At 67.5% G+C, this 52,826-nt stretch carries 45 protein-coding genes and 1 pseudogene (1 of these 46 cut by a window edge); 16 read left to right on the top strand and 30 right to left on the bottom strand.

Annotated elements, in window-relative coordinates:
• Window positions 1-194 precede the first annotated feature (194 nt).
• Window positions 195-782: a TetR/AcrR family transcriptional regulator gene (locus ACIA5H_RS16615; protein WP_397076690.1), complete on the top strand. Its 588-nt coding sequence runs from the start codon at window positions 195-197 to the stop codon at window positions 780-782.
• A 12-nt stretch (window positions 783-794) separates the two neighbouring features.
• On the opposite strand, the gene ACIA5H_RS16610 is transcribed toward ACIA5H_RS16615, so the two are convergent.
• Genes ACIA5H_RS16610 through ACIA5H_RS16595 form a run of 4 tightly spaced genes read right to left on the bottom strand, consistent with a single transcriptional unit; the run spans window position 795 to window position 3,747 of the window.
• Complete coding sequence (locus ACIA5H_RS16610) at window positions 795-1,049, bottom strand: hypothetical protein (protein WP_379253354.1); 255 nt, start codon at window positions 1,047-1,049, stop codon at window positions 795-797.
• 40 nt (window positions 1,050-1,089) lie between these two features.
• Entirely contained in the window at window positions 1,090-1,536 is a 447-nt protein-coding gene (locus ACIA5H_RS16605; protein WP_397076689.1) for an SRPBCC family protein, read from the bottom strand.
• Window positions 1,537-1,591: 55 nt separating this feature from the next.
• Window positions 1,592-2,956 (bottom strand): alpha/beta-hydrolase family protein, encoded by a 1,365-nt coding sequence (locus ACIA5H_RS16600; protein WP_397076688.1) that lies wholly within the window; start codon window positions 2,954-2,956, stop codon window positions 1,592-1,594.
• Window positions 2,953-3,747, bottom strand: a complete 795-nt coding sequence (locus tag ACIA5H_RS16595; RefSeq protein ID WP_397076687.1) for a hypothetical protein — start codon at window positions 3,745-3,747, stop codon at window positions 2,953-2,955. The genes ACIA5H_RS16600 and ACIA5H_RS16595 overlap by 4 nt, the downstream gene beginning before the upstream one ends.
• A gap of 167 nt (window positions 3,748-3,914) precedes the next feature.
• Here ACIA5H_RS16595 and ACIA5H_RS16590 point away from each other — a divergent pair, with 167 nt between their 5' ends.
• Window positions 3,915-5,144 (top strand): sensor histidine kinase, encoded by a 1,230-nt coding sequence (locus ACIA5H_RS16590; protein ID WP_397076686.1) that lies wholly within the window; start codon window positions 3,915-3,917, stop codon window positions 5,142-5,144.
• Between the two features lie 315 nt (window positions 5,145-5,459).
• Window positions 5,460-6,125 (top strand): response regulator transcription factor, encoded by a 666-nt coding sequence (locus ACIA5H_RS16585; RefSeq protein WP_039799687.1) that lies wholly within the window; start codon window positions 5,460-5,462, stop codon window positions 6,123-6,125.
• Window positions 6,126-6,131: 6 nt separating this feature from the next.
• Here ACIA5H_RS16585 and ACIA5H_RS16580 read toward each other — a convergent pair whose 3' ends face one another.
• Window positions 6,132-7,034, bottom strand: a complete 903-nt coding sequence (locus ACIA5H_RS16580; protein WP_397076685.1) for a hypothetical protein — start codon at window positions 7,032-7,034, stop codon at window positions 6,132-6,134.
• Window positions 7,035-7,274: 240 nt separating this feature from the next.
• On the opposite strand from ACIA5H_RS16580, the gene ACIA5H_RS16575 reads away from it, so the two are divergent.
• Complete coding sequence (locus ACIA5H_RS16575; RefSeq protein ID WP_397076684.1) at window positions 7,275-9,059, top strand: protein kinase; 1,785 nt, start codon at window positions 7,275-7,277, stop codon at window positions 9,057-9,059.
• A 10-nt stretch (window positions 9,060-9,069) separates the two neighbouring features.
• On the opposite strand, the gene ACIA5H_RS16570 is transcribed toward ACIA5H_RS16575, so the two are convergent.
• From ACIA5H_RS16570 to ACIA5H_RS16560, 3 genes are read right to left on the bottom strand one after another with little or no spacing between them, the layout of a single operon-like run.
• Window positions 9,070-11,562, bottom strand: a complete 2,493-nt coding sequence (locus ACIA5H_RS16570) for an FtsX-like permease family protein (protein ID WP_379253361.1) — start codon at window positions 11,560-11,562, stop codon at window positions 9,070-9,072.
• Window positions 11,563-11,608: 46 nt separating this feature from the next.
• Complete coding sequence (locus ACIA5H_RS16565; protein ID WP_355078810.1) at window positions 11,609-12,316, bottom strand: ABC transporter ATP-binding protein; 708 nt, start codon at window positions 12,314-12,316, stop codon at window positions 11,609-11,611.
• Between the two features lie 53 nt (window positions 12,317-12,369).
• On the bottom strand, window positions 12,370-12,678 hold the full coding sequence (locus ACIA5H_RS16560; protein ID WP_397076683.1) for a hypothetical protein: 309 nt from the start codon (window positions 12,676-12,678) through the stop codon (window positions 12,370-12,372).
• 157 nt (window positions 12,679-12,835) lie between these two features.
• On the opposite strand from ACIA5H_RS16560, the gene ACIA5H_RS16555 reads away from it, so the two are divergent.
• The 3 genes from ACIA5H_RS16555 to ACIA5H_RS16545 all read left to right on the top strand — a co-directional run bounded on the left by ACIA5H_RS16555 (window position 12,836) and on the right by ACIA5H_RS16545 (window position 17,340).
• Window positions 12,836-14,149 carry a sensor histidine kinase gene (locus ACIA5H_RS16555; RefSeq protein WP_397076682.1) on the top strand — a complete coding sequence of 438 codons (1,314 nt, stop codon included), beginning with the start codon at window positions 12,836-12,838 and terminating at the stop codon, window positions 14,147-14,149.
• 181 nt (window positions 14,150-14,330) lie between these two features.
• A complete protein-coding gene (locus ACIA5H_RS16550; RefSeq protein WP_355078833.1) occupies window positions 14,331-14,984 on the top strand; it encodes a response regulator transcription factor in 654 nt (217 codons plus the stop codon).
• 70 nt (window positions 14,985-15,054) lie between these two features.
• A complete protein-coding gene (locus ACIA5H_RS16545; RefSeq protein WP_397076681.1) occupies window positions 15,055-17,340 on the top strand; it encodes a protein kinase in 2,286 nt (761 codons plus the stop codon).
• A gap of 18 nt (window positions 17,341-17,358) precedes the next feature.
• Here the strand turns inward: ACIA5H_RS16545 and ACIA5H_RS16540 are convergent, their stop codons facing one another.
• From ACIA5H_RS16540 to ACIA5H_RS16465, 16 genes and pseudogenes are all read right to left on the bottom strand, one after another.
• The gene (locus ACIA5H_RS16540) at window positions 17,359-17,757 is read right to left on the bottom strand and encodes a rhodanese-like domain-containing protein (protein WP_355078813.1); all 399 of its coding nucleotides are present in this window, start codon (window positions 17,755-17,757) and stop codon (window positions 17,359-17,361) included.
• Window positions 17,754-18,302: a cysteine dioxygenase gene (locus tag ACIA5H_RS16535; RefSeq protein WP_379253365.1), complete on the bottom strand. Its 549-nt coding sequence runs from the start codon at window positions 18,300-18,302 to the stop codon at window positions 17,754-17,756. Before ACIA5H_RS16535 ends, ACIA5H_RS16540 begins: the two co-directional genes overlap by 4 nt.
• Before the next feature lie 164 nt (window positions 18,303-18,466).
• The gene (locus tag ACIA5H_RS16530; RefSeq protein WP_379253366.1) at window positions 18,467-19,738 is read right to left on the bottom strand and encodes a cytochrome P450; all 1,272 of its coding nucleotides are present in this window, start codon (window positions 19,736-19,738) and stop codon (window positions 18,467-18,469) included.
• 489 nt (window positions 19,739-20,227) lie between these two features.
• Window positions 20,228-21,187, bottom strand: coding sequence for an SRPBCC family protein (locus tag ACIA5H_RS16525; protein WP_397076680.1), 960 nt, complete (start codon window positions 21,185-21,187; stop codon window positions 20,228-20,230).
• Window positions 21,184-21,507 (bottom strand): ArsR/SmtB family transcription factor, encoded by a 324-nt coding sequence (locus tag ACIA5H_RS16520; protein WP_397076679.1) that lies wholly within the window; start codon window positions 21,505-21,507, stop codon window positions 21,184-21,186. Before ACIA5H_RS16520 ends, ACIA5H_RS16525 begins: the two co-directional genes overlap by 4 nt.
• Window positions 21,508-21,666: 159 nt before the next feature.
• Entirely contained in the window at window positions 21,667-22,188 is a 522-nt protein-coding gene (locus ACIA5H_RS16515; RefSeq protein WP_397076678.1) for a methyltransferase family protein, read from the bottom strand.
• A gap of 317 nt (window positions 22,189-22,505) precedes the next feature.
• Window positions 22,506-22,892: a MarR family winged helix-turn-helix transcriptional regulator gene (locus tag ACIA5H_RS16510; protein ID WP_397076704.1), complete on the bottom strand. Its 387-nt coding sequence runs from the start codon at window positions 22,890-22,892 to the stop codon at window positions 22,506-22,508.
• Window positions 22,893-23,174: 282 nt separating this feature from the next.
• Window positions 23,175-25,490 (bottom strand): LuxR C-terminal-related transcriptional regulator, encoded by a 2,316-nt coding sequence (locus ACIA5H_RS16505; protein WP_397076703.1) that lies wholly within the window; start codon window positions 25,488-25,490, stop codon window positions 23,175-23,177.
• A gap of 78 nt (window positions 25,491-25,568) precedes the next feature.
• Window positions 25,569-26,087 (bottom strand): annotated as a pseudogene (locus ACIA5H_RS16500) (BREX system ATP-binding domain-containing protein); the annotation flags it as partial.
• Between the two features lie 1,008 nt (window positions 26,088-27,095).
• Window positions 27,096-27,719: a peroxiredoxin-like family protein gene (locus ACIA5H_RS16495; protein ID WP_397076677.1), complete on the bottom strand. Its 624-nt coding sequence runs from the start codon at window positions 27,717-27,719 to the stop codon at window positions 27,096-27,098.
• A 122-nt stretch (window positions 27,720-27,841) separates the two neighbouring features.
• Window positions 27,842-29,668 (bottom strand): acyl-CoA dehydrogenase, encoded by a 1,827-nt coding sequence (locus ACIA5H_RS16490; protein WP_397076702.1) that lies wholly within the window; start codon window positions 29,666-29,668, stop codon window positions 27,842-27,844.
• Between the two features lie 604 nt (window positions 29,669-30,272).
• Entirely contained in the window at window positions 30,273-33,734 is a 3,462-nt protein-coding gene (locus ACIA5H_RS16485) for a protein kinase (protein ID WP_397076676.1), read from the bottom strand.
• 107 nt (window positions 33,735-33,841) lie between these two features.
• Window positions 33,842-34,309: a hypothetical protein gene (locus ACIA5H_RS16480; protein ID WP_397076675.1), complete on the bottom strand. Its 468-nt coding sequence runs from the start codon at window positions 34,307-34,309 to the stop codon at window positions 33,842-33,844.
• A gap of 339 nt (window positions 34,310-34,648) precedes the next feature.
• Window positions 34,649-35,962 (bottom strand): tryptophan 2,3-dioxygenase, encoded by a 1,314-nt coding sequence (locus ACIA5H_RS16475; protein WP_397076674.1) that lies wholly within the window; start codon window positions 35,960-35,962, stop codon window positions 34,649-34,651.
• Entirely contained in the window at window positions 35,919-36,965 is a 1,047-nt protein-coding gene (locus tag ACIA5H_RS16470; RefSeq protein ID WP_397076673.1) for an aminotransferase class V-fold PLP-dependent enzyme, read from the bottom strand. The genes ACIA5H_RS16475 and ACIA5H_RS16470 overlap by 44 nt, the downstream gene beginning before the upstream one ends.
• Before the next feature lie 86 nt (window positions 36,966-37,051).
• A complete protein-coding gene (locus ACIA5H_RS16465; protein ID WP_397076672.1) occupies window positions 37,052-37,798 on the bottom strand; it encodes a tryptophan 2,3-dioxygenase family protein in 747 nt (248 codons plus the stop codon).
• 529 nt (window positions 37,799-38,327) lie between these two features.
• On the opposite strand from ACIA5H_RS16465, the gene ACIA5H_RS16460 reads away from it, so the two are divergent.
• Together ACIA5H_RS16460 and ACIA5H_RS16455 are read left to right on the top strand one after the other, a co-directional pair.
• On the top strand, window positions 38,328-39,119 hold the full coding sequence (locus ACIA5H_RS16460) for a type II CAAX prenyl endopeptidase Rce1 family protein (RefSeq protein ID WP_397076671.1): 792 nt from the start codon (window positions 38,328-38,330) through the stop codon (window positions 39,117-39,119).
• Between the two features lie 83 nt (window positions 39,120-39,202).
• Window positions 39,203-40,369 (top strand): NAD(P)-dependent oxidoreductase, encoded by a 1,167-nt coding sequence (locus ACIA5H_RS16455; RefSeq protein ID WP_397076670.1) that lies wholly within the window; start codon window positions 39,203-39,205, stop codon window positions 40,367-40,369.
• 144 nt (window positions 40,370-40,513) lie between these two features.
• Here the strand turns inward: ACIA5H_RS16455 and ACIA5H_RS16450 are convergent, their stop codons facing one another.
• The 3 genes from ACIA5H_RS16450 to ACIA5H_RS16440 form a co-directional block, all read right to left on the bottom strand.
• A complete protein-coding gene (locus tag ACIA5H_RS16450) occupies window positions 40,514-41,101 on the bottom strand; it encodes a TetR/AcrR family transcriptional regulator (RefSeq protein ID WP_356961161.1) in 588 nt (195 codons plus the stop codon).
• A gap of 55 nt (window positions 41,102-41,156) precedes the next feature.
• A complete protein-coding gene (locus ACIA5H_RS16445) occupies window positions 41,157-42,284 on the bottom strand; it encodes a Gfo/Idh/MocA family protein (RefSeq protein WP_397076669.1) in 1,128 nt (375 codons plus the stop codon).
• 554 nt (window positions 42,285-42,838) lie between these two features.
• On the bottom strand, window positions 42,839-42,988 hold the full coding sequence (locus ACIA5H_RS16440) for a hypothetical protein (RefSeq protein ID WP_397076668.1): 150 nt from the start codon (window positions 42,986-42,988) through the stop codon (window positions 42,839-42,841).
• Between the two features lie 124 nt (window positions 42,989-43,112).
• Here ACIA5H_RS16440 and ACIA5H_RS16435 point away from each other — a divergent pair, with 124 nt between their 5' ends.
• The 6 genes from ACIA5H_RS16435 to gatB all read left to right on the top strand — a co-directional run bounded on the left by ACIA5H_RS16435 (window position 43,113) and on the right by gatB (window position 48,800).
• Window positions 43,113-44,000: a hypothetical protein gene (locus ACIA5H_RS16435; RefSeq protein ID WP_397076667.1), complete on the top strand. Its 888-nt coding sequence runs from the start codon at window positions 43,113-43,115 to the stop codon at window positions 43,998-44,000.
• A gap of 82 nt (window positions 44,001-44,082) precedes the next feature.
• Window positions 44,083-45,117, top strand: a complete 1,035-nt coding sequence (locus ACIA5H_RS16430; protein WP_355078821.1) for an ATP-dependent 6-phosphofructokinase — start codon at window positions 44,083-44,085, stop codon at window positions 45,115-45,117.
• 11 nt (window positions 45,118-45,128) lie between these two features.
• Window positions 45,129-45,305: a hypothetical protein gene (locus ACIA5H_RS16425; RefSeq protein WP_355078822.1), complete on the top strand. Its 177-nt coding sequence runs from the start codon at window positions 45,129-45,131 to the stop codon at window positions 45,303-45,305.
• 68 nt (window positions 45,306-45,373) lie between these two features.
• The gene (locus ACIA5H_RS16420; RefSeq protein ID WP_355078823.1) at window positions 45,374-45,817 is read left to right on the top strand and encodes a hypothetical protein; all 444 of its coding nucleotides are present in this window, start codon (window positions 45,374-45,376) and stop codon (window positions 45,815-45,817) included.
• A gap of 37 nt (window positions 45,818-45,854) precedes the next feature.
• Window positions 45,855-47,231 carry an alpha/beta hydrolase family protein gene (locus ACIA5H_RS16415; protein WP_397076666.1) on the top strand — a complete coding sequence of 459 codons (1,377 nt, stop codon included), beginning with the start codon at window positions 45,855-45,857 and terminating at the stop codon, window positions 47,229-47,231.
• Window positions 47,232-47,294: 63 nt separating this feature from the next.
• A complete protein-coding gene (gatB, locus tag ACIA5H_RS16410; RefSeq protein WP_397076665.1) occupies window positions 47,295-48,800 on the top strand; it encodes an Asp-tRNA(Asn)/Glu-tRNA(Gln) amidotransferase subunit GatB in 1,506 nt (501 codons plus the stop codon).
• Between the two features lie 283 nt (window positions 48,801-49,083).
• Here gatB and ACIA5H_RS16405 read toward each other — a convergent pair whose 3' ends face one another.
• Both ACIA5H_RS16405 and ACIA5H_RS16400 read right to left on the bottom strand, forming a co-directional pair.
• Window positions 49,084-49,743, bottom strand: coding sequence for an NAD(P)-dependent oxidoreductase (locus ACIA5H_RS16405; protein ID WP_397076664.1), 660 nt, complete (start codon window positions 49,741-49,743; stop codon window positions 49,084-49,086).
• Window positions 49,740-50,681, bottom strand: coding sequence for an EamA family transporter (locus ACIA5H_RS16400; RefSeq protein WP_397076663.1), 942 nt, complete (start codon window positions 50,679-50,681; stop codon window positions 49,740-49,742). Before ACIA5H_RS16400 ends, ACIA5H_RS16405 begins: the two co-directional genes overlap by 4 nt.
• Window positions 50,682-50,760: 79 nt before the next feature.
• Between ACIA5H_RS16400 and ACIA5H_RS16395 the strand changes: the two genes are divergently transcribed.
• Window positions 50,761-51,648: a LysR substrate-binding domain-containing protein gene (locus tag ACIA5H_RS16395; RefSeq protein ID WP_397076662.1), complete on the top strand. Its 888-nt coding sequence runs from the start codon at window positions 50,761-50,763 to the stop codon at window positions 51,646-51,648.
• A 573-nt stretch (window positions 51,649-52,221) separates the two neighbouring features.
• Here ACIA5H_RS16395 and ACIA5H_RS16390 read toward each other — a convergent pair.
• Window positions 52,222-52,826, bottom strand: the 3' portion of a protein-coding gene (locus tag ACIA5H_RS16390; protein WP_356961177.1) for a PQQ-dependent sugar dehydrogenase. It continues 502 nt past the right edge of the window; only the last 605 of its 1,107 coding nucleotides appear in the window; the start codon falls outside the window, past its right edge; its stop codon occupies window positions 52,222-52,224.

Below are 52,826 nucleotides of genomic sequence, written 5' to 3'. Positions count from 1 at the left end.
ACGTGTTGTGGGCATTGCTGCGAGACAGCCGCGAATTCAGCATGGAAAACCCGATCCCGGTGGCCACGGCGGCTTGACACGGTCATTGAGAGTCCCTTCGTCGCGAGACGCTCCGTCTCGTCGAATACCGTGCCAATTCGCTCGCGCCTTGTCAAGACGAGACGTTTCGTCTCGTCACCTGCTACCGTGACGGCATGCCCGAGACTCCCACCGCCGCGCGCCGCAGCGAGCGCTCCCGTGCGGCGATACTCGCCGCGACCGCCGAGCTGATCCGCGAGGTGTCCTACGCGAAGCTGGGCATCGAGGCCATCGCGGCCCGCGCGGGCGTCGGCAAACAGACGATCTACCGCTGGTGGCCGTCGAAGGGGGCGGTGGTGTTCGACGCCATGCTCGAATCCGATTCGGGGCCGGAAGGTCCCGCGCTACCCGACACCGGCGACATCGCCGCCGATCTGCGCCAGTTGCTGCGCGGTTCGGTCGTCGCGCTGACCGATCCGGGGTTCGAATCCTTCCTCCGCGCGATGTACATCGAAACCCAGCAGGACGCCGAGTTGGGCGCCGCCTACCGTGAGCGTTTGCTGCTGCCCCAGCGCGCCGCTGTCGCCGACCGCTTGGCCGCCGCCGTCGCCGCAGGCGAAGTGCGCGCGGATCTGGATCTCGAGCTCGCCATCGATCTGCTGCTCGGTCCGGTGCAGATGCGGTGGTCCCTCGGCCTCGGTGGTCTCACCGAGGACTATGCCGACGCCGCCCTCGACGCCGCGCTGGCCTATCTGCGTGCCTGAGTCCGCGGGTGTCTACTCGATCAGACGGGCGTTGGACGGGAGGGTGGCGTCCCCGGCTTCCAGGCTCTGCACGATCGGCGCGAGATCGCTGGACCCACTCGTGCGGGCGTCCGCGGCGAATTCCTGCCACGTCGTCGGCGCGTCGCCCTCGATGACCGGATCTTCCAGGCCGACGTCGTAGTCATCGTCGTCGAAAGACTGCTCGGGTGGGGTTGATCGATCGTCCGTCAACTGGGCGGTCTCCTTGGCGTTCGCAACAGCTTTCATCAAGTTTCCCCGGTCCGGTCGGACGGCTGGGCGGCGGCCCTCAGGAAGCGCGCAGCGATTCGGCCCGCTTCTTGATGCCGTCGGTCATGCCCTCGAAACCCCGGCGCAGATTCTTGCCGAGCGAGGCGACGACCACGGGGTGCAGCCATCCGCCGAGTTCGAAGTGCGATTCGTAGCGCGTGCGGTTGTCCGGCAGCGGCGTCACAGTGTGCGAGCGCAGGCTGTGCAGCGCGCCGAGGGGCACGGGTTTCATCGAGTAGCTCAGCTCGCTGCCGGGGGTGTGCGAGCGGATCCATTCCCGCTGCTTGCGCGGCTTCGAGCCGGAGACCTGGACGAGCATGTCGATCGGCTCGCCGGGCACCAGCGAACTGCGGCACTCCGTGACGAAGGGATTCCATTCGCCGTAGCGCGGGAAGTCGGTGATCACCTGCCACACCAGGTCGGCTGGGGCGTCGATGTCGGCGGCGAGGTCGATGACGAAGGCCATGAAGAAATTAGAACATGTTCTATGGCGGTCGCTGGCGAGTGGCGTGCCGAACAGCTCAGCACGAGCCCATCGCCGTCCCTTGATCCTGGCCGTACCGGTGGCCGTGGCCCGGCGGAGCGTGCAGCGCGGCGAGCAGATCGGCGGTGGTCTGCGCGAAGCTGAGCACCGGAAGCCATCGCGGAACCGGAGCGTCGACGCGGGCGCCGGTCAGGTCGGGCGCGCGCCACAGCTGGGAAAGCGACCAGTGGACCACCGGATCCGAGCTATTGGCCAGCACGGTCGCGCCGGCGCGGTGGACATTGTCGGCCGGTGGACCCGCCCAAAGAACCGCGCAGGTTCGGTCGTCCTGCTCGGCGTCGTCGGCGAAGACGGCGTTGCCGCCCAGAGCGCCCAGGCTCTGCCCGTACAGGTACAGCTTCGGCTTGTGCGCGAGGCTTTGGATGTGGCGCTCGACGGCGGTGAACAAGGCGCGAGCGGCCGTCACCGCCGATTCCCGGCCGAACACGAACGTCGCCCAGCTCGGGAGATAGGAGTATTGCAGCCCGACCAGCGCCACGTCACCGCCGAAGCGCCGATCGAACCCCGCCACGGCGTTCGCGTCGATCCAGCCCGATCCGGTGGGCACCGTGACGACCAGGTGCGAGCGCGCGAAGCCGCCCGACCGTTCCAGTTCCCGGATCGCCAGCGCGACGCGGCTGTCCAGGTCGGGTGCGGAGGCCACCCCGACGTAGACCCGCACGGCGCGCACCGACGCGTCGCTCACGAATTTGCGCCCCTCGGCGCCCAGCGACGTCCAGCTCACCGCCGACTCCGCGCTACCCGACCCGGCGTGCGAAACCGGTCGCACCAGAGTGGGATCCAGCTCGGCGTTGGCCCGCGCGTACGCCGCCTCCCGCCATCCGACCACCGCGGGCACACCGACCAGGTACAGCAGCACCGCCGCGACGGCGGCCAGCGAGACGCCCCGCGACCAGCCCAGTTTCCGCCAAGACCAGGCGATCGAGCGGGTGGCGGCGGCGAACAGCCCGACGATCAGCGCCGCGCCGAGCGCGCAGCGCACCCAGTAGTCGGCGCCGATCGGCGGCGTGCCCATCGCGGCGCGCAGCCGGTTCTGCCAGTGTCCCGCGTTCGCCGCTGCTCCCACCACCAGCACCGATATCGCGATCAGCAGGGGCAGCCGCAGCCACGCATGGTGCCGATCGAAGTCGAAACCCCGTCGCCGCACGATGATTCGCAGCGTTCCGGCCACGCCGAGCGTCAGCGCCGCGAGGAGCCCGGTCAGCACGGCTTGCGCGCCCGGCGTGCGAGGGAGCAGACCCGGGGCCAACGACGCCAGTGTGCCGAGCCCGATGCCGAGTGTCGTGCCGATCCGCGGTGGTCGTGCCTGGAGTCGGAGACGGCGGTTCGGGAACGCCGTCATCGCCGCACCGTTGCCGCGACGGACGCAGGTGGCGGGCAATCCGCGAGTCCGGGGCCACGCCGCCGGTTGTGGACGACGAGAGCCGCGCCCAGACCGGCGATTCCGGCGACGAGCACGCCGAGCAGCTTCCAGCTCGACGCGGAGTCGGACTCGGCGGCGTCGAACAGGGGCTCGACCACCGGTACGCCGTAATCCTGCCGCCGCGAGTTCAGATCGACCGCGGTGTTCGCGATCGATGCCATCGCATCGCAGCGGGCGCGGGAGAACGGGTCCACGCGGGTGGCGCAGGCCTGGTGCATCTGCCGGTCCAGCGACGCGTCGAGGGCCTGCCGCGCCCACGGGCCCAGCGGTTCGCCGCGCTGGTCGGCGTAGCGCAACAGGTCGTAGCCGAGGTCATGGGCCTTGCACGCGGCGTCGAACTCGGCGGGCAGCGTCACCGGGGACGAGCAGTCGCCATCCGGATCGACCAGCAAACCGTCCACCGTGCTGGGCCGGTAACCGAACGACGCTACGAAGTCCGCCGGGATCGCGGTGAGCGCGTCGGGGCCACCGGCGGCCAGCTCGGCGACGGCGGCGCTCGCCTGCGGGCTCTCGATCGGCGCGGTCGCCGCGGCGGCCTGCGGGGCGGGGGAGAGGAAGACCGTCGCCGCCACGGTGGTCAGCGCGGTCGCGGTGAGCGCGGCGTAGCGTCGCGTGTACGCGGTGACGGAAGAGGCTGCGGCGGAATGATTTCGGGCTCCTATGGCCGAAGCGAACCGGGTCTCGCGCCCGGCGCTGGTCGGTGTGCTCATGGCGACGACGTTAGGGGCCGGCTTTCCGGTCCCGCCTCACGCCCGGGGAGGTTTCGCGCGCCGTGCCGCCGGGGGAGCCGCCGCGCCGCCTCACACCGGGGTATCGGGGCGGAAATCACCCGTGGGTATGAGGCCGCGGTGAACTGGGAGTTCCTAGTGTCGTAGGCATGAACCGAGAAAGTCGCGGCTGGACGCGACGGCTGGACGCGCGGACCTGGTTCGACCTGGGCACGGTGCTGGTCGCGCTGATCTGGTACGCGGTGGCCTGGCCGACCCTGCACCTGACCCACGCGGTGCCCGCCGCGGCGCAGCCGTTCATCGCGGCGCTCGCCGCGTTCCCGGTGCTGCTCGTCCGGGTCAACCCGGCGCTGGGCTGGGCCATCTCGGCGGGCTCCGCGCTGGTGATCGCGCTGGCGATCCCGCATCAGCAGAACAACGACCTGCCGTTCCAGGTCGTGCACGTGCTCTGTGTGCTGGTGCTGCTGTTCGCGGTGGCGTTGTGCGCCCCGGGACAGATCGTGGCGGTGTCCTGGGCGGCGACCGCGCTGCTGTTCGCGACCACCATGCCCGGCGAGGGCGAAGCGTTCGCGAACGCCGCGTGGGGCTGGCCGATCGCGCTGGCCGCGCTGGTGCTGTTCGGACTGCTCGTCCGCTGGCTGGCACTGTCGCGGCGACAGCTGGTGCGCCAGGAGGAGGAGAACGAACTCGAGCGGGCACGCAGGGCCATCTTGGAGGAGAAGGCGCGCATCGCCCGCGATCTGCACGACGTCGTGGCCCACCACATGTCCTTGGTGGTAGTGCAGGCGCAGACCGCGCCGTACCGGGTCGAGGGCGTCACCCCGGCCGCGCGCGCCGAGTTCGAGTCGATCGGCGCCACGGCGCGCGAAGCGCTCAACGAGATCCGCGGCATGCTGGGTGTGCTGCGCAGCGACGGCCAGTTGCCCGAGCACGCGCCCCAGCCGAAGGCGGCCGACGTGATCGGCCTGTTCGAAGGCGCGCGCCGCGCTGGTGTCCGCATCGAGTGGACCGTCGAGGGTGCGCTGGACACGATCCCGGAGACCACCGGCCTCGCCTTGTTCCGCGTCGTGCAGGAATCACTGTCCAACGCCTCCCGGCACGCCCCGGGCGCGCCGGTCCAGGTGCGTATCGCCCGCGACGCGGAGCTGCGGCTCGACGTCGACAACGAGCCGGGGGCCACGCCCGCCCGGACGGTCGGCAACGGCGGCCACGGCATCGCGGGTATGCAGGCGCGAGCGCTGGCCGTGGGCGGCGAGGTGACGGCGGGGCCGCGCGCGGACGGCGGATTCCGGGTCCACGCGCGCTTCCCGCTCACCGTGCCGGAAGCGGCTGCCGCAGTTGTCGGTGCCGGCGCGGTGCACGGCGAACCAGGACGCTGAGCACCGCCGGGAGGATGCGCAGTGTGCTGCGGGTTCCTGCGGATGCCGATCGGAGTCAGCGACGGAAGGCATGTGCCGCCGTTGCACAAAGCGCCCGAGGCTGCCGGGCACGACCCCGAATCGGGAGTTGAGCGGTGTCGAGACATCGCATCAGAGCAGACCGTGGCCGCAGCGCCCGAGCGGCGATCAGATGTGCCGGCCTCGGACACGGGCCGAGCGTGCCCGTCGATGCACAGTCGGGACAGTGGGCCCCTGGCATGCTCGTGCGTCCGGTCGGCGCGACGCGCAGTCGTACGGGGCAATTAGGGTGAGCTGGTGGCAATTACGGTGTTGATCGCCGACGACCAGGCGATGGTCCGTCAGGGGTTCGGGGCGCTGCTGGCCGCGCAGCCGGATATCAGCGTGGTGGGCGACGCGGCGGACGGCAAGGTCGCGGTGGCCGAGGCGAAGCGGCTGCGCCCGGACGTCGTGCTGATGGATGTGCGCATGCCGGAGATGAACGGGCTCGACGCGGCCCGCGCCATCCTGGCGGCCGGGTTCGACCCGCCGGTGCGCGTGCTGATGCTCACCACCTTCGACATCGACGACTACGTCTACGAGGCGCTGAGCCTCGGCGCCAGCGGGTTCCTGCTCAAGGACGCGCCCGCCGAGGAACTGGTCCGCGCGGTGCGGGTGGTCGCCGACGGTCAGGCGCTGCTCGCGCCCACGGTCACCCGCAGACTCATCGCCGACGTCACCCGCCGCCGCAGCGCCGCCCGCGCCAAGCCGTCGCCGCAGCTGTCCGCGCTGACTCCCCGGGAGCGGGAAGTGCTGGAACTGATCGCGAAAGGCATGTCGAACTCCGAGATCGCCGAAACCCTGTTCGTGGCCGAGCAAACCGTGAAAACCCATGTCTCCAAGGTGTTCTCGAAGCTGAATCTGCGCGACCGGGCGCAAGCCGTGGTGCTGGCCTACGAAACCGGCCTGGTCACCCCGGGCTGAGCCGGGTCACATCGGCGGGCAGGACCCGCCGCGCAGTTCGTCGAGATGACTGCCGAGCATCCGCGCCATCCGGCTCAGGATGGTGGTGGAGTCGTCGAAGCTGCCGGAATCGGCCGTCGCCGCCAGCGCGACGGCGACCATGCCGGACCGCACCGGCACCAGGCCGAACTGGCGGACGGTGTAGACGCCGGTGTCGTCGTCGGGACCCCAGCCGCCTTTGAAGGCCGTGCCCTCCAGGACGCCAAGACCCCATGCCTGCTCGGGCGTTATCTTCGTCATCAGCTCGGTGACCTGGAACGACTCGGGCAGGCACGGCAGCCGGGAGGCGAAGCGGGCTTGATTGGCCAGCGTCCATTCGGTGCCGCCGAAGGAGGTGTAGTCCAAGGTGGTGCGCGGGCCCGCCACCCCGGTCGTGGCGTCGCCCGCCTCGTCGATCACGTCCTGCACCGCCTTGGCCGCTTCCAGCCCATCGCCGAGCGATTGCCACAGCGCCTCTGCGGCGTCGTTGTCCGACCACGTGATGGCCGCCTCCACGTCGTGGATGATGCCCTCGTGCGGGTCGTGCCGCAGCGCCGCGATCGCGAGCGGCACCTTGATCGTCGACCACGCGATGCCGCTGACCCAGTCGCCGAAGACGGTCATCCGGCCCCCGCCGACGGGGATGATCGCCATGCCGACCTGTCCGCCGAGCTGGGGCTGTAACTGGGTGAAATCGGCGGCCAGCGAGTCGGGCATGGATATGGCGAGCCGCGGCCGCCACGCCCCCGCGGTGTCGACGACGACCGCAGGGGGATCGGTGTCGGCCCGATTGCCGGGAAGCAGCGTGCACGAAGTCAGCGTGAGCAGCACCACCATCGCTGCGGCGCGCAGCACCGAACGACACGACGAAGCGGATCCCGTCGACCTCACCACCGAGTCCTCCCCACCACCGGTGACGCGTCGCGCTGTAGAACGGCGGTGCAAAATATCTCATCGGGCCCGTCCGGTCGGTGACCGGACGAGAGACATCACCGCGGCGCGCGGCGGCGTCGACGGCACGATGTCTCGAACATAGTTTTGCCGATCTTCCCGGAGAATTCGAAACCCCGTGGCCACGGCGTCACCCGGTAGGCTCCAGGATCGGTAGGAAAGCGGTCACCTGAAGGGGGCGTGTTGCTCGACAGCGGTGCGGTGTTCGCCGGGTTCACCATAGAGAAGCTCCTCGGTCAGGGCGGCATGGGATCGGTGTATCTCGCCCGTCATCCCAGACTTCCTCGGCAGACCGCGCTCAAACTGCTCAACCGGGAGCTGTTCACCGACGTGGAGGTCCGGGCCCGCTTCGAGCGGGAGGCGGACCTGGCGGCGCAGTTGGACCATCCGAACATCGTCGCGGTGTACGACCGCGGCACCGAGGACGAGCAGCTGTGGATCTCCATGCAGTACGTCGACGGCGTCGACGCGGCCACGGTGAACCCGCAGAACCTGCCGCCGGAGCGCGCCGTGCAGATCGTCGAAGGCGTCGCGTCCGCCCTGGACTACGCGCACGGGATGGGGGTGCTGCACCGCGACGTCAAGCCGGCGAACATCATGCTGGCCCGCGCGGTGGGCGGCCACGGTGAGCGGGTCTTCCTCACCGATTTCGGCATCGCCCGGCTGCGTGAGGATTCCACCCACCTGACCCAGACCGGCATGTTCACCGCGACGCTGGCCTACGCCTCGCCCGAGCAGATGACCGGGGCCCACCTGGACCACCGCTCCGATCAGTACTCGCTGGCGTGCGCGCTGTATTGGTTGCTGACCGGCGTCGCCCCGTTCGACGCGCCCGCCCCCGCCGACATCATCCGCGGCCACCTCCAGTTGCCGCCGCCCTCCGTCGCGGCCCGGCGCGCCGGTCTGTCGCCCGCGCTGGACGCGGTGATCGCCAAGGCCATGGCGAAGCGACCCGACGACCGATACGTCTCCTGCGTCGAATTCGCCTCGGCCGCGCGGCGAGCGCTCACCGAGCCCGCTCCGACGGTGGTGGCCGCGCAGTACCAACCGCAGCCCGCGCCCACCGTCCTCGCGCAACCGGCCTATCCCGGGCCGGAGGCGAGTCCGCCGACCTACGTCCCCACCGCGTCCGCCCCTGGCTATACCGCTCCACCGCAGTACAACCCGAACCCCATGAGCGGCCAGCAGTTCTCGGCGTCCAATGGCTACGCCGCGGCGGCTCCGCAGCCGAGTTACCCTGCGGCGCCGCCGCCTTCGGCTCCGGCGCCGATCGCCTATCCGCCCCACCAGCCGAGTTATCCGTCGCAGGGCCGCTCCAATACCGGCCTGATCGTGACCATCGTCCTGGTGATCGTGGCGCTGCTGGTCGGCGTCGGCATCGTCGTCGCGAAGGTCGGATTCTCGAATTCCGCCTCGCCGCTCGACCTCCCCACCAAGACGCCGTCGGGCCCGTCCGCCGCGGACAAACTCGCCGAAGCGTTCCCGAAGCTGCTGCCGCAAGGCGTCGATACGAAATACGACATCGGCTCCGGACCGGGCTATCGCGGCAAGACCTGCTTCCTCGGCACCGCCAAGCCGGGCGGCAAGGTGTCCAGCGCCAACGGCGTACCCGACTTCCCGAACTGGGCGACGGCCTGGAACTGCTGGGGCACACCGATCGACGAGCCCGACTACGTCCTCATCGGCTTCAAGTCGTCCGCCGACGCCCAGGCCGCGGTGCGGGACCTGCCGTCGAATACCGCGACGACCGAACGCAACAACGGCGAGTCGTATTCGACCTACCGGTGGCAGGAGAAAGCGAGCGGACTGCCGGACGGCTATCTCGTCGTCGACTTCGCCGACGACCCGGCCCGGTCGAACTACCTGCTGTTCGCCACGGTGACCCTCACCGACAGCATGCCGAACTCCGGGTTCGGCATCACCTCGGCGAAATTCAAGGCCTGGTTCGCCGACCTGCCGCTGTGAACCCGGAGTCTCAGTCGACGGCCAGCGCCTCCACGATGGGCAGCCGGGCCGCGCGCAACGCGGGTGGAATCGACCCGAGCAGCGCCAGCGCCAGCGCGATCACGGCGTAGACCAGCAGCATCGGGCTCGGCCGGTAGGCCACGTCGATGGTCAGGGCGTGTCCGATGGCGACCGTGCCCAGGAACTGCACCGACGCGCCGAGCGCCAGACCCAGCACCGCGCCGACGATCCCGATACCGGCGGCCTCGGCCAGCACCGAGCGCATCAGGAACTTGCGCCCGGTGCCCATGGCACGCAGTACGCCGAGTTCCCTGCGGCGCTCCAGCACCGAGAGCATCAACGTGTTGAGCAACGCGACCGTGGCGACCAGCACCACGATCCAGAGAATGGCGTTGCTCATCGCCATGCCCTGCCGGATGCTCGACGAAGCGGCCACCACCGTGTCCGCGCCGGTGTCCACGTTCAACTCCGGCGGCACCACTTGCCGTATCGCCGCGAACACCGCCGCGCGGTCGGCGCCCGGTGCGATGTCGACCGCGATGACCGTCTCCCCGGGCCGTTCGTACCAGCTGCGCATCAGGTTCAGGTCCATCATCACCACGCCGGCGATGGCGGAGAAGTACGGAATCACCTGCAACACACGCACGGTGTGGGGGCCGGTCGGGGTCGGCAGGGTCAGTTCCGCGCCCGCGCCGACGCCGAGTGAGCGCGCCACGTCGCGCGAGATGGCCACGCCTTCCCCGGCCGACAGCCGGGCGACCGATTCGTCGGTGAGCATGCGCATCCGCGTTTCCCTGGCGTCGGGCGGAAACCCTTGCAGCATCACGCGACTGCCGCCCAGCGTGGCGAAGGCCATCTGCGCCGGGCTGAGATGCGCGACGCCGGGCACCGCCGCGAGCTTGCCCGCCAGATCCGCGGGCAGCAGCGGCCCGGTCGGGAACTGCGCCATCGAGGCGGGGCTGACGTAGACGTCGTTGCGGGCCAGATCGGTGAAAGTGACCGTGGCCGAGTCGATCATGTTGCTGGACGCGCCGCTCATGCCGACGGTGGCCCCGACACCGATCATCACCGTCATCGCCGTCGCCCACACGCGCCGCGGCGAACGCTCCAGCGTGGTCGCGCCCAGGGCGCCGGGAGCGCGGAACCAGCGCGCGATCCCCGCCGCGGCCCGCACGATCGGGCCGGTCGCGGCGAAACAGATCAGGATCGCGGCGATGAACGACATCGAGATCGCGGTCAGCGAGTAGCGGCCGAGATCGCTGCTCGCGATCAGCACCGCCGCCCCGGCCAGCCCGCCACCTGCGATGACGGCGAGCCAGCGCAGCAGCGGGCTCGCGGTGTCGGTCCGGCCCGCTCCGACCGGAGCCAGCGCCTCGATGGGCTGGACCTTGTACACCTGGCGGGCGGCGAGGGAGGCCGCGAGCACGCTGGTGAACACGCAGGCCACGACGGCGAACGGAATCACGTACCAGGGCACCGAGTATTCGGTGCGGGCCTCCACGGACTGCACGATCGCGGTGGGCAGTGTGCCGATCGCGATGCTGCCCATGAACACACCCAGCGCCGCGCCGACCGCGCCGCCGAGCACGCCGAGCAGCGCCGCCTCGGCCAGCAGGTCGCGCACCATCGGGCCGCGCTTGCCGCCGATCGCGCGCAGCAGCGAGAGCATCGGCCTGCGCTGGGCGATCGCCATGCTCATCGCGTTGTAGATGAGGAACGCCGAGACGATCAGCGCGGCCGCCGACGCCATAGTGGTGGAGTAGCGGACGATCTGCACCGCGCCGCCCGCCTGCGCGGTGCGCAGACTCGGCTCGGCCACCACCGCGCGGCCGTCCACCGCGTCGGTGAGTGCCGCGCGCACCTGTCCGAGATCGGCGCCCTGAGCGGGAATGATCTGCACCGAGTCCAGCCGCCCGGCGCGGTCGGTGATCTTCTGCGCCAGCCCGAGCGGGGCGGCGATGAGGTGGCCGTCGTCGAGTTTCCGGGAGGTCTCCGCGTCGAGGACACCCGCGACCGTGACCGTCGTGCCGCCCAGCGCGAACTGCTCGCCCTCGGTGCGGCCGAGCCCGGTGCCCACCAGCACCCCATTGGGCACCGAGAGCAGCTTCCCCGTGAAAGCGCTCATCGGCGCGGTCAATTCGCTGCCCAGCGCGCCGATGTTCGAGTCGGCGCCGATCAGCAGCGCGCGGTCGGCGCCGGTGCCGATCTGCGCCCGCAGCATCGGCACCGCCACCGCGACGCCGGGTGTGGTCGCGATCCGCCGCAGCAATTGCTGGTCGAATCCCGCGTCGGTGATCCCGCTGACCTCCAGCTGCGCCTTCCCGCCCAGGCCGCGGGTCAGTCTGTCCACCGAGCCGGTGACCGATCCGGAGATGCTCAGCACCGCCACCAGCAGCGACGCCGACACGCCCATCACGATCAGCGACATGAAGGTGCGGCCGCGATGGGCGAGCAGCTCGCCGATGTTGAACAGCCGCAGGCGATCCCACGCCGCGCCGATCATGCTGTTTCCCTTCTCGCCCGCATGTCCACGCCGCGCCGCCGACCGTTCACGCGTTGACCGTCCGCTCGACCTTGTCGTTGGACCCGATCCGGCCGTCGCGCAGGGTGATCACACGGTCGCAGTAGGTCACCGCGCCCATGTCGTGGGTCACCATCACCACCGAACTACCCGATGCGGCGATCTCGCCGAGCAACTCGAGGATGGCGGCGCCGGTCTTGGAGTCGAGATTGCCGGTGGGCTCGTCGGCCAGGATCAGCGGCGGGTCCATGATCAACGCCCGCGCCACCGCCACCCGCTGCATCTGCCCGCCGGACAATTCGGCTGGGCGGTGTTCGGCCCGCGCCGCCAGGCCCACCCGGTCGAGCAACTCCAGGGCGCGCGGCTTGGCCTTGCGCAAACCCGTGCCGTCCAGCAGTTTCGGTATCGCCACGTTCTCCCACGCCGAGAGCGTGGGCAGCAGGTTGAAGAATTGGAAGACGAATCCGACCTGGTGACGCCGGAATTCCGACTGCTGCTCCTCGTCCAGCACGCCGATCTCCTCGCCCCGGAACCGGATCGAGCCCGCGTCGGGACTGTCCAGCGCGCCGAGCAGATGCAACAGGGTGCTCTTACCGGAACCGGACGGCCCGATGATCGAGGTGAATTCCCCTGTCTCGATGCGCAATGCGACGTCATCGAGGGCGCGGACCGCCTGGCCGCCGACCCGATACTCCTTCGTCACGCCCGATAGTTCCAGCATTGCCGGTTCCGGCATCGTCGTCCCCCGCTCCGTATGGTCGATCAAAGTTCTTCGTTCCTCGTCGCGCGTTACCGCGCCATGGCCTCCGACGCGAGTTTGCGGCGACGATACTGTGCGTCGAGCACCGCGCGCAGCACCGGCTGCTCGGCCGCCAGTTCGAGATAGGCCTCCATCGCCGTCGATCCCTGGTCGAGTTTCCCGGCGAAGTGGAGATTCCACCGGTAGCGCAATGTGAGCAGGAGCCCGTCCTCGCCGCCGAACAGCCGATCCAGATCGGGGAGTCCCGCGAACAGGTCGGGATCGGCCGGGTCGAGCGCCGCGCGGGTGAGTACGGTGTGCACGATGTCGGTTCGAGCGTGCTGATCCGTCCAGGACATGGCCATCGCCTTCCTCTGTGAATACCGCCAACGCTACGGACGCGACCGTCTTGTTGTCGTCGTGCCAGGGACCCGAATGCGTCTCCGACCACGGTAGGAGCGGCGGCCCGCTCGCGGGACGATGTACCCGCCCGGATCAGGCGGCTAGCCTTACAGAATGGGTTCGACCGGCGTATCCGAAGCATCGCCAGGTACGCCTCGCGCGGGCCGCGTGCCGGCCTCGGTGCGGCGTGTCGGGGAGCGGTGGGCCGAGTTCGCGCGCGATCCGGTCGCGGCCTTCCGGCGCAGCGTCGAGGAGTTGCCCTACGACTACCCGCCCTCGGTGATCGTCAGCGTCGACATCGCGGTCTTCGCCGTGGCGGTCGCGGCGGCGATCCAGCGGCACAGCTATTTCCCGACCCTGCTTCCGATCGTGGCGGTGCTACTGACCTGCGCTTTCGGTCCCTTGCACGCGTTGCTCGGCGTGTTGCCGCGCCCGCTGCTGCTCGGCGCGATGGCGATGACGGCCGAGGCGCTGTTCCTCGCTCAACCGGTCGAGGCCGATTTCGCGCCGTTCGTCCTGGTGGCCGCCGCGGGCGAGATCGCGGCGATCGCGCCGAAACGGGTAAGCATCCCGGTCACCATCGCGATGATGCTGCAACTGGTCGCTTTCGCCGTGATCGGCCATGTGACCGAAGGGTTGCCGACCTATCTGGTCGGCATCGCCTTCGGCTGGATGGCCGGGTTGATGCTGCAGTACCAGCGCCGCTTCCTCTACCAGGAACGCGGGTATCAGGACATCCGCGCCGCGCAGGCCGCCGACGAGGAGCGACGCCGGATCGCCCGGGAAGTGCACGACGTGATCGCGCACTCGCTGAGCGTCACGCTGTTGCATCTCACCGCCGCCCGGCACGCGCTGCAGACCGACCGCGACGTGGACGAAGCCGTGGAAGCGCTGACCGACGCCGAACGGCTCGGCAGGCAGGCGATGGCCGACATCCGCCGCACGGTGGGCCTGCTCGACGCGCGCCCCTGGAAGCAGGCGCCGGAACCGGGTGTGGAGGACATCGAGGATCTGGTCGGCGATTTCGTGCGGGCCGGTCTGGACGTGCGCTACGACCGCGAGGGCGATCTCGGCGCGGTGTCGCCCGCGGTCGGGCTCGCGCTGTACCGGATCGGCCAGGAGTCGCTGGCGAACGTGGTCAAACACGCGCACGGCGCGTCCGCCAGGATCCGGGTCGCGGTGGACACGACGATGGTCACCCTCACGGTGGACAACACGGTGCCCGCCGGGCTGCCCGCCCAGCGCGGCGCGGGCATGGGTCTGTCCGGTATGCGGCAGCGCGCCGAACTGCTCGGCGGCCGCATGACGGCGGGCCCGTCCGGCCGCGGCTGGTCGGTGCGAGCAGGTATTCCGCTCGCGCCCGGTCGCGGCGGATTCTCGTGTTCGGTGCTGCCGGGAACCTCCACCACCGGCCGGGAGGTTTCGTGAGCGAGCGTCGGCGAGCCGGAGCATCGGGCGTTGTCGGGTCCGGCCGACGAGGTGGCGTTGTGCGCGTTCACCGGCGAGTGAACCGAGAACGGAGCGTGCCGTCGTGCAGGTCGGAGCCGAACGCCACGGGGGTGCGGTCGTGAGCGTGCCGACACCCGCCAGTGGCGAGGACGCCGTAACCGTGCTGGTGGTCGACGACCAGGAACTCGTGCGCGGCGGTCTGCGGCGCATCCTGCGCAGGCGGGACGGATTCGTGGTCGCCGAATGCGCCGACGGCGACGAGGTGCCCGCCGCCGTCGCGGAGGTCGGCCCCGACGTGGTGCTGATGGACCTGCGGATGAAACGGGTCGGCGGTATCGACGCGACCAGGATGCTGCGGGCGCGCGACGGGGCTCCGCCGGTCCTGGTGCTCACCACTTTCGACGACGATCAGTTGCTGTCCGGAGCGCTGCGCGCGGGCGCGGCCGGATTCATCCTCAAGGACTCGCCCGCCGAGGACCTCATTCGCGCGGTACGGATGGTCGCGGGCGGCGGCGCCTGGCTCGACCCCGCGGTGACCGGCCGCGTGCTGTCGGCCTACCGCACCGTACGCCCGGTGCGCACCACCACGGATGCACGCCTGTCCGAGCTGACCGCGCGCGAATACGAGGTGCTCGAACTGATCGGGCGCGGCCGGGTGAACGCGGAAATCGCTCGTGAACTCGGCATCTCGGAAGTGACCGTGAAAAGCCATGTGGGGCATATCTTCGGCAAGCTCGAGCTGCGGGATCGGGCCGCGGCGATCGTGTTCGCGTTTGACCACGGGGTGGTGACACCCGGAGAATCCAATCTATGACGGGCAGGCTCCGGTCGCGTACCGCGTGATCTCGGTGTGCGTTCCAGGCCCGGGATGCGGAGGATGACGGGTGCAGGAACCTGGGCCGAGAACCGGGACGCGGTTCGGGCCGTACGAACTGCGGTCGTTGCTGGGCAAGGGGGGAATGGGGGAGGTATACGAGGCGTACGACACGGTCAAGGACCGGGTGGTCGCGGTCAAGCTGCTCTCTGAAGAACTCGCCAAAGACCCGATGTACCAACTGCGTTTCCGGCGCGAATCGCAAGCCGCGGCACGGCTGGCCGAACCGCACGTCATCCCGATCCACGACTGGGGCGTCATCGACGGGGTGCTGTTCATCGACATGCGGTTGGTCCGGGGCGTCGATCTGCGCACCCTGTTGCGCGGCAAGGGCCCGCTGAGCCCCGCTCGCGCCGTCGGCATCATCGAGCAGATCGCTTCGGCGCTCGACGCCGCGCACGCGAACAATCTGGTGCATCGCGACGTGAAACCGGCGAACATCCTTGTCACGGACGCGGATTTCGCGTATCTAGCCGATTTCGGTATCGCGCATACCGAAGGCGACAGCGCGGTGACGCTGGTCGGCATGGCCGTCGGCTCCTACATCTACATGGCTCCTGAGCGCTTCGACGTCGGCCCGGTGACCGGCCGCGCCGACGTCTACTCGCTGGCCTGCGTGCTGCACGAGTGCCTGACCGGAGCGACGCCGTTCCCGGCGGCCAGCATGAACGTGCTGATCAAATCGCACATGTCCGATCCGCCGCCGCGGCCGAGCGCGCAGGCCAGTGGCATTCCCGCCGCGTTGGACGAGGTGGTGAACCGCGGTATGGCCAAGGACCCGGCCGACCGCTACCCGACCGCGACCGCGCTGGCCAGGGCTGCCCGCGCCGCCCTCACCTCGGCGCCTGCCACCGGGCCGACGCTGGTGGTGCGCGCGCCCGACCGGTCGCAGCAGGCCGGTGCGGCGGTCGCGCCGGAATCGACCGGCGAGCTGCCCGTGATCCATCCGAGCGCGCCGACGGTGGTCCGGCCGACGGAGTTCCAGTTCACGCCGCTTCCGTCTGCCGACGCGCCGGAGCCGCCGCGAGCCCCGTTCCCGCCGGAGGTGGACTTGCCTCCGATACGTCCCTTCCCGGACGCGCACCTGTATCCGGAAACCCAGGCGTATCTGGAGGCGGCGGGATATCCGCAGGCGCCGGAGTCTGCCGCGCCGCCGACACAGGTGTTTCCGCAAGCGCCGCAGCCCTCCGCCCGCCCGACTCCGATGTACCCGCAGGGCTACGCCGATTCCGCCGCGCCGGAGCATTTCGATTCCCCGTACGTGCGACAGCCGGACGACTCCGCGTACGCCGATCCTGATTCCACTCGGGTGTACCCGGAGCCTGCCGCGCCGCCATCGCAGGTGTTCGGGCAGGGTTCAGCCGCGCCGGGGGTTTTCGATGCCGCGTACCCGGGACAGCCGGATGACTCCGCGTACGCCGATCCTGATTCCACGCGGGTATACGCGGAACCGACTGTGGCGCAGGCGTATTCCGATACGCCGCCGCAACCCTATTCGCAGGCCACCGAAAACGTCTTCGCCGAAAGTCATCCTGGGCTCGGGAACTACCCGCAGTATCCGGATCGAGAACAGCCACCCGCACCGCACGACACGTCCGACCGCCTTCCCGCACCGGACTCGGCCCCGACCCAGTATCTGGCGCCGGCGGAGGACCACGCGCACGCGGCTCGCACCGACTATCCGCCGCATGGCGATTACCCCGCGCGCACCGGCCGCCCCCTGGGCCGCGACGAACCGGAGTACGGCTATGACGAGTACGACGAACCCGATTACTCCGAGTCTCGTCCGAGTCGCTCCATAGCGCTGCCCATCATGGTGGCCGTTTTCGCCATCGTCGCGCTGACCGTCGGCGGCGCGATCGCCTGGCAATCGTTCGGCCGCGGGCAAGTCGAGACGACCTCCGCCGCCGCGCACTCCGAGGAGTCCGCGCCGGTGGCCGGGCCCACCACTCGGGCGCCGAGCCGCACATCGGCCCCGTCGGCCACGTCGACCTCGGCGAAGCCGACCCAGGTCACGCTGCCCGCGGGCGCGAAGCCGTGCGGCCAGGGGCAGGCCGCCGCCGGGACGTTCACCCAGTCGGCGACGGGTACCGCCGTGACCAGCTGCGCGTTCGCCGAGGAGGTGCGCAGAGCCTATGCCGCACTCGGCCAGACGCAGAACGCGACTCGTGACGCGCCGCGCTCGGTCGTCGCGACCAGCCCGGTCACCGGCCGCAGCTACACCATGAACTGCCTGCCCGAAGGCCAGGTCGTCACGTGCAGCGGCGGCGAGAACGCGGTGGTGTACGTCTACTGACGGTGCGGCGCAGGTCGGCTACGGCACGGCCGGGCTTCCGCCCGGGACCACCGGCAAGCCCGCCGCCTTCCAGGCTCGGAACCCTCCGACGAGGTCGGTCACCTGACGCAGTCCCAGACGCAGCCCGTCGGCGGCCGCGAGACTGGAGGCGTAGCCCTCGTTGCACACGATCACCACCGGGGTGTCGGCGGCGACGCCAGGCAGCCGGTGGTCGCCGTTCGGGTCGAGGCGCCACTCCAGGACGATCCGCTCGACCACGACCGCCCCGGGTATCTCACCCTCGGCACTGCGGTTCGCGTGCGGCCGGATGTCCACGATCAGTCCGCCCTCGGCCTGCACCGCGGCGGCCTGCTCCGGCGTCACCCGTTCCAGCTGCGCTCTGGCCCTGGTCACCATGTCCTCGGCGCCTGTACTCATCGTGCATCCACTCCGCTCGCTGACGTCCCTGCGAAGTCAGCCAGCGTACGGTATTCGCGGACCGGTCGAAGCGGGGGAGAGTACGCGTGCACCGACGCGGCGGGCCACGGCTTGTCGTTGCGCAGCTGATGCGCTCGATCGGGACCGAATCCGACCGTGTCACCTGCCCGGCGTTCCGCCTTCTGGACCGTCCCGCCCAGATGCAGATATTCCTCGCTGAGTTCCCCCACGGTCATGGTGAACGAGCCGGACGCGCCGCCGTGGTCGTGCGGTTCGGTGCCCTGCCCAGGAGCCCAGGACAGCAGCCACAACTCCACGCCCATGGTCAGGGCCAGGCGGGTCCACCAGCGCTGCTCGGCGTCGAAGCGCACGATGTCCAGCAGCGGCGTGGCCAATTCCGCGGCCACCGAGCTGGTCAACCGGTGTAACTCGGCGGGTGACCACAGCGTCCGCTCCGGGTGGATGGCGTCTCGAACCAGCGGCACGTCGATGTCGGGATGGATATCGCGCGCGTGCTTGAGGTTCACCGGAACGGATGTGGTCACATGTGCTCCTGACGGGATCGATCGGATGAGCGGCTCGTGGCTGCCGCGTGGATTCTCCGCCATCGCGCCCGGATTTTCACGAATCACGATCAGGGCGAATAAAATTCATCGATCGCCGTCACGGCCGCGCACCGGACTCGGCGTGCGGCGCCACCGCCGTTCGGCTACCCGAACCCGGGCATCGGCGGGGATTCCGGGAAGACGACGGGCAACGACACGAGGGCACGGTGGAACGGTCCAGGTCGCCAGGACAGCTCTTCCGGCTCGACCGCCAGTCGCATCTCGGGCAGGGCATCCAGTAGTTGGTCGATGGCGTCCTGCGCGATCAGGTACGCCATCGATTTGGCGGGGCAGGAGTGCGGTCCGGCTCCCCAGGCCAGGTGCGCCCGGCTGTCGGTGTGCTGGCCGGTGTGGATCGCCGGATCGTTGTTGCACGCGGCCATGCTGATCACGACCGGCTGGTGCGCGGGCAACCACACGTCGTCGATGAGGATCGGCTGTTTCGGGTAGCTGAAGCAGTAGTTGGCGCCGGGCGGGTCGTCGAACAGCACCTCGTCGAGTGCGTCGCGGGTGGACAGGCTGCCGCCGAATATCCCGCCCGCGAATCGGCGGTCGGTGAGCATCAGCCGCAAGGTGTTGGCGATCAGGTTCTGCTGTGGCTCGATACCCGCCCCGTACAGGGTGACCAACTGGTGGATCATCTCCATGTCGTCGAGGCCGACAGGGTGCCGCAGCAGTCGCGACGTGATGTCGTCCCCCGGACTCCGCCGTTTCATCTGCACCAGGTCGAACAGCGCGTCGGCGAGCATCGCGTTGCCCTTGTCCGCGTTGACGCCCTCGAAGATGGCGGCCATGCCGATCGCGACGTGCTGCCCGATCTCCGGCGGGCAGCCGAGCATCGAATTGAGCACCGCGAATGTGAGCGGGAACGCGTACTGGCTGATCAGATCCGCCGCACCGTCCTGGCAGAAGGCGTTGATCAGCGGGCCCGCGATCTGTTCGGTCGTCGCGTGCAGTGCGTGCAGGTCGACCGCGTCGATAGCGGCGACATTCACCTGCCGGTAGCGCTGGTGCTCGAATCCGGTGTTGCGCAGCGCGTTCGGCCGCCACTCCATCATCGGCAGGATCGGGCAGCCACCGGGAATGCCCTGCTGCCACGTGCGTGGGTCCGAGGGAAAGTGCACCGGGTCGTTGAGGATTCGCAGCGCCGTGTAGTAACCGATCACCAACGTCGCGGGCACATTCGGCGCCAGTTCGATCGGCACGAGCGAGCCGTACCGGCGGCGCATCTCACGGTAGGCGTGATGCGGGTCCGCGGCGAATGCCTCCGTGTACAACGCGACCCGTGGCCCGTCGGTGTCTAGTGGCGAATTGTGCTGAACTGGACAGCTTTTCGTGCTCTCAGAAGTGGGTTGCGGGGACTGTGGCGTGGACAAAGGGCATGACTCCAGAAGAGAAGGCTCGTCGCCGGTGCGTGCGGGCACGCGGGTCGGCTATGCGCCGGTCAGGTGCATGTTTTCCGATGTAGCTACGGGATCGTAAGCAGTTCCGGCGCCGTGGTGGGGCGGTTTGAGTCGCCCGATCGGTGAACGCGGAGCTGTCCGCGGCGGCTGCGTCGGTCCGGGGCTTGCTCGCGCCGCTCGGCAGGCGCCTCTCGACCGTGTTTCGTCATGGCCGCCCTCGTCGTCCCCGTAGGTGTTTTATCGGCTCAGTGCCGCATCGCAATTCATCCGGGAAGGTGATCCGTCGCACTGGCGATTCAGTGATGGCAGAGGCCTCGGTCGCGTACGTCCGCTCATTCGGACGGGCGCGGATGCCCCGCCGGAGCGCCTCTTCAGTGTCAGCGGAAGCGTCGTGGCGACTGACTCACCAAGCCCCGCCGTTGCGCGACCGGCGGTTCGGCGTTCATGCGATGGTCGGCCTGATCATTCGCCGAGGTCCGCCGCATACCGTTCGGCGAGCGCGGCGACGCGTTCGGCGGGCCAAGGGCACCGGATGTCTCCTCGGGTAGCGGCGAAGAAGACTTCCAGGTGGACGTGCCAGGCGGCCAGCAGTTGGGGCCGTAGCCTAGCCAGTTCTTCCGGCAGGCTCTGGGTCAGCTCCACCCGCACGCCGAGGTCGGGATCGGCTTCGAAGGACCAGCGCACGGTGCCTGCCACCGCGTCGTCGTGCCGCCACTCGTACTCCAGCCACCGAGGCGGCTCGACACCGACGAGCTCACCCGCCTCGACGTGCGCGTTGGTCGCCCGGATCGGCGGCGGGCCGCCCACGGTCGGAGTCTGCTCCTCGGTGAGCAGCGACCACAGCCGATCCAGCGGCTGCCACACCAGGTCGCGAGCGAAGCGCAGCGCATAGCCGTCGGCGACCTCGGCGCAGTCGCCCGTGTCCAGCCCGAATTCCGCTGTGTAGTACTCGATATCGGCGAGCCAGGTGGTGTCCGGTTCGGCGTGGCCACCGCCGAGCGCGGCCGTGAGTGCCGCCAGGCAGCGGTCCCAGCCGACCGCTGACCGCGCGGCGCCGAGCCGCGCGCCGGGTCCGCCGCCGAGAACATGGGTGAAGATCAGCAGCGTTCCGACCTCATCGGCCACCAGCTCGAAGCGCAGCACGTCCCGGTTCCATCGGAACATGTAGACCTTGGGTGGGTCGAATTCGAGCACCTCGCCGTGGGACATGCTGTCGGCTGTCTCCGGTGCGTCGGCGAAGGTGAATCGCATCGCGGCGCCGGGCCGCGGTTCGGTCGTGACAGCAGCGGGGAACCAGGCGGACATCCGGCTCGGATCGCTGATCGCGCGCCACACTTTTTCCGGGGGATGGGCCAGCCTGCGTTCGAACCGCAGGGTGGGCGCGCCGTCGACGGTGCGCAGTCGTGCTCGGGGCTCGCTCATCGGTGTCCTTTCTCGTCGGGCATGGCGTCGAGATGACGTTCCAGGGCGTCGAGGCTGGTTTCCCACATCCGCCGGTACGGCGCGAGCCAGGTCTCGATCTCGGCCAGCGGTTCCGGCCGCAACCGATACCAACGACGTTGCGCGTCCTGGCGTACGTCCACCAGGCCCGCGCCACGCAGGACCTTCAAGTGTTTGGAAACCGTGGGCTGGGCCAACCGCAGCTCCGCGACCAAATCGCCCACCAGTCGCTCGCGCTCGCGCAACAAGTCGAGGATCTCCCGGCGGCGAGGCTCGGCCAACGCCTCGAACGTAGATGCCATGTCGGCAATATAGCCCAAGTGGAATATAATGGCGAATCGGCGGGGTGGCCCGGCTGGGCGCTGCGGCCGCGTTCGTAGTGTGATGTCCGTGGTCGGCCGGTCCGGCAGTTGCCCGCTCGGCAGGCGTGCGGTGGCATGGTCGAGGTTGGTTCGACCCGTTTATCGATGCGTCTCGGGGTTGCTCGGTTGCGCGTACCAGGGCCGCGGCCGAGGCAGCCAGGCGCGAACATTGTGGCGATACCGGTCGAACTCGTCGCCGAACTGGTTGCGAAGAATAGGCTCTTCGACGCCATGCACAAAAATCACCGAAGCGCAGATGACGAGGGCTCCGTACCATAGGAGACCGCAATTTCCGAAAATCAGCGCCTGACCGAAAATTATGCTGAATACGGCGAGGTACATCGGATTTCGAACGTAACGGTAGGGCCCTCCGATGACCAAGTGCACGGGCGGTGCGACTGGGGCCGGCGTGCCATGTCCTTCGGCGACGAACCGGCCGAATGCGTGAATCAACGTCGCCAGAGCGGTGGAAGCCATGGCCACTCCCGCGATTCGCAGCAGATCGGGGACGTCGTTGTCGAACTGCCATCCGGTTATCAACCACGGAAAAATGATTGCGACGATCCCTGGGGCGAGAAAAAACCACGCCACGCTACCGAGCGCTGCTGTCGACTTCTTCATGTTTGTGTTCCGTTCGGCGGGTGTCGCATGTTTGCGAATTGAATTCTCGGCATCAGGGCAGGGTGGTGTCGCGCTGCGGAGTCGACACGTCAGGCGTGCCGTGCGAACGCAGATACACCCGCTCTGTGCGGCAAGAACTTCGAGTCGGCCATTCGCCTCGGCGGAACGTCACCGCGGGTAGTCCGCGATGACACCCGGCGCGCTCGCATGCCGCGCAGCCATTGCCAATTTTACGCAGGCATCCTGCTTATGTCGAGTGGGTCGAGACACCGTCGGTGGCGTGTCCGTCGCTGCGCGACCGTTGATCTTCGCCCCCGTCACCGCGCGTGATCATAGTCTTCGAGAGCCGTCCGCAGAGCCACGAACAGATCGCCCCGGATGCCTCCCCGGCCGATCCGGTCCACCCATCCGGCGTCGATGTCGGCAACCTCTCGTCTGGCCAGTGCTACCGCCTCCTGTCCCAAGGCGGTCAAGACCACCAGTCGAGCACGGCCGTCCGCCGGGTCGGGCCTGCGCTCGACATAGCCGAGCTGGACAAGCGTCCCGATCAGTTCGCTCATGGACTGGTGAGTCATCCCGGCCATAGTGGCCAGGTCTGTCAAGCGGCTTCCATCCTTGCGGTCGATGTTGTAGAAAACCGCATGATGCGCTACGGAGATATCGTCGTACCCTGCGGCTCCGAGCCGCTGGACCAATTCCTCCACGATCAACTGAGAGATTCTCCGCAGTAGAAAGATCAGTGGTGGTCGGCTTTCACCGGACATCCAGGCCCCTGGGCATCGGCACACGAGCCGTGCAGAGCCGAGCCTTCCTCGTCGCAGCAACTTTCACGGCGACAGTGTACTCGTTCGTTGCGGGCGAAATCGGGACCCGCTTGCGCCGGCCCCGCTCGGCCCGCGAGGCATCCGGCATGGCCTGCGGTCCCGTCCTGCCGAAGAAGTCGCCCTGCCACAGGCGAAATCAACGTGTTCTTCGGCTATCGCGAGCTATCCGTCCTCGGCTCGCTGTTGGCTGACCGCCGCGGCCACCGCGGCGCGCGTCGATACACCCAGCTTGGTGAAAACCCGTGCGAGATGCTTCTCAACAGTTTTTGCACTGATGAACAGCTGGTCGGCGATCTGACGATTGGTCAATCCCTGCGAAACCAGGTCGGCGATCCCGCGCTCGCGCGCGGACAGGCGACAGTGTGACGAAACCGCGGCGCCGACAGTTGGACGCCCGGGGCGCACGCGCTGTCCGAGTGCGCGTAGTTCTCTCGCGGCTTCGTCGCGAAGCCGGGTTGCCGCAGCCTCGTGCAGGACACCGTGCGCGATCTCCAGCTCACGGACGGCTTCCGCCATCGAGCCGGCCCGCGCGTGTGCCTGTCCGCAGACGAGCCGGGCGCGAGCCGACCATAACCGCATGTCCGCCTCGTCGAAACAGTCCACGGCCCGCAGTGCACTGGCTGCTGCCGCAACGGGGTTGCCTTCGGCGAGTTGGATGCGAGACCTGCACAGGTGGGCGTACCCCCGGCGGGAGAACGAAACTCCGGCGGTCGCTTCCATCTGGCGAGTTCTTGCTATCGCGACGCTCCGCACACCCAGTGCCAGCTCCGCCGTCACCAGTGCGAATTGCCAAATCGGGCGGGCGGCGGGCGGAATATGGACGAGTTCCGCTCCGCAGGCGGAGATGATCTCCTGCCGCCCACGCGCGAACTCGCCTGACTCGATCAGGGCGTCGCCGTAACAGACATGCGCCAGCCAGCTGAACAGTCCGCCCCGAGTACGCTCCGCGATCTCGACCGCGCTTCTCCCCGCGGACAGTGCGACGGAAATGTTGCCGAGCTGAATTTCGTTCCAGCATCGCAAGCTCTGCGCCGCTACGAGTAGTTGATCGTTGTCGAGCGATCGGGCCGCTTCGATGGCGCCCGCGGCCGCCGCTCGGGCACCCTGAAGATTGCCGACAAATAGTTTGGTCGCCACGGCTCCGAGTGCGAAGTAGCCGAACGCGTATCTTTGGCCGCTGTCGTGTGCCAGTCGTAGTCCGCGTTGGACATGCGTGTCAGCGATTCTGAAGCGATCCACCGCTATCTCCGCGTTCACCAGATCTCCGAGCGCCTCCAACAACCGGGGATCGGCTTGCGCCTCGAGGGCATTCAGCTGCATGGTGGCGGTATCGATCAGCGACCGGGCCTCGGTGGTCGCTGCCGCGTAGCCAGTGCACCAGGCGAGGCGCGAGGTCGCCGAGAGAAGAACCGATGGGTCGCCCATGGCTGTGGCCTCCGTGATGGCTTGTCGAGCGGCATCGATCGCGCGGTTCCATCGCCGGGTCATGAGATTGTTCTCGGCGAGTGCCAATTGGAGCGGCACGAACTCGGTGCTTCCCACCGGCACATGGCCGAGGGCGTCGAGGAGAAGCTGACGAGCGTTCTCCGATCGCCCGAGTCCATGTTCCGCACGGGCGATCATCCGAATGATCGGTAACCGATCGGATGCGATGCGTGGAAGCCGCGTGAGCATCCGGTCCAGCGCCACCCGACTGTCATGCAGCAGGCCCGCCGAGGCGAGCGCGCCGGCGAGCGACAGCTCGAGCGGCAGGCGCCGATCCGTTCCCGCCGTGTCCGGCAACAACTTCAGCGCCGCCCGATACCAGCCCACCGCCGTCGCGGGAGCATAGGCCGACACGACGTGTGCGGCGTCGGCGAGAGCCGCGACCGCCGCCTCATCGCCGAAGGCGGCCGAATGCTCGATGTGGTGCGCTCGATCGACCAGCGGCGCTCCTTTGTCCGCCAACCAGTTCGCGACGCGCCAATGTGCGTCGATGCGTTTACCGGGGGAGAGGCCGTCGTACACCGCCCGCTTGACCACCGGATGCCGGAATCGGAGTGATTTCGCTTCCGCGGTCGCCTCGAGCAGGTCGTGGGTGACGAGTTCGTCGACGAAGGTGAGCACGGCCGTCCGGTCGAGGCGCGTGATCTCGGCGAGGAGATCCACATCGAACGGTCCGCCGATGACGGAACACGCCTGTAGAACTGCGAGCCCGCCGGGCGACAACCGGTCCAGCTCCAAGCCGACGGCCCTACGCAGCGCATCGGGCACGTCTACTTCGTCGGTTTCGTTCGGTACCGCCGTCGGCGACGGTGGCGACAACTGCACGGCTCGCGACAGCTGTTCCAGGAAGTAGGGATTGCCGCCGCTTTGCGCGTGGATCGAGCGGACCAGGACCGATGCGGAAGCGCTTCCGACGAACTGCGCTGCCTCCTCGATCGTCAACGGCGCCAACCGCAGCACGCGCGCCACGCTGGACGCGCCGGTCCGGTGCATCGCGTGCAGGATCTGGCGGGGGACCTGTGCTGGGCGGAAGGCAAGCGCAAGTAGAAGACCTGGTACCGGATGTCTGAGCAGGTAACAGACCAGCCCTGTCGTTGCCTGATCTGCCCAATGAACGTTGTCCAATGCCAGCAGGAGCCCATTTCGCGGTGTGCTCAGTCGAAGCAATGACCGCACCGCGCGATAGGTCTGGTGGCGCTGCGCCTCCGAGTGGGAGGGACGTCGGACGTCACCGGACAGGAGGGACGGTAGGACTGGAGCCAGGTCTTCCGGACAATAATGCGAACTCGCCGCGACGGTCGCTGATCGCGACTTGTACCAGTTGTCCAGCGCATCGGAAATCATGGCGAACGGAACTTCTCGCTCGAATTCCGATCCGCTCACGGACAACACATCCAACTTGGCCGCGCCTGCACGCTCGCACAGCGCGCCGAGCAGGCTGGTCTTTCCGATACCGGCTTCGCCGACGATCGTGAGAACTTCGCTGTCGCCCTTCGATACCCGACTGACCGCGTGATCGATCTGCGATAGCTCCGCTGATCGGCCGATCAGCCGACTCGGCTGCGTTGTACATCTTCCGGACAACGCCATGGTTCCTCACTTCCTCACAGATCGGATCGTTTCTCGCCCGGCGCCGGGAATCACGGCAGCCCGACCGTCGAACTCATCACCAAGGCAGGAGCCGAAGGACGGATGGCAGCCGGTTGCATGCGCTCTCCTGACATACGGCGCCCACCGAATTCCCGGGCGCGACTGGCTTCGGCGCGGACGCTCGAAGGAGTCGCTGCTCGGCTCGCCGGGCGGCTGTTACCGCGTTTCGGGAGGTGAGCAGACCTGGACCAAACGGGTCCGGTGTCCGAACGATCCGGTGCGGTGCGAGAGTGCTGCGCCGGGTTTCGATCGACACCTCTTCGTTTGAGATCCGCGCTGCGCACACTTTACGCAGGTTTCCTGCGTATTTCCAGTATTGGGAAAATCTTCAGGCGATAAGCCGTGCCCCACCCGCCGAGCGACGCTGGCAATCGTGCCGCTGAACTGCTGGAACCGACATGTGAACGGCCGGTCACCGGCGGGGTCGAAGTCGCGGCGCGGGCTGTCGGCTGTGTGCGGGCGGGCCTACTCGGAGTCCTTGTGTGGTGCTCTGCGTGTCGTCCGATCGTGTGCTCCGCTCGCGGAATCGCCACAGCGCTGCCCGATGGCACGGGTCCGGTGATGAGTGCGGAGCCGTGGCAAGAGTTGCCACGGGTCTACTCGGCCCCGATATGTCCCTCGAGCTTGTTATGCCGCGGATCCAGCCAACCGGCCACGGCATCCCAGTCGGCCGGGGTCATGCGTGCGCGAGCAAGCTGGTACAGCCCGGCGCACAGTATGTGCGAACCGGTACGTTGTTCCGTGTTGCTCTGCAATGCGCGGCCGCACTGCAAGCAGGCTCCAGCTGACATAGCGACTATCCATTCGTGGCCGGGTGGGGTAGCAGTTCCTCTGTGTTTCGGTGCTCGACCTTCTGTTCCCGCGGGTGCTGCGTGGACGGCCTTCGACTCTGTCACGCTGCTGTCGGAAGGTGCATGGGGGAGTTCCTACGATGCCGCCATCAACTCGTCAATGAGCGGGAGCTTCTCCACTTTCGATGCCGACCGTGTGGTTTCGTGCTCTGAGCAGAAGCTCGTCGACGGTCCATTGATCAAAAGCATGGCGGCCGTATTTCGCTGCCAGTACTCTTCCGTCCTCCCCGATGAGAAAGTCGGCAGGCAACCCGACAGGGCCCCCGGTGGGGATCAGGTGAGGCATCCGCCGGTCGATGAAAAGCAAGCGTAAGAGGCTCGACATGATTCGCGGACCGCTCTTCCACAACCGTGGATTCAGCAGCGCCCGCAGTGATGATTCGACGCCGAACTCGCGATACAGCTGCTTGTCCGGATCGGCGATCAGCGTAAAAGGTATCTGAGATTGATATTTGGCGATCTCCGTCACGGTCGAATGAAAGACGATGATCTCGCGAACTCCTGCATCCTCGATCTCTTTCCGCCGCAGCAAGAACGATCGAAGATGCAAGTTGCAGATCGGGCACCCCGCGAACCGGCGGAACTGCACGTGTGTGCGGCGGCCGGTCTCCGACCAGTGGACGGGCGCGCCTGCGATATCGGCGAGCAGTATTCGTGGCGCTGTTTCGCCTGGCGCAACTCGTTTGGCCGCCAGATGCTCGCGTGCATTGGGATGCTTCACGAGTTGCCCTCCGGTTTCCGATGATGCCTTGACGGCATGACAATATTTGGATGTGCACCCGAGCTTCCGACATCTCGGCGCACCGCGGTCCGAGCACCTTCTACGCGGGACGGTTCGTTTTCCTAGAAAGCTTGATCGGGGACGAGCATCAGGTCGTTGTCCAGCGCAGTGATCACCGCGCGCACCGAGTTGAGATGCGGTAGGAAGTTTTTCGCGAAGAAGGAGGCAACGGCTATCTTTCCCTGGTAGTACGGGTCTTCCGAGGAATCCGCGATCAGGGCTTTCATGGCGACCTGTGCTTGCACCACCAGGCGCCAGGCGATCAGGAGATCACCGAAAGCGAGCAGGAATCGAACGGCGGCTTGACCGATCTTGTATAGTTCCTGGGCGTGATCTACCGCGTCGACCACGAAGCCGGCGAGAACAGCCGCCATCGCCTCCACATCATGGACCGCGCCGCCGAGTAGCTTGCGTTCGGCATGGAGGCCGGCCGGGTCGCTCTCATCGACGGTGCGACGGATGTGGCCGAGAATATGCTGAAATGCCTCCCCTTGGTCACGCACGATCTTTCTAAAAAAGAAGTCCTGTGCCTGGATCGCTGTGGTGCCTTCGTACAGGGAATCGATTTTCGCGTCGCGGATGTATTGTTCGAATGGATAGTCCTGCAGATAGCCTGAGCCGCCCAAGGTCTGTAAGGATTCACCGAGATATTGATATGCCCGCTCCGACCCCACGCCTTTGACTACCGGGAGCAGCAGGTCGTTCACCCGGAACGCGAGTCCGGGATCCGCGCCCGAGACATGTTCGGCGATATCGTCGTCTTGGTGTGCCGCAGTGTAGAGGTAGACGGCACGGAGCCCTTCGGCATACGCCTTCTGGGTCATCAACGAGCGGCGTACGTCCGGATGACGGATGATCTGCACTTTCGGCGCGGATTTGTCCGAGATCTGGGTCAGATCCGCTCCCTGAATTCGCTGTTTCGCGTAGGCCAAAGCGTTCAGATACCCGGTCGACAAGGTCGCGATCGCCTTCGTTCCGACCATCATGCGCGCGAATTCGATCACGTCGAACATCTGCGCGATGCCCCGGTGCACCTCGCCGACGAGCCATCCGACCGCCGGAATCCCGTGGGCGCCGAATGTCAGCTCGCAGGTCGCCGACGCCTTGATGCCCATCTTCCGCTCGACGCCGGTGACGAATACGCCATTTCTTCTCTCGATGCCACCGGTGCCCGGGTCGAAGTGGAATTTCGGGACGAAGAACAGGCTCAGGCCCTTGGTCCCGGGCCCCGCGCCGTCCGGTCTCGCCAATACCAGATGGAAGATGTTCTCGAACAGATCTCCAGAGTCTCCGCCGGTGATGAACCGTTTGACCCCCTCGAGATGCCATGTGCCGTCCGGCTGCGCGAAGGCCTTGGTCCGGCCGGCTCCGACGTCGGAGCCCGCCTCCGGCTCGGTCAGGACCATCGTGGCGCCCCAGTTGCGCGTCATCGCGAACTGTGCCCACTTCTTCTGTTCCTCGGTGCCATTCCGGTGCAGAATATTCGCGAATACGCCGCCGGACCAGTACAGATGGATCCCGGGATTGGCGCCGAGCCACATCTCCGACGTAGCCCAGGACAAGGCTTTGGGCGCCGGAATACCGCCGATCTCCGGCGCCAGCCCGAGCCGATCCCAGCCGCCCTCGATTGCCGTCCTCAACGCTTTTTTGACCGATTCCGGAAGAATCACTTCATGAGTCAGAGGATTGAACACCGGGGGGTGGCGGTCGGCATCGAAGAATGGCTCCGCATAAGGACCTTCGGTCAGCTCTCGGATCTGCTCCAGAAATACTTTTGCGGTATCTTCATCGAGGTCGCCGTACCCGCCCTTCGCCAAAACTTCTCCGATCGTGAGCACCTCGAACAAGTTGAACTCGAGATCGCGCACGTTTGACTTGTAGTGACCCATTTTTTCGCAAATCCTATTGATACGACGTGGAAGTGTGGCCTGCTGACCGCAGACCTCGGTGGTCCGCGCCCGCGATGCTGGAATCCTGGGGGCGCGCTTCTTCTCGGTGACTTGTTCGCGTGCGGCGATCATCTTTGGCTGAGGATGCGCCGTCATCGCTATCTATTCGCCGAGCGTGTCTCCTCGATACCGAAAAGCGCATGACATGGCATCATCGGGTACGTCTCGTCCACCTGATCGTCAATGTGGACCGATTTCGCCCAGCCCCCGGCGCCGGCTTCCCGTGCGAATTTCTCGGCGGCTTGCCTCGGAGCGAGGTAGTGCAGTGGCTCGGGTAATCCGAAGTCGACGATCAGATGGCACAACATCAGGTATCGGAGCCTGGGGAATGCGTATGGTGGAAATGCCCGCCGTTCAGTATCCATTGCATTGCGAGGTGCTTGCCGAGCGCCCATGGCTGCATCGTCTCGAGAGCGGCTCTCGGCGTAGAACATTTGCGCTCGGCGCAGGTGCTGAAGGCTGTCGTAAACATTCTTCGAGTTTCGGCATCGACCGGCGATCGTGCTATGGGGGATGCGCCTACGATTCGCGGCCCGACGAGCGATCAGGCTCCTCGGCGGGGGCTCCGCGGCACTGATTCGAACTCTGCGGCTACCTGCCGCAGGAAGTGCCACAGTTGAGTATCCGGCTCGGTTGTGGCACAGAGCTTCTCGATCACCGGCTGCATCTCCCGACCCGCGTCGACGACCACGCGCACCAGCTTCTGCTCAGCGCATCGCTGCAGTGCGGGCGTCAAGAGTTGGGCTGCTCGGAAAGTCTGTCCTGCCGCCGACAGGCAGCATCCTCTGAGCAGTTCGGCGCGCAGTAGCGCGCGTGGCCGATGCTGCCTGGAGATCTGTCCGATCAGCTGTTCGGCTCGATCGGTAGCTTGCTCTGTCGCGGCGCTGGTGCGCTCGGCGAGGAGCAGCCGGATCGCTGAGTCGTGGGCGAGTTCGGCGGTGGCGGCTGCCGTCGCGTCGGGTTGGAGGGTGTACGGGGCCAGCCGCTCCAGGGCTCGGCGCTCGGCGTGCGAGAGCCGCAGACCCAGGCGGATGCGCTCGTTCACGATCCGCGCGGTGAGCCGCGGTATCGGTACCCTCTCGGCGAGTTCGGTGCCTTCGTCCAGCCGCTGTTTCGCCGTGTCCAGATCACCGCGCAGCCCGGCCAGACGTGCGCCGGTGCCGTAAGCCGCCAGTAAGAACTCGACCGCGCCGCCTCCCGTTCCGAGGCCGAGATCCAACAACTTCTCGGCCTCGACGAACTGGCCTTTTTCATAGAGCAGTTCACCGAGCAGGGCACTGGCGAGCCGGGTGGCATGCGATTGCCGTCCGGTTCGCAGGGCCAGAGTCAGCGCGGTCCGATAGCAGTTCTCGGCCGATGCCAGGTCGAGTTGCTCGCTTGCGGCCATCCCGGCGGCGCAATCGCAGTACATCATCGCGAAGGGACCGCCCGTGCGATTCCGATACGGTTCGACCCAGCGGTGCCAGCGGTGCACCTCCTGGTACTCGCATCGGTTCAGCGCGGACCCCATTGCGGTTACCGCGAAGGCCTGTGCCTGCAACGGCCGGATCGGTTCGCGGATTCGTTCGAGTACCGACTGCGGAATCCGAACGGCCCGGTCGGAGAGCAAAGCCGCGGCGGTGCGGACGAGCGCTGATTGGAAGCGGATTTCGTCGTTGTGCGGGTCTTCCGGCGGTGCGGCCGCCATTGCCGCGTCGGCGCGGTCGAGCGCGGTCGTCGCGGCGGCCAGACGCTGGAGGGCGACGTTCGCCCATGCGATCTGAATCTGCAGCAGCGGATTGGTTTCGGTCAACGAATCGGGCAGCTTCGCCACTAGGCCGAGCAATGTCGCGATCTGGGAGGTCTCCAGGAACTTCTCGGCATGTTTCTGGACGATCCGCATGGCACGGGCGGGCGCACCGGCCTCCAGGGCGTGGTCGACGGCTTCGGTGATCATTCCGTGGTCGGCGAACCACTCGCACGCTCTCAGGTGCAGCCGCGCGAGCAGGCCGGGATGCTGCTGGACCAGGCGGCGGCGGAGGAAGTCGGCGAACAACGCGTGATAGCGGAACCACTGCAGCTCATCATCGATGTTGCGGAGGAACAGGTCGCGCTGCCGAACCTCCTCCAGGAGTTCTTGCCCGCCGGTCACATCCGCCAGTGCTTCGGCGAGCTCACCGCAGATCCGCTCGGGGATCGAGGTTCGCATCGCGAATTCGAGCATGTTCGGTTCGAGTGCGTCGATCACGTTCTCCATCAGGTACTCGCCGATGGCGTAGTGCCGTCCGGAGATCTGGCTGAGGTACGCGCCGGGATCGTCGCGTCCGCGCAACGACAGCGATGCCAGCTGGACGGCGGCGGCCCAGCCCTCGGTGGATGCGCGCAAGCGACCTACTTCCTCGGCGGCCAGCGACAATCCGTCGATGCCGGCGACGAACGCGGCCGTCTCGTTGTCATCGAATCTCAGCGCGGCCGCATCGACCTCGACGAGTTCGTCACGAACTCGCATACGGCCGAGCGGAAGACCTTTCCGATTCCGGCTGGTGACGACCACGAGAAGATGATGACAACCGTGGTCCAAGAAGAACTCCATCGCCGCGGTGGTGGCCGGGCTGGTCACCCGCTGCCAGTCGTCGACCATCAGCGCAATCGTTTCGCCCTGGTTGTGGATTTCGTTGATCAGCGCGGCCATAACCTGGTGTACTGCGTCGTCGGAGCGTTCCGCGAGGATGTCGGCCAGCCCTCCCGCGACATTCGGGTGCACACGGCGTATCGCATTCACGACATGCGATAAGAACCACACAACGTTGTCGTCGTCATGATCCACGCTCAACCAGGCGGCGTGGATGCCCTCCGACGTAAGGGACTGGGCCCACTGTGCGGCCAGCGTGCTTTTACCGAAACCGGCAGGTCCGTGTATCAGGACGAGGCGCCGCGATCTATTACGCCGCAAGGTGTCCAGCAGCCGCTGTCGCTGAACCGGTCGACGGGACGGCTCCGGCGGCCGATACCGGGTCAGTGGTGTCGACAGTGCCGCCCCACTGGTCGGTACGGCTTTCGTCGGCGGCACTGTGGCGGTATGCGGCACGCCGGACTCCTCGCTTGCGGGAGGCGCCGCCGAGTCGGTATCCGTTAGTGCCATCGAGTCGACTGCCAGTCCGCAGGAGAACTGGATGTTGCGCAGCCGGTCGCCGAATGCCCGAGCCGTGGCAGGACGTTCCGCCGGATCACCGGCCATGGCAGCTTCGATGGCCAGGCACAGCAGTGCGGGAACGCCGCTGCGGCGCAGGTCGGGGATGGGATCGGACGTGATCCGCACGAACTGGGCGACCACGGACTCGCCCTGCTGCCGCTCGAAGGCGGCGTGACCGGTCAACAAGCAGAACAAGGTGGCCCCCAAGCCGTACACGTCGCCGGCCTCCGTCGGTGCTCCGCCCCTGAGCACTTCGGGAGCGATGAACGCTGGGGTCCCCATCACCACACCGGAACCGGTTTCGAACGCACCGTCGATCCGCGCGATGCCGAAATCGGCCAGTTGCGGCTCACCGTATTCGCTCAGCAGGATATTGGCCGGATTCACATCGCGATGCACCATGCCGTAGGCATGTGCGACCGCGAGGGCGCCGGTGATCTTCACTCCGACCGACAGCACTTCCTGCCATGGCATCGGCCCGTTGGCCCCGATCCTCGATCGCAATGATCCTCGCGCAAGAAACGGCATCACGAGATAGGGCCTACCGGTCGCGGTGACGTCGGCTCGCAGGACCTGCATGACGTGCGGATGCGTGGCGAATCGACTAGAGACCCGCTGTTCACGGAGGAAGCGCGCGTGCTCATCGGCGGTGACATCCGAATTCAGGACCTTCACCGCTACCGTACGCTCGAGGGAGTGCTCGACGCACCGGTACACCACACCGAAACCACCGCGGCCGATCTCCCGCGCATCATCGAATCCCGCCGCGGCCAATTCCGCGGCGACATCAACTGTCGAGCCGCGGCGCGTCCCCTCGGAATCGTGGTCGCCCATTCGCGTACCTCTCGACCTTGCGGGAAGGTGTCACCCCGACCGATCGTAGTCCGGGTGATCGGTGAAGCCTCGGTCTGGGGCGTGGACACCGGGTAACCGGCGGGCCGTCAGAGATCCGTTTCCGGGGACGCTGGAGCATCCGCTGGTGACCGCTGTGGTCTGCGGATGGATGTGGGCGAGTACACGAAAATCCACTGGGCGACGGCAGCCAGCGCTCCCCCGAGCGAGACGATACAGGCGAAAATGCCCGCGGGCGCCAGACTGGCGGAAGAGTAGACGATCTCGGTGCCCGGTAGCGGGAGTTTGTCCTTGCCGAGGATCCACGACATCACCGATCCGAGCTGGCCCCCCATATCCCAACGGCGGGCGGTCATGGCTTTCAGCTCGCCGCTTTTGCTGTTGATGTAGACCAGTGCGCACAGCACGAAGACCGCTACCGCCGCCGAGCTGCCCGTGGCCAATCGAGCGAATACTCGGCTGCGGGCACGGAGGTTCAAGGCCACCGTGGCGACCGTGACGACGACGGCGGCGATCGTCAACAGAGCCCAGACTCCGGTTATGTGCGCGGTGGGCATCCTCGATGATGACGACGACGACCAGATGGTCAAGTATCGAGTCGAAGCATGAATGTGGCCGAAGGCGTTCGACGTGGCGGTGCCGTTGGGGCCCGCTGCGGTGAGCCACGGCTGGAAAAGCAGGACGAATGTGACGACGCTCGTGATTGCCGCGCATACATGACCCGCATTTGTTCGGACGACTGCCCAGAACTGTGTTCCGTCCGGGGGGCCGGGTACTTCTCCTGCTGGAATAGAATCTTTCACGGTGCTGGCTTCCTGATTGATCGTATAGCTGACGATGAGTAACCTTTACGATTCGATGAAACGCGCATCTCGTCGACATTGCATTTTGCTCACCTACGGTGTCGGTGGATCGGAAATGGAGGTGCCGCGCGGTGTGTCCACGCTGGTGAAAATCGGGATCTCACGTACTGCAGCGAGGTAGGCGGCGCCTTCCGTCTGGCCGGTGCCGCGGACTTCGCCGAGCATTCGCACAGCTACGCGATAATGGGTGTTTCGCCATCGATGCATGGCGCGCGAGAACTTCGTCATCGCCGCTGTCAGTTCCACACGGTCGGTCTCGGAGCGGAATCCACGACTGTAGGCTTCCGCGTAAGCGTCGTCGATTGTGCTCTGGAGTCCAGATATTACTCGGCTGCGCACTTCCGGCACCGATTCGTATGCGGCTGAATTCAGGCGCTCCGTGTGCGGCCGACGGCACAGTGACTCGACGAACTTATAGTTTCGCGATTGTATGGCACTGGCTCCGTCGGTGAATCGACGAAATATGTGGAAGGACTCCACTTGCATGGTCGCAATCATGGAGAACAGTGGCGCGGATTCGGTCAATGCCTCCGCCGCGGCCGACAGGAAGCGTATCGCTTGCTGCAACTCTCGATTCCGTAGGGCGATCAACGCAACTTGTAGGTCGACCGCCAAGAGCGCGAAGGTGGTCTCGAACGACTGCAATACGCGTATGAACATGTACTCGTCGTGCAGAGTATGAACCGGCAGCATGCTCAGTGCCAGAGCGCGTTGCTCCGTGGGTGACATATCAGCCCGTATCAGCGCGTGCGCCCGGCGTGCCTGGTCGAGCAGATCGCCACTGATCGCACCATTGTCGACGGCTAGTCGCGCGCAGACCGGTCGGAGCACCTTGAGGCCGTGCCGGAACCGTTTCAGAACCAAAGCAGGCGCCGGCGGTGATCCGGAGAGTGCGGTGGCTTGTCCCTCCATTGCGGCTAATTCGAAGCCCAGGATATCGGAGACCAGCTGAGCCATGAGGCGGTCACACCTGGCACGGGCGAACGGGGCCTGCTGCACAGGGTCATCGAGTGAAGGCAGCTCCAGCAATGGAAGCGCGAGATAGGTCGGATACTCGTAGAGTCCGTCCCTCTTGTCCAGTGCGATATCGAGAAACGAGGCGATGGTGCGCAGCAAGTGCCATGGACCACGAACTCGGGGAAGCGCCGAGCGAGCCTCGTCGAGCAAAGTCAGGATATCGTCGGCCACGAAGTGTTTCCCGACGCCATGGTAGACGTCGATCACCTGCCCGAACGGAAAACACATCGCGTCGGGTGTTCGGAGCCAAGCCCTGAGTTCGTCGGTGCACATACTGTCTGCCTTCTCAGAAATGGTGCGTGGCGCGACCGGAAATACTTCGACGGTCATTGCGCAGTGCGGAACGCAAGGCGGCAATGTCGTCGGCGTCGTTGTAGTAGTGGAAGGAAAGTCGCACGAGACTGTCTCGTGGACTGGCCACCACACCATGTGTGGCAAGTCTCCGGCCGAGGCCTGCCGGGTCGGGATCGGTCAACGCGATGTGTGCGCCGCGCCGACCGGCGGGCCGGGCGACGACATGCTCACCGTCTTCGGCCAGCTGCGCACCGGCGAGTTCGCACAGCTCGGACACGTGCTGTCGAACGGCGTTCAAATCCAGCTCGGCGATCATCCGTAACCCGGCGTTGGCCGCATAGCACGCCGGAATCGATGGCGTGCCGGTCTCGAATCGCCTCGAAGACGCGGGGAAGTCGAGCTGATACGGATCGAACGAGAATGGATCGGATCTGCCGAACCAACCGGTCAGGAGGGGCGCCTCGTCGGCGCGCTCCGGATCGCGTACGTAGAGAAAGGCGATGCCGGGTAAGCCCAGGAGATACTTCGATGTCCCTGCGACCAAGAAATCGCAGTCCAAGGCGCAGACATCGACCGGCTCCACCCCGACAGCCTGGTAGGCGTCGACGAATACCTCGGCCCCGGCCACCCTGGCGATCCGCGCCACTTCGGGTAGTGGAAGCCGGGCCGCATCCCGATAACTGATCAGCGGAATCGAGACCAATCGCGTCCGGTGATCGATCAGTGCCGCGAAACTGGCTACCGATTGTTCTGCGTACACCACCTCCGCGCCGCGCAGCCGTTGAGCGAGCCAGACGTGTGCGAGCGAAGGAAACTCCGCCGAGGTGGTGACAATTCTCGGGCGGTTCCGCCACGCGCGAGTGGACGCGACTTGAAATGCTCCGACCGTGGCATTCGGCATGACCGCCACCTGGTCCGGCCGCGCTCCGATCAGGGCCGCGAATCGGCGCCGGGCCACGCTGACCTGGTGTTCGAACGACTCCCACGGTGCGCCTGCGGCGGCCATGTCATCCAACATCCTGGCCAGGGCATCGTCCATGTCCTCCGAGCGTGCGCCGAGGCTACAGCTGGCCAAGTGCGCGAGACGCCGTAACGTCGGAAAGCGTGCCCGGAACTCCGCTGCGGTCACCATCGGGTGCCGTCCTCGGTATGGACTCGGACGGCGTCGCCGTTGCCTTCGCGCTCTGGTTCGGCCGTGGCAAGGTTGTCGCGCAGCTCCCACAGTTGCGGGAAGAGCTTGTACTCGATCAATTTGGTCAGCGCGTGCACCGGCGTGCCTTGTGTGCCGATGGCTTGATGGCCGATCACTCGAGTGGCGATCTTGTAATGCCGCACGCGCCAAAGTGATACTCGTTCATCCAGCTCGACCATTGCCTCGGTCAGGTCGTAGATTTTCCCTCTTCGCCCCGCGCGATAGATCTCGATCAGGTCGATACCGCGCTGTAGGACGAGTCCGGTGAATGCGGCATCCAGAGCCCTGCAGTTCTTCTGCACCGCCCGCCATCCAGGTGAGTCGGCTCCGGAGCCATGGCCGAGCACGGTTCGGAACTTCTGGAAGTCGTAGGGCGACAAATGGCACAAGATTTCGAGCTGACCGGTCACCAGGTGCACGGCCGAGGAGGCTCGCCCCAGTAAGCGAATCGCTTCTTCGATCGCACCGTCACGAAGCTGGAGCGCGGTCTCGCTCAATTCCGCCGACGCCAGCTTCAGCCATAGTTCGGTCGACTGGTGGACGATCTGGAACAGTAATTCGTCCCGGTGCACCCGCTCTGTCTCGTTCCGTTGCAGCGAGAGTAGCGCGTCGGTTCGCATGTAGCGGGCATAATCATCCTTGCCATCGCCATCGAGTATTTGCTTCGAATAATCGATCATCGCGCACTCCTGAGCGGTTGCGCGCCGATGTCCGCCATGGGGTCGCTCATGCGGATCACATCCATTCAGGAGGTCGATATTTCGAGTCGCTACTCGCCGGTCGGCATGTCTCGGCGGACCGCTTCGCGAGCCAGGCGCGGCGGTCGCCCGGTCCACGGCGGTATGTCGGGCGTTGTTCCGGTCCAGCGGACCGGTGATTCGCATATTTCCGCGCGTCGACTACGTACGCTATGGGGGAAATCCCTACGATTCAGCCGCCATTTGACGTACTGCTCGCCGACGTCGTGCTCCGTCCGGCTGCACTCGGGCGCGGTGTAGCCGATGTCGGGGCGGCCCGTGCAGCATCGTTCGGCCGAGGCCGGGACGCGTCCAGTAAAGACTGGATCGGATCGCAAACAGCTCCGTGCAGGAAGTTTCGGCGATACCGACCTGCTGCGCACGGCCGAACTATCACAACGCGCCGCAGTGTAGTTGCGACGACCTGCGATCGGGCAGCAGCCGAGCGGGTGATCTTTGTATCGTGAGTGTGGTGGATAAACCAAGTCGGCCGCTGCTGTTCCTGGGCATAGTGGCGGCGTTGTCGATTCCGTTCTTCGTTCTTGCCGCGGTCAGACCAGGCGGAATTCGTGTGGGTGCGATGCAGTTACCGGTCAGCACGGTGATATTCGTTCTGCCGGTCGTGGTCGCGGCGGCACTGACCTGGCGCCGAGGTGGCTCGGACCTGGTCGCTCTGTTGCGACGCTCGGTGGATGGACCCGCCGCATCGCTGCGGTGGTATGCACTGGCCGTGCTCCTTTTTCCCACGCTGGCGGTGGCGTCGCATCTTCTGCTGCGGTGGGCTGGGCAGGTGGGTTCGGCGCTGCCGCTGTCGCTCGCGGCGGCGCCCGCTGTAATCGCGATGTTCGGGCTGGCTGCCACCTGCGAGGAACTGGGCTGGACGGGATACGCCACCGATCCGTTGCAGAAGCGCTTCGGCTCGACTGCGGCCGCTGTCGGGCTCGGCCTGTACTGGGCGTCGTGGCATCTGGTCGGCTGGCTGCAAGCCGGGCATCCGAAGGGGTGGATTGCGGGATGGTTCGCCGTCACGATCGCCGCTCGTGTACTTATCGTCTGGCTGCACAACAACACCGGACATGGCGTGACCGGGGCGATCTTGTCACACGCTGCGTTGAACGTCAGCGCCGCGTACACGCCTGATCTGAGCGAGTCGATCACAACGGTTACCACGGGCGTGCTCACATGCGTCGTAGCGGTGGCGGTTGTCGTCTGGCCCCGTGTACTCCGGAAGTATCCGGCCGAACCTACCTCAACTGGAACATAGGGATTCTCCCCATACTGCATCAGCCCCCGAGCTGCGAACGTCGGTTTCCCACGGCGACCGCGATATCCGAGCAAGGGGATGCGATGCACGTTTACGAACCCTCGCCGCTCTCGGGCTCGCAGGTGGGCGAGCGATCTCGGTTGGTACTCGTGGTCGACGACGGGCGCGCGGACATGATGTGGCCGCAACTGCGCGAGCGAATCGCGCTGCGTCTGGCCGCCATCCGCCACCGCATCCGCTGGATCTCCTTGACCTCGGGTGACAGGCTGCGTGACCTTCCTGCCGCGGTCGAGGCCACCGCGGTGATTCTCATCGGTGACGTGTACTTCGACCAGGATGATCTGAGGGTGATGCGTCAACTCGTCATCGTTGCTACCACCCCGTGGTCGCTGCCTTCCGTCGATCATCTGCAAAAGCGGGGAATTCTGGTAGTCGATGGTGTGCGTGGCCTGTGCCAGGCCCGTGCTGAAGTCGCTCTGGCGTTGATCCTCGCCAGTCTGCACCGTGTGGTGCCCTGGCACGATGCAATGAGGGCTGATCCCGTACAGCCTGCGTGCGGCACCAACCGCTACGCATTCGGTTCAGGCTCCCTGCGAGACAAGGACGTCTGTGTGATCGGCGGTGGATTCACCGGTTACAAGATCGCTGACCTGTGCGCCGCGGTCGGTGCGCAGATACGAATCGTCGACCTCGACTCGAACCAGGACGAGCTGTACGACGAACTTCGGGCCGACGTCATCGGATTGGACGAAGTACCGCTCACCGCCGACATCGTGGTGATCGCCGAACCCAACCGGCCCGCGCACCGGCTGATCCTCGATCGCGAGATGGTCAACGCATTGCGCGAGGGCACTCTGATCGTGTCGGTGACGAGTGTCCTCGGAATCGACGTCGACGCGCTGCGCGAGCGTGTGTGCCGCAACGAACTCGTGTGGGCGTCCGACGTCCGCGACGCCGACTGGCTGCAGGGCGGAGATCCGATGATCGGACGCGACAACGTGATCATCCTGCCGGGAATCGCGACCAACACGCCCGCTACGAACCATGAGATCGCCGACACGCTCGCAGACAATGTGCTGCAAGTCTTGGACGGGGGCAAGCCCCTAGCCTGGGACCTCATCACAGCACATTCCGTACTGCCGAGGCTCGACGCGCCGTCGGGCACCCACCTGCTGACTGCCGCCACATCGCAATCCGCCGAGCGACGCACACCAGGGCATGGTGTGGAGCGATCGTTGCGGCAAGAGTAGGTCCGAGCAACGGCGACCTGGTCCTCGTCCCCGTCGAGCGGGATAGTCATGCCCAAGCCCACCAACCACTGTAGGGCGTGGAGCGCGGCCGGACGGCGGCCACAGCGGATCACGGACCCGACGGCACCCAGAGGTGCGCTGCGATCATGGCTGTGGCCACGACCGCAGTGCGATGTCCACGGTCCGGCGCAGGTGCGACGGTTTCGCGCCCGAGGCCGCTTGGACCGCGATCCCGTCGGAGACCGTCATGAGGTAGCGGGCGAGGTCGGCGGGTTTGCTGTCCTCGGGGAGGTCGCCGTCGGCGCGTGCTCGCTCCAAGCGCCGCCGCAGCGCGGCCTCGCCCGCGAGGCGCACCGCCACCGCGCTCTTGCGGCTGTGCTCGGCTTCCGGCCCGCAGGCTTGCGCGCTGCGCACCGATAGGCAGCCGGGGCTGTCGTGCCCGGTGGTCAGCTCGATCGCGCCGGCGAGGTAGGCGGCCGCGACCGCGCGGGCGGTCGGGAGTTCGATGGCTTCGGTGAGGTAGCGCCCGGGTCCGTCGACGTAGCGTTCGAGCGCTCGGTCGAACAGTTCGGCTTTGCTGCCGAAGGCGGCGTACAAGCTGGGACGGTTGATGCCCATCGCCGCGGTGAGATCCGACAACGCGGCGCCCTCGTAGCCGTACCGCCAGAACACCTCCAGCGCGCGGTCCAGCGCGCTGTCGATGTCGAAGCCCCGGGGCCTGCCTCCCGGCATGGGCACCTCCCACTGCTGTTTGCCTATCGGTACCTTAGGCCGCCGCGGTGCGCGCTCACAGGTCGCCGACCGGTCTGCGCACACCGGTTTCCGCGGCTTCGGCGATGGCGTCGACGAGGCGGCGCTGGCGCAGGCCCACGGTGAAGTCGGGCCGAGCGGTCCTGCCCTCGGCGATGGCGCTCGCGGTCTCGCGGTAGACGCCCGCGACGTGGGCGACCGGGCCTGGGGGCAGTATGGACGGCACCAGGCGGTAGCGCTCCGGGACCGGGAGTTCGCTGACCGACCCCTGATCGGTGCGCAGTTCGATGCGCCAGTCGGCCCAGTGCGGATACATCCCGGCCTGCACCGGGCTTATCGCAAGAGCCCCCTCCGTACCGCGAATGTGCAACGCGAATCCGGACGGAGCGGCCGCGTTTCCGCCGTGCACGGTCACCGCGACGACTGCGCCGCTCTTCAGGCGACCGGCCAGGGCCAACTGCTCCGGCTGCCGATTCGGGACGGTCCGGCCAGTGCCGACGACGGTCAATTCCTCGTGCAGTGTGGCGACGACGGCGGACACTTCGGCGAGTTCACCGGCCAGGTGTTCGAGCACCGCGAGCACGTGCCCGGCCATGATCGTCAGCAGACCGGTGCCCTGGGCGGGATCGGTGGTCCAAGCCAATTCCGGCCGAATCGAACCGCCGCCGAACGGATCTCCGGCGGCGATGACGGCGACCGCGGAAACGGCGCCGATCCGGCCCGCCGCGAGCAGATCGCGGACGAAGTTCACCGACGGCGAGTGGTAGCCCTGCAAGACCACCGCGTGCACTACATCCGCCGCTGTCGCCGCCGCGGTCAGCTCGGCGCTCTCGGCCGCGCTCGCGCCCATCGGCCACTCGCAGACGACGTGCTTGCCCGCCGCGAGCGCCGCGCGCACCACCGCCGCGTGCCCCGGTGACTTCACTGTCGCCACAACCAGGTCCACCTCGGGATGCGCGGCCAACTCGGCCGCGTCGGTGAACGCGTGCGTGGCGCCGGTGGCCTCGGCCGCGGCGGCGGCCGAGGCGGGGTTGGTCGTCGCCACCGCCGCGACGCGGAACTCGGGCAGTGCGGCCAGCGCGGGCAGGTGGGTCGCGGCGGCCCAGCTTCCGGTGGGATTCGCGCCGACGACGCCGACACCGAGCCGGGTGGTGCTACCGGTCATGAGGACTCCTAGTTCTGTACCGTTTGGTAGTAAACTAGGTGCGCTACGGCCGCGCGGCAACCGATAATGTACCGATAGGTAAAAAATTCGCCGCCGATTCGGGAGTGCGCCCCTCCTGCTCGGCTCCGATGATGGTTGCTGAGAGATTGCGAATAAGTGTGCGAGACATTTGCGCCGGATCGGGACGCCGATGCTCCGGGGTGGTCTGGCGCGGGAATGCCCGCGGATCGGAAGTTCACGTCCGGGCGGTGGCGCCGCTCTGGCGAATTGGCGGTGACCGCGCTTGCGGCGGGGAGCGTCGGCCGGGCTCGATCCGATCGTGGCTGCCGAACCGCATGGCGGTGGTCGTTCCCGGCCTCGGGGGCTTGCGTCGACCGCCTCGATGTGCTTTCCGCCAAGGCGGGTGCATCTCGTCGTGAAGCCCGCCAAACGCGCTCGCGGGAAGCCTTGCTCTCGGGGGCATACCTCCGGCACCCAAAAAATCCTGCGGTAATACTCGAATGCTATTGAGCGCGACCGGGGTGCGCTGACCCGTTCGGCAGTGGCCGTGGCGGTCAGAGGTTTTCGGTGAACTGGGGCGTAATCGATTCATCTAGTACGTTCTCCGGGATAACGAGAAGCAGTTCTCGGGTGAGGCCGACGGCGAACGTCGGTTCCGAACCCGGCCGCTCGGCGACATCGGGCGGGTAGGTGGAGGTGTCCATGCTTGTTGACCGCGCCGTCGTCATCTGGCGGGGAGACAAGAGTCAGTCGACCCGAGGCCGCGCCCCTGCCGTCGCGGTCGCCGGTCGGCGAGCCGGGGGAGTTCGCGAGAAGAATGTGCCGAAAATGTCTACTGATCGATTCCGCAGAGTTCGAAACGTCCTGGGTTGTGCGGCGCTTGCCGCGGCTCTGGTAGCCGGGTGCGGTACCAACCGCGCCGAGGATTCGTCGAGCGAGCCGACCATCACCGAGGCCGCGGCCCGCACCGACCAGAAGGGCCTGTCCATCATCGTGCCGGGCACCTTGGCAGCGAGCTATGCCGAGCTCGCCGCGGGCGTGCGCGGGAAGATGGGCATGGCCATCGTGCCGGTCGGCGGCGAGCAGCCGATCACCTTCGGCGAATGGACCAGCGGTCCGGCCTGGTCGACGATGAAGGTGCCGCTGACCGTCGCCGCGCTGCGGCGCAGTCCGAGCAGCTCGAACTACGCCGCGTCGGCCGCGATCACGCAATCCGACAACGCCGCCGCCGACGTGCTGTGGCAGTCGCTGGGCACGCCGCAGGAGGCGGCGCAGGCCGTGCAGGCGGTGCTGCGCGAAGGTGGGGACAGCAAGACCGTCGTGCCCGCCGCCCGTGCCCGTGCGGAACACTCGGCCTTCGGTCAGGCGGAGTGGTCGCTGATCGACCAGGTGCGGTTCGCTTCACATTTGCCGTGTCTGCCCCAGACCGACCGCGTGACTTCGCTGATGGAACAGGTCATCGCCAGCCAGCGCTGGGGTCTCGGCGAGTTCGGCGGCGCCGAGTTCAAGGGCGGCTGGGGGCCGGACGTGTCGGGCAACTACCTGGTGCGGCAGTTCGGGATCATCAACGTCCCCTCGGGGCAGATCGCGATCGCGGTCGCGGTGCAGCCGGAGTCGGGATCGCTCAGCGACGGCATGAACGTTCTGGACAAACTGGCCACCGTCGTCTCCCAGCATCTCGGCGAGCTGGCCGGGGGTCATTGCGCGGCCGCGTGAGGTCATCTGTCCAGGTCAGTGTTACGCGACGTTCACGGGGGCGGGGCTGCCGAGATCGGACATGGGGGGCAAGATAGCGGCCATGCGCATCGGAGTTCTGACCGGAGGCGGAGACTGCCCAGGACTGAACGCGGTCATCCGCGCCGTCGTTCGCACCGCGAACGGCCGTTACGGAGACGCGATCGTCGGCTTCGAGGACGGTTGGCGCGGCCTATTGGAGGACCGAAAGATCCAGATCCGCAACGACGACCGCACCGACCGGATCCTCACCAAGGGCGGCACCATCCTCGGCACCGCCCGCACCAACCCCGACGTGCTGCGCGCGGGCCTCGGCCGGATCAAGCAGACCCTGGACGACAACGGCATCGAAGCCCTGATCCCGATCGGCGGCGAGGGCACGCTCACCGCCGCGAGCTGGTTGTCCGACGAAGGCGTACCGGTGGTCGGCGTCCCGAAGACCATCGACAACGACATCGATTGCACCGACGTCACTTTCGGCCACGACACCGCCTTGAACATCGCCACCGAGGCGATCGACCGGCTGCACACCACCGCCGAATCGCACCAGCGCGTCATGCTCATCGAGGTGATGGGCCGCCACGCGGGCTGGATCGCGGTCGGCGCCGGCATGGCGGCGGGCGCCCATCTGACGCTCGTGCCGGAGGTCCCCTTCGAGGTCGACGAGGTGTGCGCCATGATCAAGCGGCGTTTCCAGCGCGGTGACAAGCACTTCATCTGCGTCGTCGCCGAGGGGTCGCACCCGGCGCCGGACTCCGGGTTCACCTTGCGCGAGGGCGGCATCGACGAGTTCGGCCACGAGCGGTTCACCGGCGTCGCCCAGCAGCTCGGCGTGGAGATCGAGCGGCGCATCGGCAAAGAGGTCCGCACCACCGTGCTCGGTCACGTGCAGCGCGGCGGCAGCCCCACGCCCTACGACCGGGTGCTGGCCACGCGCTTCGGCCTGCACGCGGCCGAGGCGGTGCACGCGGGCAAGTTCGGCCAGATGGTCGCGTTGCACGGCACCACCATCGACCTGGTCCCGCTGTCGGAGGCCACCAAGCAGCTCAAGCGGGTGCCTTCGGAGCGCTACCGCGAGGCGGAGGCGTTCTTCGGTTAAGGGCGTCGCATATGGCAGATGAACTCAGCGGTGAGCTGTGGTTACCGCCGCTGTCGGGGATCCATACCGTCGAACTGAAGCGACGGCTTGCCCGGCTACCCCGCGCCGGTAGCAGCGCTGAGGAACGTGATCAGGTGGACGCGATGTTCGGCCGAGATCGGCTCGATGAGGGCCTCGAGGCGTGGTGATCGTCTCCGGGGCGACCGCGCCGGTCGCTTCGACGCGGATGTGCATATGTCCGGATACGCTGGCCGGTATGGCCGAACTCCCTGTGCACGATCTGCCGGATACCGCCGTCGACGTCCTGCGCCGCCGAGCGCGCGCGGCCGGGTTGCCGCTGTCGCGGTACATCGGGCGCGAGCTGGTCGCGCTGGCCGGTCGACGCACGGCGGACGACGCGGTCGTCGAGTTCTTGGAGTCCGAAGGACGCGACCTGGCCCCGCAAATAGATGATGACGCGGTGGCTCTGGTACGGCGGTACGACCTTTCGATCGAGGCGCTCGACGTTCTGGGTCGCCGCGCTCGCTCCGCGGGTGTTCCGCTGGGGGAGTATGCGCGTCGCGAACTGGTGCGGCTGGCGCGGCGCAGCACCGTCGAGGACGCGTTGCTGGAGTTCCGCGAGGTGCAGGAACGGGATCCGAGTCCGCGACTCGACATGGCGGAGATCGCCGCGGCCGTGCGGTACGCGCGCGGCGAATAGGCCGGGGCCGGCCCGCGTCGTCGGTACCCTGAGTCGCATGCGCAGTGGGCGACTGATCGCGTTGGCACTGTTGGTGATCACGGCAGTGGCGGCCGGGTGCTCGGAGTCGAATCCGCCCGAGCCGACCACGGGTGACTGGCACGGCGCCGTCGAGGTCCCCGGTCAGCCGGTGCAGGTCGGCGTGAGTTTCCACGACGACGGCACGGCCACCGTCGACATCCCGGCGCAGGGCATGAGCGGCGTGCAACTCAAAGACGTCAGCACCGACCGCAACGGCGTGTCCTTCGCGGTACCCGACGTCCCTGGCGATCCGGTGTTCCACGGCAAGTACGAGTCCGGGACCGACCGGATCACCGGAGATCTCACCCAGGCGGGGCAGAAATTCCCGCTGGCGCTGAGCCGGGGCAAGGTCGTACCGCCGGCCCATCCGCAGGAACCGAAGCCACCGTTCCCGTACAAGACCGAGGATGTCACCTACAGCAACGGCGGCATCACCATCGCGGGCACGTTGACCGAACCGCAGGGCCCCGGCCCGTTCCCCGCCATCCTCATGATCACCGGAAGCGGCGCCCAGGACCGCGACGAGGAACTGATGGGGCACAAGCCGTTCCTGCTGCTGGCCGATACCTTCACCCGCGCGGGCTACGCCGTGCTGCGCACCGACGACCGAGGCGTCGGTGGCACCGGCGGCAAGCTGGACGACGCGAACTACACCGACCTGGCCGAGGACGCCGCCGCGGGCGTCCGTTTCTTGCGGGCCCGCTCCGGGATCGACCCGGCGCGGATCGGACTCTTCGGCCACAGCGAGGGCGGCTACCTCGCGCCGCTGGTCGCCGCGCGCCCCGACAGCGGCGTCGCGTTCGCCGTCCTGATGGCCGGACCCGGCGTCCCGGGCTCGGACGTGCTCGTCGAACAGACCCGCTTGCTCGCCACCGCGAACGGAACACCTCCCGACCAGGTGGAGACCCAGGTCCGCGACATGGCCGAACTGTCCGCCCTGCTGAAGGCGGGCGACCTCGACGGAGCGAGACAACTGGCCGTTCGGCAGAACCAGGCCTTGCCCGCCGACCAGCGCGTGCCCGACGATCAGGCGGCCGCGCAGATCACGCCGTATCTGGCCGCCCTGGTCGCCTACGATCCGGCGCCCGCGCTCTCCGCCCTGCGGATTCCGGTGCTCGCGTTCTTCGGCGGCAAGGATCTCCAGGTGCCCCCGGCGCAGAGCGAGCAGCCGATGCGCGACCACCTCGCCGCCGACCCCGATGCGACCGTCCACGTCTTCCCGGGTCTCAACCACCTGATGCAGCACACCGAGACCGGCCTTCCCCGCGAGTACGGCGCCATCGAAACGACCATCTCTCCCGAGGTGCTCGACTACGTCACCGGCTGGCTGCGGCAGCGGGTCCCGGTGAAGTAACACCGCGCCGCGGACGCGAGAGCCGCTGCGCTGCGACGGGAGCGCTTACCTAAACTGATGGCCATGAGCGCACCCACGGTCGACCTGATGGATTACTCGGATGTCATCGCCCGGTTCGAGCCGGTGCTCGGCATGGAGGTCCACGTCGAGCTGAACACCGCGACGAAGATGTTCTGCGGTTGCCCGACCGAGTTCGGCGCCGAGCCGAACACGCAGGTGTGCCCCGTGTGCCTCGGCCTGCCCGGTTCGCTCCCGGTGGTCAACCAGAAGGCCGTCGAATCGGCCATCCGGATCGGGCTGGCGCTGAACTGCTCGATCACGCCGTGGGGCCGGTTCGCGCGGAAGAACTACTTCTACCCCGATCAGCCGAAGAACTACCAGATCAGCCAGTACGACGAGCCGATCGCCACGAACGGGCACCTGGACGTGGTGCTCGACGACGGCAGTACCTTCCGTGTCGACATCGAGCGCGCGCACATGGAGGAGGACACCGGCAAGTCGGTGCACATCGGCGGTGCGACCGGCCGCATCCACGGCGCGAGCCACTCCCTGCTCGATTACAACCGGGCGGGCGTGCCGCTGATCGAGATCGTCACCAAGCCGATCACCGGCGCGGGGGAGCGCGCCCCCGAGGTGGCGCGGGCGTACGTGACGGCGCTGCGGGATCTGCTGAAGTCGCTCGGGGTGTCCGACGTGAAGATGGAGCAGGGTTCGCTGCGCTGCGACGCGAACGTCTCCCTGATGCCCATCGGCGCAACGGAATTCGGCACCCGCACGGAGACCAAGAACGTCAACTCCCTGCGCAGCGTCGAGGTCGCGGTGCGCTTCGAGATGCGCAGGCAGGCGGCTGTGCTCGCGGGCGGCGGCACGATAGTCCAGGAGACCAGGCACTTCCACGAGGCCGACGGCACCACTTCGCCCGGCCGCCGCAAGGAGACCGCCGAGGACTACCGCTACTTCCCCGAGCCGGACCTCGAGCCCGTCGCGCCCGCCGGGGAGTGGGTCGAGCAGTTGCGCGGCACCATCCCCGAGTACCCCTGGCTGCGCCGCGCGCGCATCCAGTCCGACTGGGGCCTGTCCGACGAGGTGATGCGCGACCTGGTCAACGCAAGCGCACTGGACCTGATCATCGCCACCGTCGACGCGGGCGCACCGGCCAACGAGGCGCGCTCCTGGTGGGTCGCCTACCTCACCGAGAAGGCCAAGGAGCGCGAGGTCGCGCTGGAGGAGCTGCCGATCAGTCCGGCTCAGGTCGCCGAGGTGATCAAGCTGGTCGACGCGAAGACGATCAACAACAAGGTGGCCAAGCAGGTCGTCGACCACGTGCTGGCAGGCGAGGGCGACCCGGCGCAGATCGTCGAGGCCAAGGGCCTCGGCATGGTCAGCGACGACAGCGCCTTGCAGTCGGAGGTGGAGAAGGCCCTGGCCGCGAACCCCGACATCGCCGACAAGATCCGCTCCGGCAAGGTGCAGGCCGCGGGCAAGATCGTCGGCGACGTCATGAAGGCGACCCGCGGTCAGGCCGACGCGGCGCGCGTCCGCGAACTGGTCCTGGCCGCCTGCAGCTAGGTTCGGCGGTCGACCCCGACCGCGCTGTAAGACGTGGTCGGGGTCGACTCGCGAACCGAAGTAGGCCACCGGCCGTGAACCGATGGCGATGCCTTCCGGCTGGAACCCGGCGGGCAGGTCGATCCCGGCGGCGAGGACCGGAGGGTATGCCGCCGTCCGGTCCCCGGGCGCCGACGCCGCGACGCCGAGACAGCCGAGCGCGGCCGAGATCGCCAGGACTCGCTTCATCTCATTGCTCCTCTGTTTCGGTGGTCGCGGGGCCTGCGGCATCGGGCCGAGACGTTCAGGCTGTGCCGAGCGTTTCGACGTCTCCGTAACCGACCGTGAAATGACCATTCCCGCAGGGATTTTCGAGCTCGTCCAGGACGGCTACGGCAAGGTCTTCCGCCGAGATCCGGGACGTGCCGTCAGCGCTGGTGATGAGCGTCGTGGTGCCCCGCCGGTACTTCCCGGTGCGTTGTCCGGGTTCGAGGAGGGCGGGTGGGCTGAGATAGACCGAGTCGGCCGGATGCGCCCGGCAGGTCTCCCATTGCGCGACGCTCGCGGCGGCGATGGTGCGGATCGACGCCGGTACGTATTCCGGACTGTCGAGTACCAGCTGCTCGGGGTGTCCCGGAACCCGTAGCGGCGCGGCGCCGCCGACGACGAGGATGCGCGTCCCGGTGGCCGCGGCCGCGTCGAGCAGGGCTGTTGTAGTCGTCGTGACGGTGTGTTCCTGCCCAGCGGCCGCACGGGTCGCGGCCACGATAGCGTCGGCGCCGTCGAACAATTCGCTCATCCGGACCCTGTCGTTCGCATCGCCCTCGACAACGGTCACCATGGGCGGCAGGGCGATCCGCGGCCCTGTCCGGAAGACGGCGACGATCTCGTGGCCGCGGCCGGCGGCCTCGTCGACGACGCACGAACCGACCATGCCTGCGGCTCCGACAACGGCGATCTTCATTTCGATATCCCTTCGGGTGCTGCGACAGGAGCGGAGGAGCGGGTGGGCGCGGGAAGCTGTCCCGCGACGATCGCGGCGAGCGCGAGCCCGAACCCCGCGAGTTGGACCGGGCCGAGTGTCTGGCCGAGCAGAACGGCGCCGAGAACCGCCGCGACCAGCGGCGAGAGCAGAACCAGAACCGCGACGGAGGTGACGGGCAAGGAGCCGATGCCGCGGAACCACAGGACATACGCGAGCAGACCCCCGACCAGCCCCAGCCATAGGTATCCGAGAACGGCGGGCGGGTCGATCGCGGGAGGCGGCCCTTCGACGAAGAACGTGAGAGGCAGCAGGAACAGCCCACCGGCAGTGAGTTGCCAGCCCGCGAACGCCGTGGGGCCGGCCTCGGGAGGCCGCCCCCACTTCTTCGTGAAGGTCAGGCCGAGCGCCATGGAAGCCGCGGCGGCAAGGCCGGCGACAACCCCGGTGAGGTCGAAGGCCGCGTCCGGCCCGATCACCACCAAGCCGACGCCGACAAGGCCTGTCGCTCCCCAGGCGAGGCGCCGAGCGGAGGGGCTTTCGCCCAAGATCACCACGGCCAAGACGGCCACGACGAGCGGCTGGGCCGCCGCCAAGGTCGCGGCCACGCCGCCCGGTAAGCGTTCGGCGGCGAGGAACAGCATCGGGAACAGCAGCCCGATGTTGAGCACACCCAGTACCGCGGCTTTGCCCCACCAGGCTCCGCGCGGCAGCGTCCGCGTGATCGCCAGCGCGATCAGACCCGCAGGCAAGGCCCGCAGGAGACCGGCGAACAGCGGGTGTCCCGGTGGGAGCAACTCGGTGGTGACGACATAGGTGGTGCCCCATGACGCGGGAGCGAGCGCCGTCAGGACGGTGCGCGGCAGGGTTCCCAGTGGCGCGGTTCCGCCGAAAACCGCCTGTGTTGCTGGACTTTTCACCTTCGCAGTCTCGCGCGGAACTGATCAATGAGTCCAACACATGTTTGTCAATTCATCAATCGTGTTCAAAGATCAATCCATGGAGCTCCAGCAGATGCGCTACGTCATCGCCGTGGCCGAGACGAACAGCTTCACCCGGGCCGCCGAACGATGCCTCGTCGTGCAGTCCGCCCTCAGCCATCAGATCGCGCGTCTGGAACGGGAATTGGGCGCGCGACTCTTCGAGCGCACCAGCCGCCGGGTGCGCCTCACACCGGCCGGTGCGGCGTTCCTCCCCGCCGCCCGCCAGTGCCTCGACGCCGCCGAGCGCGCCGCCGCCGAGGTGGCCGCGGCGGTCGGCGAGGTGCGCGGGCGGCTCGCCGTCGGGCTGATCCCCACCGTCGCCGCGGTGGACATCCCGGAGGCGTTGCGCGATTTCCGCCGCCGTCACCCGCACGTGCGCATCAGCCTGCGTGTGGGTGCGAGCGAGGAGCTGGTGGAGAAGGTCGAGCAAGGAGCCATCGACGTCGCATTCCTCGGATTGCCGACGACGGCACGACCCCGAGGCGTGGTCGCGCACGAACTCGCCCGCGATCGGCACGTAGCCGTCGTCGCGCTGGACCATCCGCTCGCCGGAGAGCGATCGATCGATCTGCGCACGCTGTCCGCCGAGGTCTTCGTGGATCTCCCGGCCGGGACCGCCGGACGTCTCCAGTCCGACCAAGCCTTCACAGCCGCCGGTCTGGACCGCGACGTCGCTTTCGAAGTGACCAGCGCGGACTACATCGCCCGACTCGTCCGCCCCGGCCTCGCCATCGCCATGCTCCCGTCCACTTACGTGCCCCAACTAGAGGGCGTGACCACCATCGAGGTCACCGACGCCCCCGCCCGAGTCGAATACGTCATCTGGAGCCGCAGCCGCACACCGGCGGCCACCGCGTTCCTCACCGTGCTCGGCATCACCGCGCAGGCCTCGGACGACTCGTGAAGAATCACGCCTCGTTTCGGCCCGAGCGCCGCACCGGGAGATGCTGTGGAGTGACATCCTGACCTTCTTCGCCCCCGTGACCTGATCGGACTCTGCCGGATGTGTCGGTGTCGAGTGGCACGAGCGAAACCTGGGTCCGTCCGTCGCTTCCGAGGGCGGTCGGCACGGGACAGCGAGATCGGCGCGCATGCCGTTGCGCGCTCGGCTCAGTTGGGGGCGGCTGTTCGTTCGTGCGGAAGGAGTGAGCGGCAGCCACCGCCCACCTTGCCGAGGCAAAGCCTCAGATCGCACGGTTACCGCAGCGCGGACCCAGCACATCTTGCCAAGGCGGAGCCTGAGGCCACGCGGTTACTGCCGCCCGCGCCCAGCGCACCTCGACCACGGGTTTCGAGCGAAGCGAGACCGAGCATGCGCCGTTCGCGGCCCGGCTCGCGTCCGAGTGGCCGCCGCGTCCGCGACGAAGTCGCCAGCGGCGGTCGCTCGGACGCGAGCCATAAGAGGGCCGCGAACACCCAGCGCCGCAGGCGCTGGAAAAATCAACACAGCACACGCCGCGCCCGCGCGGCCAACAACTCAGTCCGGTCCGCCGCCTCCGGCCTGCGGGGGCGGGATGCGGACGACGCGGTCGTCGAACGGTCCCGGCTGGCCGTCGGTCTTGTTCACCGTGGTCACCCAGATGGTTCCGTCGGCGCCGACCGCCGCGCCGCCGAGTTGCCCGTACTTGTCCTGCGCGGTCAGCGTCGGCGTCGCGGTGACCGCGTGGGTGGTCGGGTCGGCGGCGGCGATGGCGAGGGCCTTCGCGCGGGTCATCGAGATCGCGACACCGTCCGAGGCGGCGGCGCACCCGGCGACGCCGGGCCGATCCGGCCAGGTCCACATGGTGGTGACCACGCCGTCGCCGCCGAGTCGCTGCAGCCGGTCCTCGGCCGCGGTGCGGTCGGTGATCCAGATGCTGTCCTTGCTGTCCCGGCACACGTCCCCGGCGGTCCCGATGCCCGAGACGGCGACTTCCGGCGTGAGTGTGCGGCCGGGCACCGGGGAGTTCACGCGCAGCAGCTTGCCCGCGAGGGAGCCGGCCGAGGCGGCCGCGCCGGGATTGCCCGCGTCGCCGGTCAGCACGAGCATCTGGTCGGAGGAGGCGAATTCGATCGCGCCGTGATTTCCGCTGGAGCCCTTGG

It is taken from the genome of Nocardia sp. NPDC051900 (genome assembly GCF_044452545.1).
Classification (GTDB): Bacteria; Actinomycetota; Actinomycetes; order Mycobacteriales; family Mycobacteriaceae; genus Nocardia; species Nocardia sichangensis.
This window is presented reverse-complemented; position numbering and strand designations above follow the sequence as displayed.

Coding starts and splice junctions, on each gene's coding strand:
- ACIA5H_RS16615 (WP_397076690.1), top strand. CDS start 195: ATGCCCGAGACTCCCACCGCCGCGCGCCGCAGCGAGCGCTCCCGTGCG.
- ACIA5H_RS16610 (WP_379253354.1), bottom strand. CDS start 1,049: ATGAAAGCTGTTGCGAACGCCAAGGAGACCGCCCAGTTGACGGACGAT.
- ACIA5H_RS16605 (WP_397076689.1), bottom strand. CDS start 1,536: ATGGCCTTCGTCATCGACCTCGCCGCCGACATCGACGCCCCAGCCGAC.
- ACIA5H_RS16600 (WP_397076688.1), bottom strand. CDS start 2,956: ATGACGGCGTTCCCGAACCGCCGTCTCCGACTCCAGGCACGACCACCG.
- ACIA5H_RS16595 (WP_397076687.1), bottom strand. CDS start 3,747: ATGAGCACACCGACCAGCGCCGGGCGCGAGACCCGGTTCGCTTCGGCC.
- ACIA5H_RS16590 (WP_397076686.1), top strand. CDS start 3,915: ATGAACCGAGAAAGTCGCGGCTGGACGCGACGGCTGGACGCGCGGACC.
- ACIA5H_RS16570 (WP_379253361.1), bottom strand. CDS start 11,562: ATGATCGGCGCGGCGTGGGATCGCCTGCGGCTGTTCAACATCGGCGAG.
- ACIA5H_RS16565 (WP_355078810.1), bottom strand. CDS start 12,316: ATGCCGGAACCGGCAATGCTGGAACTATCGGGCGTGACGAAGGAGTAT.
- ACIA5H_RS16560 (WP_397076683.1), bottom strand. CDS start 12,678: ATGTCCTGGACGGATCAGCACGCTCGAACCGACATCGTGCACACCGTA.
- ACIA5H_RS16555 (WP_397076682.1), top strand. CDS start 12,836: ATGGGTTCGACCGGCGTATCCGAAGCATCGCCAGGTACGCCTCGCGCG.
- ACIA5H_RS16540 (WP_355078813.1), bottom strand. CDS start 17,757: ATGAGTACAGGCGCCGAGGACATGGTGACCAGGGCCAGAGCGCAGCTG.
- ACIA5H_RS16525 (WP_397076680.1), bottom strand. CDS start 21,187: ATGAGCGAGCCCCGAGCACGACTGCGCACCGTCGACGGCGCGCCCACC.
- ACIA5H_RS16520 (WP_397076679.1), bottom strand. CDS start 21,507: ATGGCATCTACGTTCGAGGCGTTGGCCGAGCCTCGCCGCCGGGAGATC.
- ACIA5H_RS16515 (WP_397076678.1), bottom strand. CDS start 22,188: ATGAAGAAGTCGACAGCAGCGCTCGGTAGCGTGGCGTGGTTTTTTCTC.
- ACIA5H_RS16505 (WP_397076703.1), bottom strand. CDS start 25,490: ATGCACCGGACCGGCGCGTCCAGCGTGGCGCGCGTGCTGCGGTTGGCG.
- ACIA5H_RS16490 (WP_397076702.1), bottom strand. CDS start 29,668: ATGGGTCACTACAAGTCAAACGTGCGCGATCTCGAGTTCAACTTGTTC.
- ACIA5H_RS16485 (WP_397076676.1), bottom strand. CDS start 33,734: ATGGGCGACCACGATTCCGAGGGGACGCGCCGCGGCTCGACAGTTGAT.
- ACIA5H_RS16480 (WP_397076675.1), bottom strand. CDS start 34,309: ATGCCCACCGCGCACATAACCGGAGTCTGGGCTCTGTTGACGATCGCC.
- ACIA5H_RS16475 (WP_397076674.1), bottom strand. CDS start 35,962: ATGACCGTCGAAGTATTTCCGGTCGCGCCACGCACCATTTCTGAGAAG.
- ACIA5H_RS16470 (WP_397076673.1), bottom strand. CDS start 36,965: ATGGACGATGCCCTGGCCAGGATGTTGGATGACATGGCCGCCGCAGGC.
- ACIA5H_RS16465 (WP_397076672.1), bottom strand. CDS start 37,798: ATGATCGATTATTCGAAGCAAATACTCGATGGCGATGGCAAGGATGAT.
- ACIA5H_RS16455 (WP_397076670.1), top strand. CDS start 39,203: ATGCACGTTTACGAACCCTCGCCGCTCTCGGGCTCGCAGGTGGGCGAG.
- ACIA5H_RS16450 (WP_356961161.1), bottom strand. CDS start 41,101: ATGCCGGGAGGCAGGCCCCGGGGCTTCGACATCGACAGCGCGCTGGAC.
- ACIA5H_RS16445 (WP_397076669.1), bottom strand. CDS start 42,284: ATGACCGGTAGCACCACCCGGCTCGGTGTCGGCGTCGTCGGCGCGAAT.
- ACIA5H_RS16440 (WP_397076668.1), bottom strand. CDS start 42,988: ATGGACACCTCCACCTACCCGCCCGATGTCGCCGAGCGGCCGGGTTCG.
- ACIA5H_RS16435 (WP_397076667.1), top strand. CDS start 43,113: ATGTCTACTGATCGATTCCGCAGAGTTCGAAACGTCCTGGGTTGTGCG.
- ACIA5H_RS16430 (WP_355078821.1), top strand. CDS start 44,083: ATGCGCATCGGAGTTCTGACCGGAGGCGGAGACTGCCCAGGACTGAAC.
- ACIA5H_RS16425 (WP_355078822.1), top strand. CDS start 45,129: ATGGCAGATGAACTCAGCGGTGAGCTGTGGTTACCGCCGCTGTCGGGG.
- ACIA5H_RS16420 (WP_355078823.1), top strand. CDS start 45,374: ATGGCCGAACTCCCTGTGCACGATCTGCCGGATACCGCCGTCGACGTC.
- ACIA5H_RS16415 (WP_397076666.1), top strand. CDS start 45,855: ATGCGCAGTGGGCGACTGATCGCGTTGGCACTGTTGGTGATCACGGCA.
- gatB (WP_397076665.1), top strand. CDS start 47,295: ATGAGCGCACCCACGGTCGACCTGATGGATTACTCGGATGTCATCGCC.
- ACIA5H_RS16405 (WP_397076664.1), bottom strand. CDS start 49,743: ATGAAGATCGCCGTTGTCGGAGCCGCAGGCATGGTCGGTTCGTGCGTC.
- ACIA5H_RS16395 (WP_397076662.1), top strand. CDS start 50,761: ATGGAGCTCCAGCAGATGCGCTACGTCATCGCCGTGGCCGAGACGAAC.